The organism is Nostoc sp. XA010, assembly GCF_020829625.1.
Lineage (GTDB): Bacteria > Cyanobacteriota > Cyanobacteriia > Cyanobacteriales > Nostocaceae > Nostoc.
Genome location: NZ_JAIVFX010000025.1, coordinates 1 through 57,671, shown reverse-complemented (window position 1 = coordinate 57,671; position 57,671 = coordinate 1). Strand labels below are relative to the sequence as shown.

Annotated in this window: 46 protein-coding genes and 1 pseudogene (1 of these 47 running past the window's edge); 26 read left to right on the top strand and 21 right to left on the bottom strand. The window is 43.2% G+C overall.

The window, feature by feature from the left end; all coding sequences use genetic code 11:
* The 3 genes from LC608_RS26580 to LC608_RS26570 all read left to right on the top strand — a co-directional run.
* Nucleotides 1-2,492 carry the 3' portion of a magnesium chelatase subunit H gene (locus LC608_RS26580; RefSeq protein ID WP_229556439.1) on the top strand. The gene continues 1,495 nt to the left of window position 1, outside the view, so 2,492 of the gene's 3,987 nt are visible here — the last part of the coding sequence; the start codon falls outside the window, past its left edge; its stop codon occupies nt 2,490-2,492.
* A gap of 183 nt (nt 2,493-2,675) precedes the next feature.
* Complete coding sequence (locus LC608_RS26575) at nt 2,676-3,116, top strand: hypothetical protein (RefSeq protein WP_229556438.1); 441 nt, start codon at nt 2,676-2,678, stop codon at nt 3,114-3,116.
* A gap of 412 nt (nt 3,117-3,528) precedes the next feature.
* Nucleotides 3,529-4,488, top strand: coding sequence for an NAD-dependent epimerase/dehydratase family protein (locus tag LC608_RS26570; RefSeq protein ID WP_229556437.1), 960 nt, complete (start codon nt 3,529-3,531; stop codon nt 4,486-4,488).
* 52 nt (nt 4,489-4,540) lie between these two features.
* Here the strand turns inward: LC608_RS26570 and LC608_RS26565 are convergent, their stop codons facing one another.
* Nucleotides 4,541-4,903: a hypothetical protein gene (locus tag LC608_RS26565; protein ID WP_229556436.1), complete on the bottom strand. Its 363-nt coding sequence runs from the start codon at nt 4,901-4,903 to the stop codon at nt 4,541-4,543.
* 284 nt (nt 4,904-5,187) lie between these two features.
* Here LC608_RS26565 and LC608_RS26560 point away from each other — a divergent pair, with 284 nt between their 5' ends.
* The 3 genes from LC608_RS26560 to LC608_RS26550 all read left to right on the top strand — a co-directional run bounded on the left by LC608_RS26560 (nt 5,188) and on the right by LC608_RS26550 (nt 6,189).
* Complete coding sequence (locus LC608_RS26560) at nt 5,188-5,412, top strand: hypothetical protein (RefSeq protein WP_229556435.1); 225 nt, start codon at nt 5,188-5,190, stop codon at nt 5,410-5,412.
* Nucleotides 5,413-5,506: 94 nt separating this feature from the next.
* Nucleotides 5,507-5,833 (top strand): DUF433 domain-containing protein, encoded by a 327-nt coding sequence (locus LC608_RS26555; RefSeq protein ID WP_229486046.1) that lies wholly within the window; start codon nt 5,507-5,509, stop codon nt 5,831-5,833.
* 2 nt (nt 5,834-5,835) lie between these two features.
* On the top strand, nt 5,836-6,189 hold the full coding sequence (locus LC608_RS26550; protein WP_229556434.1) for a DUF5615 family PIN-like protein: 354 nt from the start codon (nt 5,836-5,838) through the stop codon (nt 6,187-6,189).
* Between the two features lie 485 nt (nt 6,190-6,674).
* Here the strand turns inward: LC608_RS26550 and LC608_RS26545 are convergent, their stop codons facing one another.
* The 3 genes from LC608_RS26545 to LC608_RS26535 form a co-directional block, all read right to left on the bottom strand.
* Nucleotides 6,675-6,983, bottom strand: a complete 309-nt coding sequence (locus LC608_RS26545) for a type II toxin-antitoxin system VapC family toxin (RefSeq protein WP_229556433.1) — start codon at nt 6,981-6,983, stop codon at nt 6,675-6,677.
* Nucleotides 6,984-7,057: 74 nt separating this feature from the next.
* Nucleotides 7,058-7,309 carry a type II toxin-antitoxin system Phd/YefM family antitoxin gene (locus LC608_RS26540; protein ID WP_229556432.1) on the bottom strand — a complete coding sequence of 84 codons (252 nt, stop codon included), beginning with the start codon at nt 7,307-7,309 and terminating at the stop codon, nt 7,058-7,060.
* A 103-nt stretch (nt 7,310-7,412) separates the two neighbouring features.
* On the bottom strand, nt 7,413-11,387 hold the full coding sequence (locus tag LC608_RS26535; RefSeq protein WP_229556431.1) for a DUF2157 domain-containing protein: 3,975 nt from the start codon (nt 11,385-11,387) through the stop codon (nt 7,413-7,415).
* A 351-nt stretch (nt 11,388-11,738) separates the two neighbouring features.
* Here LC608_RS26535 and LC608_RS26530 point away from each other — a divergent pair, with 351 nt between their 5' ends.
* Nucleotides 11,739-13,850: a TIGR00300 family protein gene (locus tag LC608_RS26530; RefSeq protein WP_229556430.1), complete on the top strand. Its 2,112-nt coding sequence runs from the start codon at nt 11,739-11,741 to the stop codon at nt 13,848-13,850.
* 34 nt (nt 13,851-13,884) lie between these two features.
* A complete protein-coding gene (locus LC608_RS26525) occupies nt 13,885-14,403 on the top strand; it encodes a DUF2085 domain-containing protein (RefSeq protein ID WP_229556429.1) in 519 nt (172 codons plus the stop codon).
* A 76-nt stretch (nt 14,404-14,479) separates the two neighbouring features.
* On the opposite strand, the gene LC608_RS26520 is transcribed toward LC608_RS26525, so the two are convergent.
* Together LC608_RS26520 and LC608_RS26515 are read right to left on the bottom strand one after the other, a co-directional pair.
* A complete protein-coding gene (locus LC608_RS26520) occupies nt 14,480-15,148 on the bottom strand; it encodes a hypothetical protein (RefSeq protein ID WP_229556428.1) in 669 nt (222 codons plus the stop codon).
* Nucleotides 15,149-15,356: 208 nt separating this feature from the next.
* Nucleotides 15,357-16,229, bottom strand: coding sequence for an S-methyl-5'-thioadenosine phosphorylase (locus tag LC608_RS26515; RefSeq protein WP_229556427.1), 873 nt, complete (start codon nt 16,227-16,229; stop codon nt 15,357-15,359).
* Nucleotides 16,230-16,558: 329 nt separating this feature from the next.
* Here LC608_RS26515 and LC608_RS26510 point away from each other — a divergent pair, with 329 nt between their 5' ends.
* Entirely contained in the window at nt 16,559-17,683 is a 1,125-nt protein-coding gene (locus tag LC608_RS26510; RefSeq protein WP_229556426.1) for a metallophosphoesterase, read from the top strand.
* A 147-nt stretch (nt 17,684-17,830) separates the two neighbouring features.
* On the opposite strand, the gene LC608_RS26505 is transcribed toward LC608_RS26510, so the two are convergent.
* Nucleotides 17,831-18,262 carry a nucleoside deaminase gene (locus LC608_RS26505; RefSeq protein WP_100896992.1) on the bottom strand — a complete coding sequence of 144 codons (432 nt, stop codon included), beginning with the start codon at nt 18,260-18,262 and terminating at the stop codon, nt 17,831-17,833.
* 15 nt (nt 18,263-18,277) lie between these two features.
* Here LC608_RS26505 and LC608_RS26500 point away from each other — a divergent pair, with 15 nt between their 5' ends.
* On the top strand, nt 18,278-19,201 hold the full coding sequence (locus LC608_RS26500) for a nucleoside hydrolase (protein ID WP_229556425.1): 924 nt from the start codon (nt 18,278-18,280) through the stop codon (nt 19,199-19,201).
* A 157-nt stretch (nt 19,202-19,358) separates the two neighbouring features.
* On the opposite strand, the gene LC608_RS26495 is transcribed toward LC608_RS26500, so the two are convergent.
* From LC608_RS26495 to LC608_RS26485, 3 genes are all read right to left on the bottom strand, one after another.
* Nucleotides 19,359-19,694, bottom strand: coding sequence for a hypothetical protein (locus tag LC608_RS26495; RefSeq protein ID WP_229556424.1), 336 nt, complete (start codon nt 19,692-19,694; stop codon nt 19,359-19,361).
* A gap of 6 nt (nt 19,695-19,700) precedes the next feature.
* The gene (locus tag LC608_RS26490; RefSeq protein WP_229556423.1) at nt 19,701-20,114 is read right to left on the bottom strand and encodes a hypothetical protein; all 414 of its coding nucleotides are present in this window, start codon (nt 20,112-20,114) and stop codon (nt 19,701-19,703) included.
* 192 nt (nt 20,115-20,306) lie between these two features.
* The gene (locus LC608_RS26485) at nt 20,307-20,858 is read right to left on the bottom strand and encodes an NUDIX hydrolase (RefSeq protein WP_229556422.1); all 552 of its coding nucleotides are present in this window, start codon (nt 20,856-20,858) and stop codon (nt 20,307-20,309) included.
* 113 nt (nt 20,859-20,971) lie between these two features.
* Between LC608_RS26485 and LC608_RS26480 the strand changes: the two genes are divergently transcribed.
* The 6 genes and pseudogenes from LC608_RS26480 (at nt 20,972) to LC608_RS26455 (ending at nt 25,609) form a co-directional block, all read left to right on the top strand.
* The gene (locus LC608_RS26480; protein WP_229556421.1) at nt 20,972-22,024 is read left to right on the top strand and encodes a dipeptide epimerase; all 1,053 of its coding nucleotides are present in this window, start codon (nt 20,972-20,974) and stop codon (nt 22,022-22,024) included.
* On the top strand, nt 22,008-23,054 hold the full coding sequence (locus tag LC608_RS26475; protein WP_229556420.1) for a DUF1611 domain-containing protein: 1,047 nt from the start codon (nt 22,008-22,010) through the stop codon (nt 23,052-23,054). Before LC608_RS26480 ends, LC608_RS26475 begins: the two co-directional genes overlap by 17 nt.
* 223 nt (nt 23,055-23,277) lie before the next feature.
* Complete coding sequence (gene psb34 / locus LC608_RS26470; protein ID WP_229556419.1) at nt 23,278-23,448, top strand: photosystem II assembly protein Psb34; 171 nt, start codon at nt 23,278-23,280, stop codon at nt 23,446-23,448.
* Nucleotides 23,449-23,650: 202 nt separating this feature from the next.
* Nucleotides 23,651-24,376 carry a Uma2 family endonuclease gene (locus tag LC608_RS26465; protein WP_229556418.1) on the top strand — a complete coding sequence of 242 codons (726 nt, stop codon included), beginning with the start codon at nt 23,651-23,653 and terminating at the stop codon, nt 24,374-24,376.
* 82 nt (nt 24,377-24,458) lie between these two features.
* Nucleotides 24,459-24,665, top strand: a pseudogene (locus LC608_RS26460) (peptidase M48 Ste24p); the annotation flags it as partial.
* A gap of 167 nt (nt 24,666-24,832) precedes the next feature.
* Entirely contained in the window at nt 24,833-25,609 is a 777-nt protein-coding gene (locus tag LC608_RS26455; RefSeq protein WP_229556417.1) for a COP23 domain-containing protein, read from the top strand.
* Nucleotides 25,610-26,179: 570 nt separating this feature from the next.
* Here LC608_RS26455 and LC608_RS26450 read toward each other — a convergent pair.
* Nucleotides 26,180-27,490, bottom strand: a complete 1,311-nt coding sequence (locus LC608_RS26450; protein ID WP_229556416.1) for a calcium-binding protein — start codon at nt 27,488-27,490, stop codon at nt 26,180-26,182.
* 788 nt (nt 27,491-28,278) lie between these two features.
* On the opposite strand from LC608_RS26450, the gene LC608_RS26445 reads away from it, so the two are divergent.
* From LC608_RS26445 to LC608_RS26415, 7 genes are all read left to right on the top strand, one after another.
* Nucleotides 28,279-28,488 (top strand): hypothetical protein, encoded by a 210-nt coding sequence (locus LC608_RS26445; RefSeq protein ID WP_229556415.1) that lies wholly within the window; start codon nt 28,279-28,281, stop codon nt 28,486-28,488.
* Nucleotides 28,489-28,647: 159 nt separating this feature from the next.
* Nucleotides 28,648-34,113, top strand: coding sequence for a phytase (locus LC608_RS26440; RefSeq protein ID WP_229556414.1), 5,466 nt, complete (start codon nt 28,648-28,650; stop codon nt 34,111-34,113).
* Nucleotides 34,114-35,426: 1,313 nt separating this feature from the next.
* The gene (locus tag LC608_RS26435; RefSeq protein WP_267871216.1) at nt 35,427-38,522 is read left to right on the top strand and encodes an esterase-like activity of phytase family protein; all 3,096 of its coding nucleotides are present in this window, start codon (nt 35,427-35,429) and stop codon (nt 38,520-38,522) included.
* 344 nt (nt 38,523-38,866) lie between these two features.
* The gene (locus LC608_RS26430; protein ID WP_229556413.1) at nt 38,867-40,780 is read left to right on the top strand and encodes a putative Ig domain-containing protein; all 1,914 of its coding nucleotides are present in this window, start codon (nt 38,867-38,869) and stop codon (nt 40,778-40,780) included.
* A gap of 813 nt (nt 40,781-41,593) precedes the next feature.
* A complete protein-coding gene (locus LC608_RS26425) occupies nt 41,594-44,596 on the top strand; it encodes a peptidase domain-containing ABC transporter (protein ID WP_229556412.1) in 3,003 nt (1,000 codons plus the stop codon).
* A 127-nt stretch (nt 44,597-44,723) separates the two neighbouring features.
* Nucleotides 44,724-46,292, top strand: coding sequence for an HlyD family efflux transporter periplasmic adaptor subunit (locus tag LC608_RS26420; protein WP_229556411.1), 1,569 nt, complete (start codon nt 44,724-44,726; stop codon nt 46,290-46,292).
* A 179-nt stretch (nt 46,293-46,471) separates the two neighbouring features.
* A complete protein-coding gene (locus LC608_RS26415) occupies nt 46,472-46,714 on the top strand; it encodes a hypothetical protein (protein ID WP_229556410.1) in 243 nt (80 codons plus the stop codon).
* Nucleotides 46,715-46,729: 15 nt separating this feature from the next.
* On the opposite strand, the gene purQ is transcribed toward LC608_RS26415, so the two are convergent.
* Nucleotides 46,730-47,404 (bottom strand): phosphoribosylformylglycinamidine synthase subunit PurQ, encoded by a 675-nt coding sequence (gene purQ, locus LC608_RS26410; protein ID WP_229556409.1) that lies wholly within the window; start codon nt 47,402-47,404, stop codon nt 46,730-46,732.
* A 168-nt stretch (nt 47,405-47,572) separates the two neighbouring features.
* Nucleotides 47,573-47,851 (bottom strand): phosphoribosylformylglycinamidine synthase subunit PurS, encoded by a 279-nt coding sequence (purS, locus tag LC608_RS26405; RefSeq protein ID WP_190730522.1) that lies wholly within the window; start codon nt 47,849-47,851, stop codon nt 47,573-47,575.
* A 144-nt stretch (nt 47,852-47,995) separates the two neighbouring features.
* On the opposite strand from purS, the gene LC608_RS26400 reads away from it, so the two are divergent.
* On the top strand, nt 47,996-48,400 hold the full coding sequence (locus tag LC608_RS26400; protein WP_229458398.1) for a Fur family transcriptional regulator: 405 nt from the start codon (nt 47,996-47,998) through the stop codon (nt 48,398-48,400).
* An 86-nt stretch (nt 48,401-48,486) separates the two neighbouring features.
* Here LC608_RS26400 and LC608_RS26395 read toward each other — a convergent pair whose 3' ends face one another.
* The 3 genes from LC608_RS26395 to LC608_RS26385 form a co-directional block, all read right to left on the bottom strand.
* The gene (locus LC608_RS26395) at nt 48,487-49,056 is read right to left on the bottom strand and encodes a Uma2 family endonuclease (protein WP_229556408.1); all 570 of its coding nucleotides are present in this window, start codon (nt 49,054-49,056) and stop codon (nt 48,487-48,489) included.
* A 314-nt stretch (nt 49,057-49,370) separates the two neighbouring features.
* Nucleotides 49,371-50,378, bottom strand: coding sequence for an SPFH domain-containing protein (locus LC608_RS26390; RefSeq protein ID WP_229556407.1), 1,008 nt, complete (start codon nt 50,376-50,378; stop codon nt 49,371-49,373).
* Between the two features lie 125 nt (nt 50,379-50,503).
* On the bottom strand, nt 50,504-50,938 hold the full coding sequence (locus tag LC608_RS26385; protein ID WP_229556406.1) for an NfeD family protein: 435 nt from the start codon (nt 50,936-50,938) through the stop codon (nt 50,504-50,506).
* Nucleotides 50,939-51,171: 233 nt separating this feature from the next.
* Here LC608_RS26385 and LC608_RS26380 point away from each other — a divergent pair, with 233 nt between their 5' ends.
* A complete protein-coding gene (locus tag LC608_RS26380) occupies nt 51,172-53,226 on the top strand; it encodes a protein phosphatase 2C domain-containing protein (RefSeq protein WP_229556405.1) in 2,055 nt (684 codons plus the stop codon).
* 48 nt (nt 53,227-53,274) lie between these two features.
* On the top strand, nt 53,275-53,502 hold the full coding sequence (locus LC608_RS26375; protein WP_229556404.1) for a hypothetical protein: 228 nt from the start codon (nt 53,275-53,277) through the stop codon (nt 53,500-53,502).
* A gap of 309 nt (nt 53,503-53,811) precedes the next feature.
* Here the strand turns inward: LC608_RS26375 and LC608_RS26370 are convergent, their stop codons facing one another.
* The 5 genes from LC608_RS26370 to LC608_RS37665 form a co-directional block, all read right to left on the bottom strand.
* Complete coding sequence (locus tag LC608_RS26370) at nt 53,812-54,741, bottom strand: NmrA family NAD(P)-binding protein (protein WP_229556403.1); 930 nt, start codon at nt 54,739-54,741, stop codon at nt 53,812-53,814.
* A 167-nt stretch (nt 54,742-54,908) separates the two neighbouring features.
* Nucleotides 54,909-55,655: an NADPH-dependent F420 reductase gene (locus LC608_RS26365; protein ID WP_229556402.1), complete on the bottom strand. Its 747-nt coding sequence runs from the start codon at nt 55,653-55,655 to the stop codon at nt 54,909-54,911.
* A 221-nt stretch (nt 55,656-55,876) separates the two neighbouring features.
* The gene (locus LC608_RS26360) at nt 55,877-56,605 is read right to left on the bottom strand and encodes a nitroreductase (RefSeq protein WP_229556401.1); all 729 of its coding nucleotides are present in this window, start codon (nt 56,603-56,605) and stop codon (nt 55,877-55,879) included.
* Nucleotides 56,606-56,627: 22 nt separating this feature from the next.
* On the bottom strand, nt 56,628-57,104 hold the full coding sequence (locus tag LC608_RS36990) for a MarR family winged helix-turn-helix transcriptional regulator (protein ID WP_267871215.1): 477 nt from the start codon (nt 57,102-57,104) through the stop codon (nt 56,628-56,630).
* 180 nt (nt 57,105-57,284) lie between these two features.
* Nucleotides 57,285-57,455: a J domain-containing protein gene (locus LC608_RS37665; RefSeq protein WP_374108456.1), complete on the bottom strand. Its 171-nt coding sequence runs from the start codon at nt 57,453-57,455 to the stop codon at nt 57,285-57,287.
* Between the last annotated feature and the right edge of the window lie 216 nt (nt 57,456-57,671).

Genomic DNA, 57,671 nt, shown 5'->3' with positions numbered 1-57,671 from the left:
AAGCGTTGATGCAAGAAGTCATCCATGACGCTCAAGCGCAGTACAATAGCCCAGAACTGAACGTTGCTTACAAAATGTCGGTTCCTGAGTATGAGGCACTTACCCCTTACTCTCAACGCCTAGAGGAAAACTGGGGCCCACCTCCCGGACATCTCAACAGCGATGGGCAAAACCTGCTAATTTATGGTAAGCAATTCGGTAACCTCTTCATCGGTGTCCAACCAACATTTGGTTACGAAGGCGATCCGATGCGGCTGTTGTTCTCCCGTTCAGCTAGTCCTCACCACGGTTTTGCTGCTTACTACACTTACCTAGAGCAAGTTTGGAAAGCTGATGCTGTACTGCACTTTGGTACACACGGTTCCTTGGAATTCATGCCAGGTAAACAGATGGGGATGTCTGGTGATTGTTATCCAGATAACTTGATTGGCTCAATTCCCAACTTGTATTACTACGCAGCTAATAATCCGAGTGAAGCGACAATTGCCAAACGTCGGAGTTATGCCGAAACAATTTCTTACTTGACACCGCCGGCAGAAAATGCTGGTTTGTATAAAGGTTTGAAGGAACTCAGCGAATTAATTGCTTCCTACCAAACCTTGAAAGATAGTGGACGCGGTGTTTCGATTGTCAACAGCATCATGGATAAATGCCGGATCGTGAATCTGGATAAGGATATTAACCTGCCAGAAACCGATGCCAGAGACATGAGTACTGACGATCGCGATAATATTGTTGGCAACGTCTACCGCAAGTTGATGGAAATCGAGTCGCGGTTGCTGCCTTGTGGTTTGCACGTCATTGGGAAACCGCCAAGTGCAGAAGAAGCGATCGCAACTCTCGTCAACATTGCTAGTCTAGATCGTCAAGAAGAAGGAATTCAAGGCTTGCCGGGAATTATTGCTAACAGCATTGGGCGTAAAATTGACGATATTTACCAAAATAGCGATCGAGGCATTTTACAAGATGTCCAGTTATTGCAAGATATCACCTTAGCAACCCGTGCAGCAGTTACCGCCCTTGTGCATGAGCAAATTGACGCTGAAGGTCGAGTTTCTCTAGTTTCCCGGTTGAATTTCTTCAACATGGGTAAAAAAGAACCTTGGGTGGAATCATTGCATAAAGCAGGTTATCCCAAAGTTGATAGCGCAGCCCTAAAACCCCTGTTTGAATATTTAGAATTCTGCCTGCAACAAGTTTGTGCCGACAACGAACTAGGGGCATTACTCAGAGGCTTGGAAGGTGAATACATCCTACCCGGCCCTGGTGGCGATCCCATCCGCAACCCGGATGTATTGCCCACAGGTAAGAATATCCATGCTTTAGATCCGCAATCCATCCCCACAACAGCAGCAGTCCAATCAGCCAAAATCGTTGTAGATAGGCTTTTGGCACGTAACAAGGCAGAAAACGAAGGAAAATGGCCAGAAACCATCGCCTGCGTCCTTTGGGGAACCGATAATATCAAAACTTACGGTGAATCCCTAGCGCAAATTATGTGGATGGTGGGTGTGCGTCCAGTTCCCGATGCCTTGGGACGGGTGAACAAGTTGGAATTGATATCTCTAGAAGAGTTGGGACGCCCCAGAATTGATGTGGTAATCAACTGTTCTGGTGTATTCCGCGACTTGTTCATCAACCAAATGAACCTGCTAGATCAAGGGGTGAAGATGGCAGCTGAGGCGGATGAACCCTTAGAAATGAACTTTGTTCGCAAACACGCTTTGCAGCAAGCTGAAGATATGGGGATTAATCTGCGTCAAGCAGCGACGCGCGTTTTCTCCAATGCTTCTGGTTCCTACTCGTCAAATATCAACTTGGCGGTAGAAAACAGCACTTGGGATAGCGAAGCCGAGTTGCAGGAAATGTATCTCAACCGGAAATCCTTCTCCTTCAATTCCGATAACCCCGGAATCATGGATGAATCGCGGCAGATTTTTGAAAGCACATTAAAAACTGCTGATGCAACCTTCCAAAATTTGGATTCTTCCGAGATTAGCTTAACGGACGTTTCTCATTACTTTGATTCAGATCCCACTAAGCTAGTGGCAAGTCTGCGGGGTGATGGTAAAAAACCAGCATCTTATATTGCAGATACAACTACAGCTAACGCCCAAGTGCGGACATTATCAGAAACCGTGCGTTTGGATGCGCGTACCAAATTATTAAATCCCAAGTGGTACGAGGGGATGCTGTCTCACGGTTACGAAGGTGTGCGCGAACTCTCCAAGCGGTTGGTGAATACAACAGGTTGGAGTGCGACAGCCGGCGCTGTGGATAACTGGATTTATGAGGATACTAACGAAACCTTCATTAAAGATGAAGAAATGCAGAAACGGTTGTTGAACCTTAATCCCCATTCTTTCCGCAAGATTGTATCAACTTTGTTGGAAGTGAATGGACGCGGTTATTGGGAGACTAGCGAGGATAATTTAGATCGTCTGCGCGAGTTGTACCAAGAGGTTGAAGACCGAATTGAAGGGATAGACTAGGATTACATGGGCAGGCTTTATGCCTGCCTTAACAATAAATGACTTAATGATTATGATGAATACTATTCTTCAATAATTCTATCAAGTACTGATTTTCATAAAACCTTCCAAAAAGATTTAGAAAAAATTGAAGCTTTACTTCACGCTGAAGTAACTGCCAACATATTACAACCTTTACATCAGATGATAACACTTGATAAGGATGAGGTACAGCAATGTTTGTTTAGATTGCTCTATATCAATGTGATTACCGCTTTAGAGACTTTTTTATCAGATGCTTTTATTAATACCCTTCTAAAGGAGCGTGTACTAATTAGAAAATTTGTTGAGTCGAATCCAGAGTTTGCAAAATATAAATTCTCTTTAAATGAGTTATTTGTTAAGGTTGATAAGATTAATGATGAAGTTAAGAAATATCTCTCATCACAAGTGTGGCATAACCTAGAAAAGGTTAAACCAATGTACAAACACACTTTTGATATAGAATTTACAGAAGATTTGAAGGAGCTTTTTAAAGCAATTAAGAAGAGACACGGTTTTGTGCATCGTAACGGGAAGTCAAAGAACAGAGAAGAAATAAGACTTATCCCTCTTTTGTCACTTTCAGTAGAGAATAATTTGTAACCCTTGCCCAGATAGGATTTTAACGTAGAGCTTTCTTTGAAGGTTTCTATAAGCTTGCGATCGCTAATCTTCTCACTAAATCTAGGTTTCATCATTTAGCCCCAATTTTTATTTCCCCAGAGTGGCAAAAGAGGGATTAAATAACATTGAAACTTTTCCAATATAATTACAATATTTACAGCAGATTTAAAATTGGTGAGGTACACAAGCTAAATCTCTTACCCTGGTATAAAGAGTGTTTTACGTCTGAATTCTGAATTCTGAATTCTGAATTCTGCTGTAAGTATTTATGATAGTTTTTTAACAATTTAAATAATTGAGTAAAAAATCATCTTCAAGTAATGACGATTATTGATTACAATTATGAATCTGTGAATATAGAAAATAATTAAAATATCGAAAAATAGACAACATGGCTAAAATTATTGTTACTGGAGCTGCTGGCTTTATTGGCTCTCATTTTGTAGAAACATTGCTGCAACAAGGAGAAGAAGTGATTGGGATTGATGAATTCAATGATTACTACGATCCGATGTTAAAACGTAAAAATATTGCACATTTACATCAGTTACCTGGCTTTACATTAATTGAAGGAGATATGCAGTTTTTAGATTGGCAAAAACTCCTAAAAGATGTTGATATAGTTTACCATCAAGCGGCGCAAGCAGGTGTTAGAGCAAGTTGGGGTAAAGCTTTTCGAGGTTATACAGAACGAAATATTAACGCTACACAAGTTTTGCTAGAAGCAGCTAAGGATGCTAAACACCTGAAAAGGTTAGTGTTTGCGTCTTCATCTAGTATATATGGTGATGCAGAAACGTTACCTACCCATGAGGGAATTTGTCCTAAACCAGTTTCTCCTTACGGCATTACGAAACTAGCTGCGGAGTTTTTATGTGAACTATATCACAAAAACTTTGGCGTCCCCTGTGTGACGTTGCGCTATTTTACCGTATATGGCCCCAAACAGCGCCCAGATATGGCATTTCATAAGTTCTTTAAATCGATTTTGCAGGATGAGGCGATTCCTATTTACGGCGATGGACAGCAAACGCGAGAGTTTACGTTTGTTAGTGATGTCATCGCCGCCAATTTAGCTGCCGCCTCCACACCTGAAGCAGTGGGAGAAATCTTTAATATCGGTGGCGGTAGCAGGGTAATTTTAGCAGAAGTCTTGGATACGATTGAAGAAATTGTTGGGAAATCAATTAAAAGAAACCACATAGAAAAAGCGATGGGAGACGCGCGCCACACGGCGGCTGATGTATCTAAAGCAAAGAAAATTCTTGGATATCAGCCGCAAGTTTCCTTGAGAGAAGGTTTGATACAGGAATGGGAGTGGGTAAAATCTTTGTATTCCCTATCTTCTTAATTTTCTTTATCTCCCTCATCTTCTTAACTTTGACTTTTCAAGAGTCTTGGTGTTAGCTGGTAGTCAAAACAACACCTTGGCGTACAGCACGCTTGCGATCGCTTTTACGAGTACCACCAGCCATCTGATACTCATAGCTATTTTTACCAAACTTATGAGCAACACCAAGCAAAATCTTTTCAGAATAGTCTGCCAAATCTCTTTCATTTTCGGTGATTTGGGTTAATAAAATATCAATAGTAGAGAGAGTGGTGTTGTAGGCTTCCAAAGATTGACGGAGACTGGCAATTTTGTTTGTATAATCTTTAGCCGTTAAATTATCTCCTACATCTAGAGTAAGACTGATAGATTTAATACTTGCCAAGCGCATCTCAGCTTTGCTAAGAATACGTGAATCGCGTTTGTGCCTTGCCATAATTAATACTCCTTCACCTGAAAAATAACCTAAATTTTTAGTAATTCTATAGTGGACAATTTTTTACACGGTTGTCCTGCGTAAAATTGTTGATTTTTCTTCAGAAAACTAAAATTTGAGTAATTTCAGCAATTTTTATTCCCCTTCTCCCTTTTATAACCGCAGTTGCTCTTTACTCACGACTCATGACTTAGCACTGAGTTAAAGGAGAAGTCGCTAGAGGAAAAACGGAAGTTCTTACAGAGAAGACGGAAGTTGCTACAGACTGCGCGAAACACTGAAACGTGAAGACAGAAGTTCTTGCAGAGAAGACGGAAGTTGCTACAGACTGCGCGAAACACCGAAACGTGAAGACAGAAGTTCTTACAGAGAAGGCGGAAGTTGCTACAGACTGCGCGAAACACCGAAACATGAAGACAGAAGTTCTTGCAGGCAAGGCGGAAGTTGCTACAGACTGCGCGAAACACCGAAACGTCAACCCTGGAGCAATATTTTTTGATGGATACTAACGAATTTTATTAGGATTTACGCATGAGTTACGGATTGGTTCTTACCTATAATGGAGAACAATCGTCATCTCAAGTATTCAGCTTGATACCCACAATGACACTCAAAGAGCTACAACCTCAACTTTTAGCCCTGTCTTTGGAAGAAAAGGCACAGGCAATTCAGATTTTGGCGGCGAGTCTGGGCAATGGGTTGATTGGCATTGAGAAAACACCAGGGGTGATGGGGGGCGATGCCTGTATTCGGCAGACTCGGATTCCGGTTTGGCTGTTGGTAAGCCTGCGCCATCAAGGGGCAAGTGAAGCCTATTTGTTAGAAGATTACCCGACGCTAACTGCTGCTGATTTGGTAAATGCATGGCTGTATGCAGAGGTTTATCCTGAAGAAATTGAAGCAGCGATTGCACGGCAAGAGGCGGCTTAAGGGTGGTATTGCTTTATGCTGATGAAGGGTTTCCCAAAGTGGTTACGGGGCTACTGCGTCAATTCGGTCACGATGTGCTGACGGTACAAGAAGCAGGGCAAGCCAACCAAAAAATTCCTGATGACCAAGTGCTTGTATTGGCGACGATTCAGGGGCGGGCTGTGTTGACAGTAAATCGAGATGATTTTATCCGCTTGCATCGCATGAGTCCAGATCATGCAGGTATCATTGTTTGCACAGAGGATTTGGATCGGCAGCGATTAGCCACCCGGATTCATAAGGCAATTGCGGCTGAAGAATCTTTGTTTGGAAAACTGATACGAGTCAATCGTCCGCCTGCTAAGAAAAGTAGATAAGGTGAAGCGCGATCGCTCCTGATCGTAAGGTACGTTAACAGTAATAGAAGCTATTACTGTTAACTCCTACTTTTTGATCAATCTATACAGTTAGTTGCCTCATAATAGCACTATTGTATAGACCTACCAATTTCCTAACTGCGCTGCTAACTCAGCGCTTTCCTTATCTAACTATCTTTTCATAAACCTACCCCACTATTCTAAAAATCCCTACTTATTTTTGTAAATGTGCTTGAAAACCTTGATTTTTGGTTCTTTGTTATCCAGCTGCGAGTAGCAAGGTAATGGGGTAAGTTTGCAGTCTAGTTTCCCATAAAATTATCAGTGGTATGATATAGGCGGCTTGCTGCCAAGGTCTTTTAGACCAACCCCAACTTTCCCAAGGCAGAATATAGAGAAAATAGGCTACCACACACGCGATCGCTCATAATCGTAAGGTAGGTTAACAGTGCGACCGGACTGCGGTTGATCGCAGGTTCTTATACTTACCAATAACGAGTGACTGGATAATTGTCTAGCGCTGCATCCACGCTAATGATCGGGATCTTTTCTGTGAGTGCTTGGGCAACCAAAAGCCGATCAAAAGGATCTTTATGATGAAAGGGCAGAGTCACGATCACGGCTGCATGAGCAACTTTAATCGGTAATATTTCCAATTCATTAACTTGGATTTGATGCTCCATCCATGTTTCAAAATTTCCAGGAATTTGATACTTACCAATACTAACTTTGATGGCAATTTCCCAATAGGAAGCAGGACTGAGCAAGATATCATTTAAGGGATCGACAATCAAATCAGAGGCGACTTAACTAAGGGCGCGATCCTTGAGTACAAACCAGAGGAATGCCTGAGTATCGAGCAGAAACTTCATGGCATATAGTCGTGAAAGTCTTCCAAGTGCGTTTCATCTTCGGATAGAATGGTTAGGGTTCCAATTGCACTACCAGGCTGGCGAGGTTTCCGGGGTGATTGGCGTTCGCCAATCAGTCTGGCGACAGTGCGTAGGCGTAGCCCGTCGTAGACATCGCCGGAAAAAATCTCCACTTCTTCACCGGGTTGCAGACTTGCAATCAGTTCGGGTAAACGAAGTTGAGCTTCTGTTAATGGAATTCGTGTCATTGTTTTATACTTCTATGCCATCGCTCTTTTTTAATTTTACAGATATCTTGAATTTGGGTGATCGCCTGTCTAATTAGTTCAACCCTTAGCTTAATATAAACCCCTATTCCCATGATTGAAATTCATCAATGGCGCTACGAATTAAGGAAGTTATTTGAGCGCGACGGGTTTCAAAGTTAGCGGCGATATAAATCAGGAGGATACCAACTAGCAAGCCAACAACCCATTTTAAAAAGGAGTACTGCAAACTAAAAATGACTGATTGATAGATTGTAGTGATTAAAAAAGTGGCTGTACCAATGTAGAGAAAAGCCCTCACTCGCAAAGCTAATCCGGCAAAAATGGCGATGAGGCTGAAAATTCCAGGTATCCAGGCTGCATTTTGATTAAATAAAATTGCCCACCCACAAATTAAACCACTACCTAGCAATCTCAGAATATGACGAGCGACTTTATACTCTGGTAGCTTCAGTTGGGTATCTACTTGAGCAACATAAAGCAGTGATAACCCAATGGTTGCTACATACCACAAAGCATCAGTCAGGCGTAAGGAATCAAACCAACGGTAAAGCGCCCAATCAATCAACGCCACACTAATATATGTAAAACGGATGTTTTCACCCACCTTTGCAAGGAAGATGTAAAATCCAGCTGCAAGTAGCAAGGTAATGGGGTAAGTTCGCAGCCTGGTTTCCCATAGAATTATCAATGGTATGATGTAGGCCGCTTGCTGCCAAGGTCTTTTAGACCAACCCCAATTTTCCCAAGGTAAGATGTACAGAAAATAGGCTACCACACAGGCGATCGCACCGTTCCAAGGAACTAATGGCCCAGCCCAAAATTTTCCCACTGCTGTCTCCCGCCAATAAACCCTCATCCCGGCTACCTCTAATAAGCCAAGGTAAACCCACATTTCGGCTATTGTGATTCCTCCAAAAATGCTAGGGGAAATAGGCGAATTTCGTCCTTGAAAGATGGCATAACGAATCAAAAATACCCCTGTTCCCAATCCCACTAAACGGTTAACTCCAATGGGAAGAGGAATCGCAGCCATTAATAAACAGCTACTCCAAGCCCAGTGAATATGGGCAATTCCTTTCAATTCTTGAGGAGTCAGCCGTAAGTAGCTTACCAACCAAGGCGACAGGATGCGGTAAGCATACATAATACTTGCGCCAAGGGCTGACATGGCAATCAATCCATCACCTAATGCTCCTCCTGAAGCTTGTGACATTTGATAGAACAAAAGTTCATAAGCAGAAATTGATACGCCAATAATTCCTAAGTACAGCAGGGGTTTAAAGTCTTCGCGGCGTCGCCCCACGCCAATGATAATTAAAGCTACACCCAAGGAATACAAACCAGTCCATTCGGTGAAGGTGTTCACACGCAGCAATACACTGAATGCAGCATAAATTAATGGCAAAATGTGAAAACTGCTAGGAAGCCTTTCTAATTGATGTCGTCGCCGCCACCACTCGCCGACAAGTTGAGCGGTTAAACCTAAAGCAATATTTGCAATCGCAATCTTAACTATTGATCGTTCCCCAAATCCCAGCCCTTGGGCAGTCAACAATTCCAAAGACCAACCGATGCCATAAAATGCCCAATTTGTCGGTTCTCGCCAACTGCGATAAACAATGGCTACCAAGGTGATTGCAGTGGCAACTAAGTACAAAAATCCAGAAGTAATAAACCCTGAGTAAATTAGTATTGAGTGTACCGTTAAACCAAACAACTCAAAACCACACAAGGCGATCGCCCATTTATCACTGGCGGCCGCATATATAACTGCTAATTCGTTACCGCGTTGGTTCAAAACTGTCCGCGTTAACCATAGAATTAGGATTGCGATCGCTCCGACGACAAACCAACCTGGTAGCGCGAGGCGAGGTAAGCCAGGTACACCTACCCATAACAGCGCCACAATGAAACTCAGAAGAAATCCTTCTGTAATTACCGCAGATATTTGGTTTCGCAAATAGCGCGTATTTGCGAACATCAATCCCGTTCCCACGGCCAAACCGATTAATCTGGTTTCTGGTAGCTGTAAAGTTAGTAACTGGGCAACTCCCACAGCTAATACACTTAAGTAACGGCTAGTAAGGCGACGCTCTATAATTGTGACATTGGCAATACCCGTGAGAGCTATAGGCGTAACTAGCCATAAGACTCCCCAATGAGCTTGTCCATTAGCTATGCCATACCAAGATGATTCTGCATTCATCCACAATAAGAAAAAACTAGCGGCGGCTAATCCTAAACCAATGTCCCATGCACTACGTCGCCATAATCCTTCGCTTAGGCTAAATACCCATTCTGCAACCATCAGAGCTAATAAAATACTTGCCCAGACTTGTTGATTCAGGGTTGGTAATAACCAATTAATGGTAAAGCAAAAAGTCAGCACTCCGATGATGTGAGTTAAATATATCAGGGGAAGGGATGCAGGGGATCGGCGTTGAGTGACGAATGTAAGAGTGATGGTAGAAAATAGCAGATTTAGCGATCGCAATGCCGGATTTACTATAGCGATCGTTGTTAAAAAAGCTCCAAATAAGAGGGTAAGCAGTTCGCCAAATTTAGCCAATTCTTGCTTTTCGGTGCGATGTAGGTTATCTGTGAGCGCCACCATCAAAATTATGTACGGAAATAAAGCTACACCCAGCAACGCCCAAGGTTGATTTTGAGAATTAGTAAGTTGAGTACCAATTGCGATCGCTAATTTCTGTAAGCTATCAGGTACTAATCGCCAACCTAACCAAATCGTCTGCAACCCAATAACGAAAACTGCTGCAAAATCTACCTTTAAACTGTACTGCCGCAGACGACTTCCCACAAACCACAAACCCAAACCACTTACAGCTATTCCTTGCCAAGGATAATTTACTACCGAAACCAGCCAACCCAAGAAGAGTAGAGTACCGCCCAATCTTTCCCAAAGTAACAAGGATGAAGGGAATACAGGAGATGAGGGAGATATTACTGTTACCTCCCCTGCTCCCCCTGCCCCCTGCCCCCTGCCCCCTGCCCTCTTCCTCCCCTCCTGTGCTAACCAAGTTACTAGCCACCCGCAAATACCAATAGCTAACCCCAACTGCGTGACATCTACTCGGACAACAAAAATTGCCCGCACTAGCAGCACTATCAAAGCATAAATAATTACAGTGGCAGCCAAACTAATACTTGATCGGCGGCGTAGGCGTAGCCCGTCGTAGACATCGCGCCGATCTTCTTCACTGATAGCATTAGGCTGTTGGTAATTGTGATAAACGGTAATAATAGTTGTGCCGATCATTGCCACATAAACGGCAATTAAGGGAAATCCTGGTAATTGCCAACCCCAATGCAGATAACTCAGCCCCAGAATATTTATTAGAGGTAATTTGCCGGTAAGTAAATTGGGAAAAATACTGCGATTTTTAGAGAGTAAAACAGTTATAGCAGTGAGAGTAGGACAGGCGATCGCAACTACAATCCAATCCAAAGGATTTTGCCACAATCGAAAGCTATCCATTGCCCAAAAGTTCACTGGCACTAACAAAAGGGTGACAATCAGCAATGTCTGAGCCGTCAATCTAAGGTTGCTTTGCCTAATTGCCCAAAAGCTTAATCCCCAGAAAATCAAAGTATAAGCAAATAAAACTCCATACTGTCCAGAAGCCGGAAACCTCTCCCACTGACTCGCAGCCAGTACCCCAGAGGACACAACTACCAAGAATACCCCTAAAAAAAGTAGCCAACGCACACTCAGTTCTGCCCCCAAAGACTGCAACATTGTGCTGATAAAGTTGGGTTTTGCTGGTTGTTGCTGCGGTTGTCTACGGCTACTAGATTTTAAAGCTGCTACAGGCAACTGCTGTACGGTTTCGGAAGTGACAAACGCTACCTTTGTTTTAGCTTCAGGCTGGGGTTGCAACACCACTGTACACACCAAGAATTCTTGGCATAGCTGCTTAACTTGGGCATCGGATATCAAACCTAAACGCAGCCATATATCTAGTCCTTCTAATAAATGAGGATGGGAGGATGGCAGTCTGATTTCAAATTTTAGCGGGCGCTCAAGGGGCGATGACATAAGCGGCAGCAGTATAAGTATATACTTAATTTTTTACTCAATTAAAGTATATTTTGGCTCTAATTGTGCCACTTATTAGGCTAATTGATATTAATTTTTAACCTACGAGCAATATTTAAAGGGCAAGGGGAGCAGGGGAGGCAGGGGGAGATATTAATGACTAATGACTAATGACTTTTGCCACCTTCTGTACTTATTACCATCTACCAGTAATAGAATTAATAGTGAACCTTTTGTAAAGCCTTCAACTATCAAAAGATAGAAGCTCTAGTAGCAGATTGTACCTAATTTCAGTAGATCGAAAATCTGTATCCCAAATAAGCTAGTATATAAAACGCTTGTAAGATTTTTATGACTTCCTGTATTCGCTTTTTGATGTGCCCTCCTGACCACTACGATGTGGACTATGTGATTAATCCTTGGATGGAAGGAAATATTCACAAGTCATCGCGCGATCGCGCCGTGGAACAGTGGCAGGGACTACACCAGATCCTTAAAGAACACGCCGTTGTAGACTTAGTACCACCTGAAAAAGGTTGGCCAGATTTGGTTTTTACCGCCAACGCTGGCTTGGTACTAGGAGATAATGTTGTCCTCAGTCGCTTTTTACACAAAGAACGTCAGGGAGAAGAGCCTTTCTTCAAACAATGGTTTGAAGCAAATGGTTATACAGTCAATGAACTTCCCAAAGATTTGCCCTTTGAGGGAGCAGGGGACGCACTGCTGGATCGAGAAGGACGCTGGTTATGGGCGGGATACGGTTTCCGCTCGGAATTAGATTCTCACCCTTATTTAGCTAAATGGCTGGATATTGAGGTGCTATCCCTGCGACTCATAGACGAACGTTTCTATCACTTGGATACCTGCTTTTGTCCCCTAGCAAATGGCTATTTGCTATACTATCCAGGCGCTTTTGATTCTTACTCCAACCGCTTAATCGAAATGCGAGTCGCACCCGAAAAGCGAATCGCACTTGAAGAGGCTGATGCAGTCAACTTCGCTTGTAATGCGGTGAATGTCGATAGCATCGTCATCATGAACAAGGCGAGTGAGGTTTTGAAAACCCGCCTTGGAAATGCAGGTTTCAAAGTGTTGGAAACACCGCTTACCGAATTTCTCAAAGCTGGTGGTGCGGCTAAATGCTTAACTTTGCGGGTAACAGAACCAGTTAGAGATGAAATTCATGCCAATGTCTCGGTAGAAAGCCGTGTCATTCGCATGGAGGGACACTTGCTCGACGCAGGCTTAATTAACCGCGCTTTGGATTTGATTATAGACGCTGGGGGAAGCTTCAAAGTCCTGAATTTTAACTTGGGAGAACAGCGCCAAAGTACCTCAGCCGCCGAGGTTAGGGTATCAGCGCCATCTCATGAGGTGATGGAAGAAATCATCTCCCGGTTGATTGATTTGGGTGCTGTAGACTTACCACATGATGAGCGAGACGCTATCTTGGAGCCGGTAATTCAAGATGGTGTTGCACCTGATGATTTCTATGTTAGTACAATTTATCCCACCGAAGTCCGAATTAATGGTCAGTGGGTGAAGGTGGAAAATCAACGGATGGATGGCGCGATCGCAATTACCCAAACTGCCAATGGCTTCGTCGCTCGGTGTAAAATACTCCGCGATTTAAAAGTTGGCGAACAGGTAATTGTAGACGTGTTAGGTATCCGCACCATCCGCAAAACTGAATCGCGGGAACTACGCAGCACCCAAGAATTCAGCTTTATGTCGGCGGGGGTTTCTAGCGAACGGCGCGTGGAATTGGTTGTTGAGCAAGTAGCTTGGGAATTGCGGAAAATCCGCGATGCTGGTGGTAAGGTAGTTGTCACGGCTGGCCCGGTGGTGATTCACACTGGTGGCGGTGAACACTTGGCGCAACTGGTTCGGGAAGGATACGTGCAAGCGTTGCTGGGTGGTAATGCGATCGCAGTTCACGACATCGAGCAAAATATCATGGGCACTTCCTTGGGTGTAGACATGAAGCGGGGTATCGCCGTGCATGGTGGACACCGCCATCACCTGAAGGTAATTAATAGTATCCGCCGTTATGGCAGCATTCCCAAAGCTGTAGAGGCGGGGGCAATTAAAAGTGGCGTAATGTATGAGTGTGTCCACAATAATGTGCCTTTTGTGCTTGCGGGTTCGATTCGGGATGACGGGCCTTTGCCTGATACCGTAATGGATTTGATTCAAGCACAGGAGGAATATGCTAAACACCTAGAAGGTGCGGAGATGATTTTGATGCTGTCATCGATGCTGCACTCCATTGGCGTGGGAAATATGACTCCAGCAGGGGTGAAAATGGTGTGTGTGGATATTAATCCAGCTGTGGTGACTAAGTTAAGCGATCGCGGTTCTGTAGAATCGGTGGGTGTAGTGACAGATGTGGGTTTGTTCCTCAGTCTGTTGATTCAGCAGTTGGATAAGTTGACAAGTCCTTATGTTAATAAGGTAGGTTAGGAAAATAAACCGCAGAGGGCGCAGAGAAAGGGAGATGACAAGAGTAGCTTTCAGTGAAGAGTTCCAGGTTAATTGGGTTAGTTTGATTGCTGATTTCTTGTTGGTAGGGATGGTTTTTGGCCCGCCTATCGCTCCCTTTTTGGCTGCGTCTGGGGTGTGGTTGCTTCCTGGGATTGCGGACATCATTTATTTCATGGGTAATCATGTCTGTCCGCAACCAGATATGGGGTTAGATTTAGCACCACCGTTTATTATGGCTGTGTGTATGCGCTGCTACGGCACTGTCACGGGTTTGCTGATTACTCGTCTGTTGTATGGGGTAACTGGTGGTAAAGGTTTTTACTGGTTAAATCAGTATGGCTGGAGTGGTGTGGCGATCGCAACTGTGCTAATGATGGCTTATCCTTTGGAATTAGCAGCACAGATTTTCGGTTTATGGAGTTTTAATAACTATCTGGTTACGCCTTTTGGGTTAATTACAGGTTTGGCGTGGGGATTGTTTACTATGCCGATCTTGCACGGATGGCGAGGTGGTAAAACTAGCTTACGTTAATTGTAGAAACGTTGCATTGCAACGTCTCTACTGAACATTATTGGTATAGTTCCCTCTTTTTTAATGGGTTAGGGAATTAAGCCTTAACTGAATCGTATTGATTTACAGGACTAGGAGCTAATTTATGTTTACGTTTCCGTCGTAAACCTACACTTAAGGCTCCAAAAGTTAATGCACCCAATGCAAAATTAGGTTCGGGAACACTGGCAATAGTAGACTTATTCTCTACGCTATCGGAAGAGCCGCCAAACTCAGTTAAAAGCAATTGGTAGCTAAACAAACCGTCTGAATCACCAATAAATTGCAGAGGTGCTGAAAATTTCAGCACAGTGCCATCAAGGCTGTATGGTACTGAACCCCGAATCTTACCCCAACCTCCTGAATTTGGTTCCAATGGCCCAACTGAGAAGACATCACGTATCCGAATGTCACCTGCAACATTAATTTCTTCTCCGCGAATAATTGACTCAAGTTCACTATAGAATGGAGAACCTCTGAATATAGGGAATTCCCCATCTGCTTCAACATAGTATTGGAAAGAGTCGGCTTGTCTCCCGGCTTGATCAAGTGTGAAAAAGTCTGGCACTCTATTAAAATCTATAGTAAATAAAACTTCTTTGGCATCAAGATTTACCACGGCTGACTCTGATTCAACTAATAGTACTGCTTGCGCTATTTGCCCTGTGCCCAAGGCAATTAAAGCTGCACCAAGCATAGACACTGGGAACTTTTGTGCAAATGTCATATAAATTACCTTTTTAACCGTAGTATAACCTCAGAATAGTACAGCAACTAACATACTAATAAGAAGTTATTACAGTAATTTCACTGAAAATTTATGCTATTTTACAGAATTTTAACAAATATCGTACTACCTCAGAAAATGCGATGTTCTTCAAATTATGAAATTGGGGTTTCCAAGTCTTATAAATTCTGGATTCTGAATTCTTATATTACAAATACTTCTGCAACAATAACCCTAATTTTTCCTTCGTCGTCGCTGGTGCTTTATCTAACTGAGTCAAAATTGCATACTGTAACGCCGAATGCGCCTCACTCGGCGGTGGATTTTCACTCAACCGTCGCACAGTTTCTTGAATTACCTTTTGAGCATTCGCAGCATTTCGCAGCAAATTGCCAATTACCAATTCCACCGTCACACTGTCGTGATCTGGATGCCAACAATCATAATCTGTCACCAGCGCTAAAGTTGAGTATGCAATTTCGGCTTCCCTTGCCAACTTCGCCTCTGGTAAATTGGTCATTCCAATGATTGTTGCACCCCAACTGCGGTAAAGATTCGATTCCGCCTTGGTGGAAAAAGCCGGCCCTTCCATGCACACATAAGTGCCGCCGCGATGGAGAGTAACATCTGGTAAATTGAGAGATGCGATCGCATCTGCCAACACACTAGCCAAATTCTTACAAATCGGATCGCCAAAGGCAATGTGAGCAACAATTCCCTCACCGAAAAACGTTGAAATCCGATTTTTCGTTCTGTCAATAAACTGATCTGGAACCACCATATCCAGTGGTTTCGCCTCTTCCTTCAAGGAACCCACAGCACTAGCTGAAATTAAATACTCCACGCCCAATTGCTTCATCGCATAGATATTAGCGCGAAACGGTAACTCAGAGGGTAACAGCCTGTGATTGCGACCATGACGCGCTAAAAAAGCTACCCGTGTACCATCTAAGGTCCCCAGAATCAAAGCATCTGATGGTGAACCAAAAGGGGTTTGGACATGCACCTCTTCTATATCTTTGAGCGCGTCCATTTTATACAGACCACTGCCACCAATAATCCCAATACTAGCTTGAGCCATGATCCTGAACCTGTTCCTTGCTGATCTGCTAAGTTATTTTACCGAAAAGGTGAGTAGCAGAGCAGCCAACAAACAAAACGATTACATTTCGTGCCGCTAACAGTTTTGAGTTGTTACCCATTAATTGTTGGTTTACGCTAATTTATGATAATTTTTGCAGATTAATGGTTATATTCAACCTTGAAATTAATTGTCAGCATAGCGTGAAATCTATGCTCAATGTATACAAATATTAAGTAAATGCACTCCTAAGCAGCGAAACAAAGCAAGCGTTATACTTTTGGAAAAAGGCTTGTTTTAACCTCTGCTTTTAACATTTTCATAAATCAATGGCTCTCAATTTTCGCTTTGCAGTAGTCAGTGACTTACACCTGGCACTTCCTCACACAATCTGGGATCATCCCAATCGCTTCCATCTAGTAGAAGTCAGTATCTCGGCATTTAAAAGTGTACTAGAACATTTAACACAACTCGATTTAGATTTCTTGTTGTTGCCAGGAGATTTAACCCAGCACGGCGAACCAGAGAACCACGCCTGGTTGCAACAATGTTTAGCCCAGCTACCTTTTCCCGTGTATGTTGTTCCTGGCAATCATGACGTTCCTGTGCTGTTAGCTGATCAGCAATCAATTGCTTTTGCGGATTTTCCCTACTATTACACAAAGTATGGCTATGAAGATCCACAACAGATTTACTACATTCGTCAGTTATTGCCTGGAGTTAAGCTGATTGGACTAAATTCTAACTCCTTTAATGACCAAGGTGAGCAAGTGGGGTGTTTGGATGCCAAACAGCTATTGTGGTTAGAAGAGGTGCTGGCGGCATCTGTTGATGAATTAGTTCTGGTGATGGTGCATCATAATGTAGTGGAGCATTTGCCCAATCAATCGAGCCATCCACTAGCAAATCGCTATATGTTGTCCAATTCAGCAGAACTATTGCAGTTGCTAAGGCGCTACGGAGTCAAACTAGTATTTACAGGGCATTTGCACATTCAAGATATTGCTTACTCAGATGGAGTATATGATATTACCACTGGTTCTTTAGTGAGCTATCCTCACCCTTATCGGGTGCTAGAGTTTCATCGAGATAACCAAGGTAAAGAATCGTTGCAAATTATATCCCATCGGGTAGAGTCAGTGCCTGAGTTCCCCGACTTGCAACAGTCATCGCGGCAGTGGATGGGCGATCGCTCTTTCCCCTTCCTCATCAAGCTACTAACTCACTCTCCATTAAATTTACCATTATCACAGGCAAAAAAATTAGCTCCTAGTTTGCGCGAGTTCTGGGCAACTATTGCCGATGGTGATGCAGTATTAGATTACCCCCACTTTCCCCTAGAAGTGCGGCGTTACATTCAGTCCTATGGTGCATTGGCGCAGCCTAACCCAGCTATGGATAATAATGGAACTCCTACGCTGATTGATAATAACAGCACACTTTTGCTAGGTTAGGAGTGATGAGTGTCCGTGTGAAAGTAACTTTTTTGTCTGGGTTAAAAGCTTGGTGACTTTTGAGATAGCGATCGCTCTTACGCTATTCTCCGATAAAAACTCACCAAGACGCGGGCAACTCTTGTACAGACGCGATTAATCGCGTCTCTAATTACCGATATCTTCATTCCAAAGTTCGGGGTTAGTTTCAATAAACTCACTCATCATTTGTTCACAATCGTCAAGATTAAGATCAATTACTTCCACACCGTGAGATACCATAAATTCTTTAGCACCAGGAAAAGTTCTGGATTCTCCAACAATGACTTTCTTGATGCCAAATTGTACCACTGCCCCAGCGCACAGGTAACACGGCATTAAAGTTGAATAGAGTGTAGTACCTCTGTAGCTGCCAACTCTCCCAGCATTACGGAGACAATCGATTTCCGCGTGGGTGACAGGATCTGCATCTTGCACACGTTTATTGTGTCCTCTACCAAGAATTTTGCCATCCTTGACGAGAACCGAACCAATGGGAATTCCGCCTTCTTGTCTGCCTTGTTTTGCTTCTTGAATAGCAGCTTCCATAAACTCATCCATATTAATTCTCCTTTTATGACAAAACAACTAGTATTAATGGATCACGATGGCGGCGTAGATGATTATTTAGCAACTATGCTGCTGTTGACAATGGAGCATATTGAACTCCTTGGTGTTGTCGTCACTCCAGCAGATTGCTACATTCAACCTGCTGTTAGCGCCACACGTAAAATTATAGATTTGATGGGATTTTCTCATATCCCGGTAGCAGAAAGTACTGTGCGTGGTATCAATCCATTTCCTACTCTCTATCGCCGTGATTCGTTTATCGTTGACCATCTCCCCATTCTCAATCAAAGTGAAACCATCACTACGCCTTTGGTTGCCGAAACAGGTCAAGATTTCATGATCAAGGTGTTGCGGGAGGCATCAGACCCCGTAACGTTGATGGTAACTGGGCCGTTGACCACGGTTGCAGTGGCTTTAGATAAAGCACCAGACATTGAAGCCAAGATTCACAAAATTGTGTGGATGGGGGGTGCGTTGAATGTTGGTGGTAATGTGGAAAAAAGTCTGGAAGCGGGACAAGATGGTTCCGCCGAGTGGAATGTTTATTGGGATGCGGTTTCAGCTGCGCGGGTATGGCAAACGCAAATTGAAATTATTATGTGTCCTTTGGATTTGACTAACAATGTCCCAGTTACATCGGAGTTAGTATACAAAATGGGACGACAACGCCACTATCCCATCTCTGATTTAGCCGGACAATGTTATGCACTAGTTATCCCCCAAGATTATTATTTTTGGGATGTCTTAGCAACAGCTTATTTGGGACATCCAGAATTTTATCAATTGCGCGAATGGGAAACAGAAATTATCACCACTGGTCTTAGTCAAGGGCGTACTAAAGTGCTTTCTGGTGGTCGTAAAATATATGCAATGGATAAGGTAGATAAAGATGTTTTTTATGATTATATTTTGCAGCAATGGGCAAGATAAAAAACTAAAAAACTAACTGAAGTGGATACTTAAACTCGCCACCAAAAACTAACGACCAAGCTCACCGGACGCAGACAGCCTCTGCACCTCAACTCACCATATTGGGACATTCCGGTGCAAAAATTTGTTTAGGTACCGTACTATTTAATACTGAAAATTACTCATAGCGTGCCTTTTTAGATTTAATCACCTCAATTACATCATCGTGTCTTTGCCCTGCGATAATATCCTTAAGATGAATTTGCCCATTAGCGTATTGAACGTGGATGCGCCAACCTGAGACTTTATCAATATCAGCACGATAAATTGCCTGCTTCACACCTTTTACTTTGTGCAGCCTCGTTTTTGGAAATTTTCTTGTTCTGTGACACTCGTTATCTTCAAGCTCTGCCAAGGCTTCAAGAAAAGCAATCTTTAGCTCGTCATCTGGCAAAATCTTCATGGCTTGATAAATAATGCCGTATTCATCACACAGAGTAAGGGTTTGTGCCATAAACCATTACGAGATCCGGGCAGTTTCTTGATTTTGGTGAAGTAATCCTTGATACAAAGACTCTGCCACACCTTTATATGCTTTATCTAGCTCATCGTGTTTAACCACTCGAAAAAGAGTAAAAATAACTTGCCCAAAAATTGGATCTTCGTCAACTGTCAAAATCACCCTTAGTTTCTGCGAAACCCTTAGCGTGTACAGCGAAGATTCATAGCCATTAATATCTGATGGTAGGGGAAGACGACGCAACTTACGATAAACGTCAGCTTTTTGAGTTGGGAAGAGGCTGGCGCAATCATTAATTTTTTGAATCGCTGCGGCTTTCTCATCTTCACTCAGCCTGCCAAGATCCTTTTCAAAGCTTCTTATTGACTCAATTAGAACATCCACGTTACGAACCGCTAATCTTAATTTAGTCACTTGCCCTCTGTCCTTAGCATAGTAACAGTTATATACAGAAAAATTCTGTATATCATCTTTACAAGGACATTATATGGAAACTTTATTAATAATATTCTATGCCAAAACTCCCAAAAAATATGCTTTAAAAGCTTCAAAATATAATTCGTATCAAGTATTTTTTTACAAAACCGAAGAGAGATACCAGGATTATTAATAATTAATAAAGTTTAAACCTAAGAAGAGAGCCGCAATAGTTCCCGCCACAGAAATTTCACCTTGGACAATTTTGTTTAAAACTGATTTTACGGGAATTAATACAACTTCAATCTCTTCTGTAATATCTAGTTGCTGCTCTCCAACTTTGCTCACATTCTCTGCTAAAAATAAATGTATTTGATTAGTATCTTTACTCGGCTTATCGTATAAAATTCCGATTTTTCTAAATTCTTCAGGAATATAACCAGTTTCTTCTGTCAGTTCTCTAATTGCTGCTACTTCTGCACTCTCTTTTGTTGGGTCAAAATTACCTGCTGGCAGTTCTAAGAAAAATTCACCTACGGCATGTCTGTATTGCCGGACAAAAATTATCTCTTTGCTACTAGTAATAGGTAAAACCATCGCAACGTCAGGCTTAATACTGACAAAATAATCATCTATAATTTTACCATTCGGTAATTCTATTTCATCCTGCCTCACCTGACACCAAGGATGATCTAAAACCATTTTTGATTTTAAAATCTTCCATTTTTTTAATTTATTCATAAAGAAAAATAATAGTTATTAAGCAATGAATGTAAAAAAGTATAACAGAGATATCCAATAATCTAAACTTTGAACTTACACTGGCTTTGCATAATATAATATGTATAACCAGTATGCAAATAAATATAAAGTTATTTACAGTAAAAAAAAGGTTTCCGTTGACTATTAGTCGGGGTACAACGGCACAGACAACTAATGTATGGGTGAGAATTTCACAAGATGGGATCGAAGGCTGGGGGGAAGCATCACCATTCGGTGTGGGTAATCATCGACAATCAACTGATACAATCAAAGACGCCCTACAGCAAGTTGTGCCACTGTTGCAAGCATTCAGCCCCTTACAGCGACAGGAAATTGAGCGAGTTTTAACACAAAACCAGGTTCCTTCTGCTGCTAAAGCTGCCTTGGATATCGCAATGCACGACTGGTTGGGTAAGCGCGTAGGATTACCCTTGTGGCAAATTTGGGGACTCGATCGCAACCAAATAGTACCGACTTCTGTCACAATTGGGATTAATTCACCAGAAGGAGCCAAGGCTAGAGCGCGAGACTGGTTACAATTTACTGATGTCCGCCTTTTCAAGGTGAAGCTAGGTAGTCCAGATGGTATAGATGCAGATAAAAAAATGCTATTAGCAGTGCAAGAAGAAGCACCATTACTAGAATTTTTCGTTGATGCCAACGGGGGTTGGAGCTTGGAAGATGCGATCGCAATGTGCAATTGGCTAGCTAATTTAGGTATAAAATATGTAGAACAGCCATTGCCACGGGGAGAAGAAAAAAGTTTAGCAAAACTCAAAGAACACTCTCCCCTGCCCATATTTGTCGATGAAAGTTGTTTCACAAGCTCCGATATTCCCCACTTGGCAAACTACGTAGATGGTATTAATATCAAACTGATGAAATCAGGGGGACTAACCGAAGCAATGCGAATGGTACATACAGCGCGAGCATATCGGTTGCAAGTAATGTTTGGTTGCTATTCTGACAGTTCGCTAGCTAATACAGCAGCATTACAGCTAGCGCCACTAGCTGATTATCTAGATTTAGACAGTCACCTCAATTTAATCGATGATCCCTTTACGGGTGCATTGCTAAAAGAAGGAAAAGTTTTGCCAAACGATTTACCAGGTTTGGGGGTACAACACAGTGCGACTACCACTTAATCAACGAGTAGCTATCTTGCTACATGAAGGAATTACTGGGCATCACGGCAAAACAGGGCTAGCAATTTTACGTTACAGTGAAGCCCCAATCGTAGCCGTAATCGATCGCGAGTGTGCTGGCAAATCCCTACCAGAATTAACTAATATCAAACGTGATGTCCCAATAGTAGCATCTGTAGCCGCAGCCCTTGAATACAAGCCAGAAATCTTGGTAATAGGCATTGCTCCAGGAGGTGGTGCTTTACCAGATGATTACTGGCTGGAAATCAAAGACGCTCTAAAAGCTGGAATGTCCCTGGTAAATGGTTTACATACACCAATGGCAAACATACCAGAGTTAAATGCACTGCTAAAACCAGGGCAAGTAATTTGGGATGTACGCAAAGAGCCGCCTAATATAACTGTTGCTAGTGGAATGGCACGCACCCTTTCCTGTCGGCGGGTTTTGACAGTGGGAACTGACATGGCGATCGGTAAAATGTCAACTAGTCTAGAGTTACATTGGGCATCAAAACAGCGAGGTTGGCGTTCTAAATTCCTCGCCACCGGTCAAACTGGAGTGATGTTAGAAGGGGACGGCGTGGCTTTAGATGCTGTGCGGGTAGACTTTGCCGCCGGTGCTGTGGAACAGATAGTTATGCGCTATGGCAAAAACCACGACATTTTGCACATTGAAGGACAAGGTTCACTGCTACACCCTGGTTCAACGGCAACCTTACCCCTAATCCGTGGTTCGCAACCAACCCAACTGCTGTTAGCACATCGCGCGGGACAAGTTCATGTACGTAATCATCCCCATGTACTAATTCCACCTTTACCAGAAGTGATTCGGCTTTATGAAACTGTTGCTAGTGCCGGTGGTGCTTTTGGAAGTGTTCCTGTAGTAGGTATAGCGCTGAACACAGCCCATCTAGATGAATCTGCGGCAGAGGAAAGCATCGCTCAAACAATAGCAGAAACTGGGCTACCTTGCACAGATGTAGTCCGCTTTGATGCCAATGTGCTATTGGATGCGGTGATGAAGAATTAGATGTAGATTTTACTTCATCCACGCTCTACCCTTTTATTTTGCGATTTAAAAAATTGCGTAATATTATGACGCTTTCGGCGGCTGGAGCAGCTTCGCCTAAATCTCCTATGCCTGATAAGCAACTTTTATTAATACCATCAGACTTTTTTTGTCAAGTCCTCTTGACGTTTTGTAACAATATTGTTAAATTTAGTTACATAAGTAAATAAAAAAGAGAAAAATTATGTATACCACAATAAACGAAGACGGCATTATCAATAACTACGCAGCTGAACCCAAGATGTACTACGCCGAGTACCCGGCAATTTGGGAACAACGTAAATATGTTTTACAGGCTCTTTTTGCGACTTTAATTGTCACAACTATAGTTTTGGTTGGTTTTACCGTTAGCTAAGATTTTTTAGATTTCGGTATCGCTATATCTCATTGTCATTCGTACCTCTCTCTCTTACCTCGGTTAGTTTCGCCGGGGTTTTTTGTGTTTTAATTTTGTGTGTTGGCTTTAACCGTCGTAGGCATCGCATCACAAACGGCGACGTTGTAAAATAACTGCGATCGCCCATAAAATAAAGACAAATCAATAAAAAGGGGTGTTTATGACAACCCAACTCGGTGAAACCAAATCTTCAACAGAACTGGTAATATCTTGGGAAGCGTTGCCCGCAGATTTTCACCTAAAGGATGAACCAGTGGAAAATACAGGTCAGCCACTATTAGCTGGTGCTTTGCGCGAAAGCCTTGAGATAAGTGGTTTCATCCAACCGCAGATGTTGATAGCCTCGAATTTTGGACTTTGTGCAACGATAAACGGGCAATTTGTTGCTAAAGCACCCGGCTGGGTTTATGTACCATCGGTAAATCAAGTTTTAGGAGAACGCAAAAGCTATACACCCAATTTAGACGGGGATATTCCGGCAATTGTGATGGAATTTCTATCTGATGCTGAGGGTGGAGAATACTCTTTTAAGCGAACTTATCCACCAGGAAAATGGTTTTTTTATGAGCAGATTCTTCAAGTTCCAATTTACGTGATTTTTGACCCAAATGGCGGTTTGTTAGAATTTTACCAACTCGAAAATAGCCGCTACGAGTTAAAGCAACCTGATGAAAATGGTCGTCATTGGATTGATTCAATGGGTTTATTTCTGGGAACTTGGCAAGGAACAAAAGAAGCTAGAACTGGTTACTGGTTGCGGTGGTGGGATGAGGCAGGTAATTTGTTCCTTTGGGCGGTAGAGCAAATTGAACAGGAACGCCAGCAAAAAGAACGCCTAATTGCCTATTTACAATCTCAAGGTATTGATCCAAATAATTTGCTTTAGCATATATAGACAAAATTTTCAAGTATTTTCCTGGCTTAGTTTAAGCATAAAAGTGCTGGGGTGCGTCAGCCCCTTTGGGGATTCTTCGCTGTATCCAGATCAACCAGAATTAATTAAAGCTAGAATTACAGCTCTAGCTGATGATAAAAAATGGATGGAAGCGTCTTTAGCGGCGCGTCAATTTGCTATTCTCAACCCGAAAAATCTCCAAGCGCCTGAGTTTACAAAACTAGCAGAAGAAAATCTGAACCGTTACAAAACTTATACACAAAGAGAAATTAGAGGCAATGTCAAAGGAGTAGGGCGTCATCTAGAAATTAAAGCACGGGTGAAAAAGCTACTCGAAGAGAAAAAAGCAACAGAGGAAAAAAAATAGCCTTTTTGATGAATCAAAACATAGAATTATTCGTCAATTAAACTATCAATTCCCCACCTATTTCTACTGGAGGATGATTTATGTCATCACAACTGCTTCGATTGATATCTTTGGGTAGTCTTGGCTTATCTTTGTGTCTGGGCAATTCCGTAGCAATGGCGCAATATGACTCTACTGGCGATGGCGTTGTCGTACCAACAGTACCATCAGGTGGGTCATCAGTACCAATAGACACATCAACAGGTATACCACCTTCACCCTCAGCTGACGGTACAACTCGGTTTACGTGTCAGACTTACAATGGTCAGTACACCGTTATGTATCAGCCACAAAGTCAACCAGGGCAATACTTTGCTTGGGCTGCGCCTGCGACTTTGGGCGGTGGTTGGGATGCACAAAGGCGTTGTACAGCAATTGCCAGTCGTTTAGAACTTTATCGCCCAGATGGCTTACAAGAACTCCAGACATCTGTAGAAAATAACGAAAATATTGTCTGCGTCACAACAGAAGCCAACCCAACCTGTAGAATTGTACTGACAGTACCTCCTGGGAAAGATCCTGTTGTTATCCGCAATAGTATTTTTCAGAACTTGACTACTGCTGATAGCGGACAACAGACTATAGCCGTTAACACTTATGGCGATCGCAGTCGTGGAGGCAACGAATTATATAATTTAGGACGTACACTTCTAGGCAGTGGCAATAATCGGGTTAGTTCGTCTAGAAGTGGGATTAATCTGAAACCTTTCCTTGATCGCAAAGATGGAGGTACCGCGAGAAATCTCCGCAATGGAGTAGCAATTCGTCGTCAGTCTCAGCCTAACTCTGTTCGCTTAAATCCTGTTAAGTTCCGCTAATATTTCAATTACTTAACAGATAAGAGCAATTTTGCCAAACCCACAAGATATAGTTTTTTCTGTCACCGAAATACTGAATTATATTAAGGTGGGCTATTACCCACCTTAAATAATATCCAGTGAAAACCTTATCATTAAGACCGCAGGGGAACAAGAGCTTAAAAGTATTATCGTAGATCTGAACTATTTAGCAATAAAACTATCAATTTCGGAGTCCCTTTACATCCTTCAAGATGGCATGACCCCGGTTAATATTGCTCAGAGAATGTTTGAAAAGTATTGGTCGAATATAATTCGCCACTAGAGAAACGAAGTCCAGCTCTGTGGACTAACGAAAAATCGATATCAATATTTTTAACTCACGCAGGCCGTTTTTGCCTGTATAGCCAGGACTTCTAGTTACCCGATGAGTAATAAATTAGACTTTTCAAACATCCTATAAGGCAGTTAAATCCGCCGCGCCCGTCGCAGCGAATTTAACTGTCTTCTCGGTTCAATTTTGGAGATACTTATTAGCTAATGCTTTTTCATGCCGCAAATGTGCAACGCCGCAGATAAACAGCTTTGTTTTTAGACAAATATCAAGTCATTAACAAGATTGAAACTACTATTGAGAGATGCAATCACCTCATCAGTCCCAAAGTTAAATTGACCATTACCATTGCCTACCAGAGCAATAAAGTTACTCGAACCTTGGTTAAAGAAGGAATAGTCACTTCTGTTACCGGCTAGTTGAATTTTGTCTTCACCAGAGACAAAATCTTTGATGATAGCTAAGTCTTCGATACCAGAATTGCGATAAAGAACATTACCCTTTTCTCCCAGAACAAATGTATCCTGAGCAGCACCTCCGGATAAAGTGTCTCGACCGCCAAAACCATTGATTATGTTATTTAACTTGTTACCAATAATCGTGTCGTTTTGTTTTGTAGCAATGACATTGACAAAATTTTTGACAGTGCCAATGCTATTAACAACCCCTGAAATACTAACCTCAGTCAACGATTCCTTAGATAAGTCAACATTTACAGAAACAGGACTTTCTAGACTTGAAGCATTAATGGTATTGGCAAAACCAACATCTCCTATAACTATCTCAATTACAGTCGGAACGACTTCCCGATCAGTGCCGAGATTTCCTTTTTCGATGCGATCAGGGAAAAAAGTAATTGCTTGACCCAAACCAGTGTAATCAAGCGTATCAATGCCATCTCCTCCATCATAGATGTCATTGCCAGCGCTACCGCCTAAGAAATCATTACCACTGCCACCGATAAGTATGTTATTTAGTTCGTTACCAATGATTGTGTCATTTTGATTACTACCAATGACATTGACAAAGTTTTTAATGGTAATCGCTCTAGGAACATCAAGAATATCAAATCTTTCTGCATCCAAGTCGATTAGAGACGCTAAATCTGTACCAGAAATATCGATAACATTTATAAAACCTGGATCAGCAATGATGATCTCTGTACTAGGAGGCTCTGAAGGTCGATCGCTACCAAGACCACCACCCTTTTCTGTACGATCGGCAAAAAGAGTAATTACTTGACCTAAACCAGTGTAATCAAGCGTATCAATGCCATCCCCACCACTGATAATGTCATTACCAGCACTGCCAAATATTACGTCGTCTCCCTTTTCTCCAAACAGGTTATCATTTCCACTGCCACCAAACAGGTTATCGTTTCCACTGCCACCAAACAGGTTATCGTTTCCACTGCTGCCAAACAGGTTATCATTTCCTTCGTCACCGTATAGGTTATCATTGCCTTCATAACCGAACAGATTATCATCGCCCTTGCGACCAAGGAGATTATCATTTCCACTACCGCCCAACAGGTTGTCAGAAAAAGGAGTACCAATTTGTGTGCTCATGATTTATTTTCTCGTTTGATTTACTCAAAATTTAATTTAGCTACGATTAACTTGCGTTGGCAAAGACCCAATCCAACTCTTTTCGATGTTATTTACTCAGTTTTCTTTCCTATTCACGACAAAATTGATGTTTCAGGCTTTCCCAAAATTGCGATAGCATAGTTCGCCGTAAGGTATGCTTGCGGCGGGCTATCCTATCGAATTCACTAGTTCAAACGAACTAGTTAAAGTAAATAAAAAGGGAAATGAAAAGTTGCCTTTAAAAGTCAAAATTATTGCCAGATATAGGTTTCAAAGAATTAAAGTAGATGTAAAAGTGATGGAAGCACAGTTAGTAAATTCACTTTGGATCTTTACAAGCACTGAAAGAAACCGAGTTTTTATCCTCAATTTTGAATGATGCACTAATGTTCTATATCTTACAATATCAACAAAATAGTTTGCTGGAACAAATTTATATATAAAAGTTTTAAGATGTGTTTTAACTAAGGAATTTTCAGATTAATTAAAAGGGCTGAACAGCTTGAAACTGAGTTAGAGAAAGACATACTATAGGGTCAACGATAAAATAGCCATTTCTAAGTTTTACCGACTGCGCTATCCGTTCAGGCTATATGACTGAAAATAATTGCTGTGGAACAAAAGCATCGTAAAACCTGCAATTATTTTTGTCTTAACCTCTTGATAGCTGTTCCTTAATCTAAGTGGAATAGTTTAATGTGGGAGGTTTGAGAACTTCTTAGTCTCCAGTAATTAGAAAGTGTGACATTGGTATCTAAGCTTCTGCCTTGGGAAACGAAACTACTGGCCTCAGCTTTGGTTTTGAAGACTTACATCCAGCTTTCAATGCGATATTTAGTAACCTGCGATTCCTCTGTGGACATGGCGATCGCTTTTGGACTGTTACGAAGTGCAGACAAGTTTGGATAATTGCTAAGGCGATAAGGCGATCGTTTGCCTCACGCAGAGATGCCCACTCCCCAACACCATTCAGTTAAGTCCAAAATTCTTGGTAGAGACGCGAAATTGCACTGGGCTTCATCCCGTACTAACGCGTTTCTACAGGGCAAAAATCTTTAATCCAACAGTATTGCCCCATTCCGCACTCCCATTTTTCAAAGCAGTCTCATGTTTGAAATCTACCTGAGAATTAAACTATGATCACTACAAGCACAATTCGCTTTTCCCAGTTCAATGCTTCCCTGAATCGGAACGCTGAAGGTCAGTTAGTAAGTGATTTGTCTAACCCTGACAATGTTCAGGCCAAGGCGGTTGCAGAAATCATCCAACGTAATAACCCGGATGTGCTGCTAATTAACGAGTTTGACTACTCCCCGGAGGCAGTTCAACTATTTCGGCAAAATTACTTATCCGTTAGCCAGAATGGTGCAACTCCCGTTGACTACCCCTACTTCTACATCGCTCCTTGCAATACGGGTATTGCCTCTGGTTTTGACTTAAATAACAATGGCACAGCAGTTACAACCCCAGGCGAACCGGGATATGGCGATGATGCCTTCGGATTCGGGAATTTCCCCGGTCAATTTGGGATGTTGCTGTTGTCCAAATATCCTATTGACACTGCCAACATCCGCACATTTCAAAACTTCCTCTGGAAGGATATGCCCAATGCTTTGCTTCCCGATGATCCGATAACAGTACAGGCAAATGATTGGTATTCTGACGAGGAACTGGAAGTTTTACGTCTCTCCTCCAAGAGCCATTGGGATGTACCCATCCAAGTAAATGGCGAGACAATTCATGTCCTTGCCAGCCACCCTACACCTCCAACCTTTGATGGGCCGGAAGACCGCAACGGCAAGCGCAACCACGACGAGATCCGCTTTTGGGCAGACTATATTACTCCTGGTAAAGGTAATTACATCTACGATGATGAGGGGAAAACGGGCGGGATTGCTGCTGGTTCAAGCTTTTTAATTGTGGGCGATCAAAATGCCGATCCGTTAGATGGTGATAGTTTTGACAACGCTATTCGCCAACTGTTGCAAAATCCCAATATCAATACTAATGTCATTCCTACTAGTCTGGGTGCGCCCCAACAAGCAGATTTGCAGGATGGTGCAAACGCTAGCCAAAATGGTAATCCTAGCTTTGACACCGCAGACTTTGCTGATACGGCTCCCGGAAACCTGCGGACTGACTATGTTCTACCCTCTGCTGACTTGACAATTGCCAATTCAGGAGTATTTTGGTCGCTGAATACCGACCCGACATTTCCTTTGGTAGGTACTTTTCCCTTCCCCAGTTCTGACCATCGTTTGGTGTTTGCAGATGTGCAAACTGGGCCAAATGAACCAGGTAAAACCATTCCCAATGTAGAATTTCTCGGAGAAACTACCTTCGTCACTGGCTTTATTCCTGCTGGTGCTGCGGGAAGTGTGAATGGTACACCTACCCCATTAGGAGGATTGTCGGGTGTTACCTATGATGTTCTTAATAACCGCTATTACGCTATTTCAGACGATCGCTCCCAAGTTGCCCCAGCCCGTTTTTATACCTTCGCTGCCGATTCGGAAATTACTTTTACCAATGTTACTCCTCTCAAAGATACCAACGGCAACTTTTTTGCAATCAACAGCCTCGACCCAGAAGGTATTGCTTTAACTAATAATGATACTGTTTTCATTTCTTCCGAGGGAGAAGTTAACCCTGCTGCTGGTCGTGTTAGCAATCCCTTTATTAAAGAGTTTTCGCTGACTACGGGGCAAGAAGTGGCATCGTTACTCGTCCCCGGTAAATTCCTACCAGTAGTTGAGGATACCAATAGCAACGGTATTGTAGATGCAGGTGACACGCAGACATCAGGTGTTTACAATAATTTGGGATTTGAAAGCCTCACCATCACACCCGACCAGAAAACCCTATTCACCGCTACCGAAAATGCGCTTTCTCAAGATGGATTAAAGGCTTCGCTCACCAGTGGCAGCCCTTCCCGGATTCTGCAATACAATCTGGTTAGTGGACAACCAGAAAAAGAATATCTTTATATTACGGATGCGATTGCTCAAGCATCTAACCCTAGCACAGGTTCTGCTGACAATGGTTTGACAGATTTACTAGCAATAGATAATCGTGGCACATTATTGGCATTAGAACGCTCCTTTGCCCAAGGTGTAGGCAACACCATCAAAATCTACGAAGTTTCTTTGCAAGGTGCAACTGATATTAGTTTCTACGATTCTCTCAATAATTTGAGTGCTGAACAACTAGCTACTATCAAACCCGCTCAAAAACGTCTGCTGTTGAATTTAAATGACTTAAACTTGCCTAACGGTACAGATAACATTGAGGGTATTACCTTTGGGCCAAAACTAGCAGATGGTAGCCAGTCGATTGTGCTGGTAAGTGATAACAACTTCAATCAAAGCCAATTTACCCAAATTCTCACGTTAGATGCAGACTTAGTTCCTACTGTTGCACCCACAGTAGAAACCCGCCCTGATTTATTTGACGATGAAACACTCCCAGTTGATCAACGGGCTGATGCTGATGATCCTGCTATCTATGTTAATGCCACAAATTCTGCCGATAGTTTAGTACTAACCTCAGTTAAAAATGCTGGATTGCGGGTTTATGACTTATCTGGTAATTTGTTGCAAACAGTTAATCCGGGTGGCATTCGCTACAACAATATTGACTTGCAATACGGTTTTAAATTAGGCAATCAATCTGTTGATATTGCCGTAGCTAGCGATCGCGGTAATGATAAACTAGCAATCTTCAAAATTAACCCCAACTCTACTACTCCCGGTAATTACCTCGAAGACATCACCGACAGCAATATTGGAACCCTTTTCCAAGGGTTACCTTTTGCAGAACCTTATTCCTCATCTTCTCGCAGTGCTTACGGGCTTACCCTATACCGCAGTCCAATCACCAATGATTATTATGTCTTTGCCAATCGCCGAGAAACCGGAGATGTTGCTCAGTTTAAACTGATTGACAAAGGTAATGGCAAAATTGGGGCTGAACGAGTGCGAGAATTTACCGTACCGACAATTAGCAATGGCTTCGCCAACGCCAAGGGCGAACGCGATCCGCAAACAGAGGGTATGGTAGTAGACCAGGAAACTGGTTTCCTCTACATCGGCCAGGAAAATGTCGGTATTTGGAAGTTCCAAGCAGAACCAAACGGTGGCACAACTGGCAAGCTAATTGATCAAGTCAGAGATTTGGGTGGTAATTATCTCACCAATGACGTAGAAGGACTGACCATTTATTACGGCAAAAATGGCACAGGCTACTTATTAGCATCTAGCCAAGGCGACAACACCTTTGTTGCTTACACTCGTGAAGGTAACAACGAATACGTGGGTAATTTTGCCGTTGGTATCAATGGGGTCATTGACAGCGTACAAGAGTCAGACGGTGCAGATGTGATTAATGTGCCACTTGGGGCTAACTTTCCATTTGGTTTATTTGTCACTCAAGATGGCTCCAATGAACCTGCCAAGATAGTTAGCGATGAAGGTGAAGAAGAAAATATTAGTTCTAACTTCAAGTTTGTACCTTGGGAAAATATTGCCAATGCCTTCCCTAATTCTCTAACTATTGACACCACTAGTTATGATCCACGCAATCCTGTTGCTCAACCCAAGTTAACTATTTATGAATTTGACAACTTACCCAAGTTAGGAACAACCTCTGAAAATCAAGATATTTTCTTAGGCGGTTTTTCTGGGTTGTATTTTCAAGGGTTTGCAGCAAATGGGAATCTGAAGTTTGTCACCCACACAGACCGGGGCCCCAATGGAGAACCTGAGGGTTCAAACAGACCATTTTTCTTACCCGATTTCCAGCCAGAAATAGTCAGTTTTGAACTCAACCGCAGCACAGGTGAAATCAATATTACTAAGAGAACGGGGCTATTTTGCCAAGATGGGACAACACCATTAACCGGATTGCCTAATTTGCAAGCTGGGGCAAATGGTTTGGCTTACACTGATGAAATTGCTGTTGACTTAGACAACAATATTCTAGCTAACGATCCTTTGGGTGCTGACTTAGAAGGTATTGTAATTGCGGAAAATGGAGACTATTGGATGGTAGATGAATACCGTCCGGCAATTTACCACTTTGACGTTAATGGTAAACTAATTGACCGCTTTATTCCTCAAGGAACTGCCACTGCACCCAACCCAGATCAACCACTGGGAACTTTTGGAACTGAGGTATTACCATTCGTTTATGCCCAACGCCGCAATAACCGGGGATTTGAAGCTGTAGCTCTCGAAGGTAATAAATTATACGCTTTTATCCAAAGTCCAATTGACAATCCAGATGTCGCCAATGATGCGACCTCTAAAGCTTCTCTAAACCTGCGAATTCTAGAGTTTGATATTGTCACCAAGCAGGTAAAAGGAGAGTATTTATATCGCCTAGAAGGTTTACCGGCAACTGACAAAATTGGCGATGCAGTATCTTTAGGTAACGGCAAATTTGCAGTAGTTGAGCGAGATGACAATGGTACATCTGCTGGCAATAAACTAATTTACCAAATTGATTTAGCCGGGGCAACCAACATCAATAACCCTGCTAACTTTACCTTGCTAGATGGTAAAACTATTGAACAACTTACCTCTGCGGAGTTAGTTGCTGCCAATATTACCCCTGTCACCAAAAGCCTAATCGCTAATGCTGCTCAGTTGGGTTACACGGGGGTGGAAAAATTAGAAGGTCTGGCACTGGTAGCACCCAACACTCTAGCTTTGATTAACGACAACGACTTTAACATTACAGGTAATACGGCTGCTGAAAAACTCGGTATTCTCGAACTACCCAATAATCTGACAATACAGCCTACTTTCCCGAACGGTTTTGGTTCTAGCAACAGCGATACTGTCAATTTTCAGCCAGGACAATTCTTTAGTGCAGGTGACGGAGCAGACTTTGTAGAAGGCGCTCAAGGTAACACAATCATAGCTGGAAACGGTGATGACACAGTGCTTGCAGGGAGTGACTCTTCAGTTTCCGGGAATGACGGTAATGAGCAGATATTTATTGGTCAAAATAGCCCGGCTCAAAAGACCAGTGCCGATGGTGGCAATGGTGATGATTTGATTGTCGTGCTGGAAGCCAGTGGTAGTAATAATTTGTTTGGGGCAGCAGGTGATGATCGTCTCACAGTAATTGAAGGTTCTCGCCAATCATTATTCGGTGGCTCAGGCAATGATACCCTTAGTAGTGGCGGTAGCAATAACCGTCTCTACGGTGGTTCTGGAGATGACAAACTCTTCTCTAATGTCAATGACTCCCTATGTGGTGGCGATGGTGATGATGTGCTATTTGCTGGTCAACAGGGTAGCGATCCCTACGGGGGGCTGCGCCAACGCCTGAGTGGTGGTGCTGGTATTGATCAATTCTGGATTGCTAATGGTAGTCTGCCAACTAGCAAGAGCATAGTGACTGATTTTACAGTCGGGATTGACAAAATCGGGCTTGGTGGTGTTAGCGTAACTCAATTTAGTGGGCTAACACTGTCGCAACAGGGTAGTAACACTTTAGTAAAAATCGGAAATACAGAGTTAGTTTCATTGCTAGGAATTATCTCAACGAGCCTAACTGCAAATGATTTCGTTTTCTCTGCTAGCGTCTTGGCTTAGTTTGTTGCCTAGTGTTATCCCAATCCTAAATCATTCGTGAACAACGAGATACCTGACTTCTTAAAGAAGTCGGGTATCTAAACATTTCATTAGTTGCAAAGATTTACACAAATGGTCAAAAGAGGCAGGGGAGCAGGGGGCAGGGAGCAAGGGAGAAAGCTGAGACGGAGCTTGTTACTCCGCCCCAGCAAGAGCGCCCTTTATGGCGGGGCTTTATACCCATGTTCCGCTCTGCTCCACGGCAACTCTTGGAGACGCTGCGCGAACGGGTAGGGCTTGCTCCCCCTGCTCCCAGCTAAGAGCCCCTCCGCTTCTTGGTAAGGCAATACACTTGGGTTAAGAGAATAGTAGGTTGGGTTGAGCGTAAGCGTTACTCAAACGCCACTTGCTTTAAGTCGGGAAACCGCAAGGGCGCAGTAGCTCCCCAACTTACGCCTAATTTATCTGTAAAAATTTAAACGTTTGCAACAAATACTCTTCCATGTATAAGAAAGGCTTAAGTATTTCTTGCAAATGTATAAGTCGTTGCAGCAATTGCTTAATACTTTGCAACAAATACTCTTCCATGTATAAGAAAGGCTTAAGTATTTCTTGCAAATATATAAGTCGTTGCAGCAATTGCTCAATACTTTGCAACAAATACTCTTCCATGTATAAGAAACCTTTAAATCATTGCAACAATTGTTGTAATGAACTTATGAATTGATTTGCTACCGGAAATCTCAAAATAATCTAAGGGACTTCCAAGTAAAAAAATATTCCATTGCTATTGTTCACTGTTGACCGTTGACGGTTCACGAGTTTTCAGTCAACAGTCAACGACTTTAACTGGACATCATATCAAACTGCAAAATTGAAATTTTATTTTTTGATAATTACAGAGTTTTGCAAGTACACGAGGTTGCAAATATATTTTAATCATTTCTTCTGTTTAATTTTATCTTATCTTAATCTTTTCATGGAAACATCTTTACTGCTAGCTAAGTTATCTCATAGCTACTATCAACATTAAATTCTGAATCTCAGTCTTCGATGCTCATTATTCACTAACACAGATTAGTAGTTGACATTCCACTATCATGTTTCAAGGTTTCGATAACTCTGACAAAATACGTTTTTCGTAAATGTATTCTTGACGTTAATACAAAGTTGGGCTAAAAGGACTTGCCGAAACTATATTTTTGTAATTCTGAAATTTGCCAGTAATTCCGGTTTATAGCCTGAGTTAATGATTTATTTTTCCACAAGTAATGAGAAAACTTCAATAGCTTGTGATGCAGTTAAATCCCAATACCAAACCAACATTTTAAACTATGGCAATTGAGTTAGTCGGCTTTGCTTCTTTACCTGCTGATACCTATGGTGATGGGCCAACTTCTGGTGAAGGAATTTCAGCTAACGGCAGAACGGGGCCTTTTCCAGGACAGCCAATACAGGGCTTTAGCGGTGTCCAGTTTGCTAACAGTAACTCTTTATATTTTTTGTCAGATAATGGTTACGGTAGCAAAGACAATAGTGCAGATTTTCTACTGCGAATCAATCGTCTAGATCCGAATTTTAAGGGAACAGAAAATGGAGATGGCAGCGTTAAAGTTTTAGATTACATTCAACTGTCTGATCCCGATAACAAGATTCCTTTCCAAATAGTTAATGAAGAAAGTTCTGAGAGATTACTGACTGGTGCAGATTTTGATATAGAGTCATTCGTCTTTGATAAAGACGGGACAATCTGGGTGGGAGAAGAGTTTGGCCCCTATCTATTGCATTTTGATGCCACTGGTAAGTTGTTAGAAGCTCCCATCGCTACACCTGACCAATTCAAAACTTTAAATGGAGAAGCACCTAAAGTAATTGGCCACAGAGGTGCAAGTGGGGATCTTCCAGAACATACCCTAGAGGCATACAAACAGGCAATTGCAGACGGTGCTGACTTTATTGAACCAGACTTAGTAGTTACAAAAGATGGTGTGTTAATTGCTCGTCATGAGCCTGCTTTAGCAATTTTAAGTGCTGATGGCAGCGTCGATTTAAGCAATACAACCACAGACGTTTACGATATTAGCAAATATCCACAGTTTGCCGATCGCAAGAAAACAGTCAGCCTAGATGGAACTGAAATCACAGGTTGGTTTGCTGAAGACTTCACTTTAGAAGAAATCAAGACTTTAAGGGCGATACAGCGTCTACCTTTCCGTGACCAATCCTTCAATGGTCAATTTGAAATTCCCACTCTCGCCGAAATCATCGACTTGGTTAAGGAAGTAGAAGCCCAGACAGGTAAAAAGATTGGCATCTATCCCGAAACTAAGCATCCCACCTATTCTGCTGAAGAAGCAACTTATGTAGGCACGACAGAGAAAATTAACAGAAACATCAGTGAGATACTGATCGATACACTCAAGGCTGAGAACTTCACCGATCCAAGTCGGATCTTCATCCAGTCCTTTGAAGTAGGTAATCTCAAGGATCTACACGATCGCATTATGCCAGAAGCAGGAGTGGATATTCCACTCGTCCAACTTTTAGATGCATCTGGCATTGAGCTAAATGGTACGCTCAGAGAAACTCAGCCTTATGATTTGGAAGCCAGTAATGATCCTCGTACTTATGGTGATTTACGGACTCCACAAGGCTTGGCTGAAATTGCCACTTATGCTGATGGTATTGGCCCTTGGAAACGGATGATTGTTAGTGTCAAAGGTACTGATGCTAACGGTGATGGGTTGGCAGATGATGTCAATGGGGATGGAGCAGTAAATGATGCTGATAAGACAACGTTACCTCCTACTAGCTTAATTCAAGATGCTCACAATGCAGGTTTACAGGTTCATCCCTACACCTTCCGCGATGAAGACCAGTACTTAGCAGCAGATTACAAAGGTAATCCCGAACTAGAATTTCAGCAGTTCTTTCAATTAGGGGTAGACGCACTGTTCACAGACTTCCCATATACAGGGGATAAAGTCCGAGATTTCTTGAGTGATCCTCAGAATAACTTAGTGCGATCGCCACAAAACCCCGATGTTCTCTCAGGAGATGCTTTTGCTAACTTGGGTGGTTCCAAAGGTTTTGAAGGCGGAGCAATCAACGCCAGCAAAACCAAACTCTATATGCTGCTAGAGGGTACGGTTCAAGGTGATCCTGCTGGTGCTTTGCGGATTAATGAATTTGATATCGCCAGCCGCGAGTACACTGGCAACAAAATTTACTACAAGTTAGAAAATCCTGCTTATGCGATCGGCGATTTAGCAGTCATTAATGACAATGAATACTTAGTCATTGAGCGGGATGGTGGTCAAGGGGCTGCGGCTGAATTTAAGAAGATTTACAAAATAGACTTGTCTAAAACAGATTCTAATGGTTTTGTAGCTAAAGAAGAAGTTGCAGACTTGTTAAATATCCAAGACCCCAATGACTTGAATGGAGATGGCAAAACCACCTTTGACTTACCATTTGTCACCATTGAAAATGTTTTAGTTGTTGACAAAAATACCATTTTGGTAGCTAATGACAACAATTATCCCTTCTCTACAGGTCGTCCTGGAAATGATCCTCAAAATCCAGTTATAGACAACAATGAAATTATTCTGTTGAAGGTGGAGAATCCCCTTAATCTTGCTCCTGGTTTAGGTAAACCTCAAGCTGAAGAAATTAATTCTGGTTCCACTAGCAGCGATGATATTACTGTTCAGCCAAATCAAACTTTATTCACAGGTGACGGAGCAGACTTTGTAGAAAGTACAAAAGGAAATACAATCCAGGCTGGAAAAGGTGAAGACACAGTGCTAGTCGGCAGTGACTCTTCAGTATCCACAGAAGAGGGTAACGATCAGATATTTATTGGTCAAAACGGCCCGGCTCAAAATACTACTGCTAATGGTGGCAATGGTAATGATGTTGTTACCGTAGTGGAAGCTAGTGGTAGTAATAATTTACTTGGGGCAGAAGGTGATGATAATCTCACAGTAATTGAAGGTTCTCGTCAATTATTATTTGGTGGTTCAAGTAATGATACCCTTCGCAGTAGCGGTAGTAATAACCGTCTCTACGGTGGTTCTGGAGATGACAAACTCTTCTCTAGTGTCAATGACTCCCTGTTCGGTGGCGATGGTGATGATGTGCTATTTGCTGGTCAACAGGGCGGTAATCGCCTTAGTGGTGGTGCTGGTGCTGACCAATTCTGGATTGCTAACGCCAATGTGCCAACTAGCAAGAACATTGTGGCTGATTTTGCGATCGGCATTGATAAAATCGGGCTGGGCGGTATTCGCGTCAGTAATTTAACGGTATTGCAACAGGGTAGGGACACTCTCGTGAAAACTGGAAATATAGAGTTGGCTTCATTGGTGGGAATTGCATCAACTAGCCTCACAATAAATGATTTCGTTTTTTCTGCTAGTGTCATTTAGCCGAAAGATGATTACAGCTTAGATTCAACATTCATTAATTAAGCTGTAGCGATTTTGCTAATGCAAGGATCAGATCCCCGACTTCTTGAAGAAGTTGGGGATCTATTTGCTAGTAAAGAGCCTTCTGCTTTTTGTCCCAAATTTTAACTTGCTTATAACCTGCCGCTTCCGTTGTAGCGCTGATGTGCGGTAGTGTAACAGTGATAAGATATCCGGCACGGGCTCAAGAGTGCTTTTTGAGTTGTCGTTGTAAGAAACAATAACTCTACTACCTCAGCCTGATTTTTTTATACCCTTTTTTGGCGAAGATTTTCATAAATAGTAAGTATTAATCAATTAAGATTATGACAGCACCAATCTTGTCCAAGGCGATCGCAGACCAACAAGCCATTGAAGATATTTTCTTCAACTTCACTGTACCAGATGACACCTTCAGCGATCCAGATATCGCAGATAGCCTCACTTACACTGCAACTCTGGACGATGATACCCCTCTACCGAATGGGTTGAAGTTCAATCCTGCTACCCGTACCTTCAGTGGTACTCCCACGAATGGGGCCGTAGGTAGTGTAAACATCAAAGTTACTGCTCAGGATGTTGCTGGAGAAAAAGCCAGTGATGTGTTTACAATCACGGTTAATAATGTCAATGATCCTCCAGTCTTGTCCAAGGCGATCGCAGACCAACAAGCCATTGAAGATATTTTCTTCAACTTCACTGTACCAGATGACACCTTCAGCGATCCAGATATCGCAGATAGCCTCACTTACACTGCAACTCTGGACGATGATACCCCTCTACCGAATGGGTTGAAGTTCAATCCTGCTACCCGTACCTTCAGTGGTACTCCCACGAATGGGGCCGTAGGTAGTGTAAACATCAAAGTTATTGCTCAGGATGTTGCTGGAGAAAAAGTCAGTGATGTGTTTACAATCACGGTTAATAATGTCAATGATCCTCCAGTCGTGGCAAATGAAATCCTTGACCAACAAGCCACCCAAGGTAATTTCTTCAGCTTCACTGTACCAGATGACACCTTCAGCGATCCAGATGTCGGAGATACCCTCATCTATACTGCAACTCTGGACGACGATACCGCTCTACCGAAAGGGTTGAACTTCGATGCTGCTACCAGGACTTTCAGTGGTACTCCTGAGAATCGGGATGTAGGTAGTGTAAACATCAAAGTTACCGCTCAGGATGTTGCTGGAGAAAAAGCCAGTGATGTGTTTACAATTGCGATCGCTAACGAACCTGCTTTACTGACAAACATCACAGGCGATATCTTTAGTGTCAAGACTAAGCTGAACATTAAAGGTGATAAAGGAAAACTCTCAATCAAGATTAAAACCAACACCTCCAAAGAGGTGAATGAACTAAGTGTATTTACCGTTGACGATGAACAAGGTAGGATTAACGGCATAGCCCCTGGTGCAGAAGGCTATACGCAAGCGGCTCTTTTGCGCTCCAAGCTGATTTTCTCTACCCTTGCCAATCTGCCTAATGGTTTTAATCCTGCCGACCTGACAAACATCTTAGAATTTGACTCTGATACCAAACTCAGATTTTATCTAGTATCTAACAGTACTACTCAGGATATACTCTCAGGGAAAAGCTCTTTCTCAAACGTTACTTTTTCCTCAGCTACAAATAACAACACACAAGAGGAAGGGTTTTCTCTCAACTTCCCAAATTTGGCTGTGACGATTCAGCCAACAGATAAACAACTAACTTTAGGTACAGGTCTACAAGATCAGTATCAAGGGGAACTGATTGATTTACAGGGCGTGGCACAATCGGTAACAGCTAACTTTGCAGTCAACAGAGAAGCTTCTTACAACAACTATGTGGGCTTTTATCAGGTGGCTGATAGGAATGGTGGAATTGACACCAATGGTGATGGCAAAGCAGATATTCTCGTTGGACAGGCTGGTTATGCCCAAGCCGCCGTGCGTGGGCGCGTTTCAGGCATTGACCTGACAGTGAATAACCAAGGGACAGCAAATTCCACTGGGACTTTCGGGGCTGATTCTCTGTTTGCACCATTTATTATTGTTGATAGTACTCCCGATGCGATTCTCAATAGCAATGCCAATAAGGATATTTACTTCGCATTCTTGGGTGCTAACTCAGACCAGACAGATCACATTCGGACGTTAGGGAACAACACCTTTGGCTTTGAGGATTTGGCAAATGGTGGTGACAAAGATTACAACGATATGATTGTGCAGGTAAATTTAAGTCTTAATCCTGCATAATATCCAATGCGAGTAATTACTTAACAAAATAAAATAACCTCATCCCGCAAGCGAGATGAGGTTGTTTATGCATATCGATTAAATGGACTCGATATTAATTAAATCAGTAAATTTCCTGAAGCCAGTTGTTGTCTTTCCTTCATAAATTTAATACTTAACTCCTGTAAGATGACAAAAAACCTTCACCTTTACTTTCCTAGTTAATTTTTATTAAATTAAGCTAGCAAAAAAGTGATGGAGAATTCTTTTACACATCGGGTATGGCGATGTTTACCAAGGAAAGCTGACCGTCTTTGCCATCAGTGATACTGTCAATCGCTATAATAATTTGTAAAAAACAATTCAAAAATTTAAAGTTTTTTTGATTACATAATTCTTAACTAGGGTATTTACTTAAAAAAGCATCTGTGATAGTTTCATGTTGATTATCATAAATTAAAACGGGCGACACTAAATTTAAAAACTACGTTTCTGTGTCTTCGTTTGATGATAAGTATCCATTTTACATAATTGCAATGCTAAATACTGAGTTTAAGTTTGTATAAATTATGTAGCTTTAATAAAGTGATAACTTATCCTCAATGTATTTACACCATACTTTACTTGATTTTGAAAAACGCCTAACAATTCTAACCGTGTGATATAAATACAGTCCTGCAATTAGACGAACCTCCACTCTGTACTTTTACATATTTAGACACCGGAATTGCACAGAAGTATTGCCACTACTAGCATAAAAGTCAACGCTGTCACTGTTAGTAAGGAATACTCCCTAATGTTTTCGGCTTAATTCCTCACTTTTACTTGTTTTATATGACTTATATTAAGAACAGTTTCCTCGAATTTGTCACCACCCTAGAAGGGTTTGATCGCTTACCAGATGCAGCGATCGCTAACCTATCAGAACAGGTGCAAGCTTGGCGCTATCGGATAGGTCAGAAAATTATCGGTAAAGAAAGTCTCCCAGAACACATCACGATCATTTATGAGGGACAAGTGCGCCTGTTGGGATACGATCCCCACACGCAACTGCCAATTACCCTAAAATTGCTGCAACCGGGGGAAATTATCGGCGAAATTGGTTTGTTGCGCGATGTTGCCTGTGAAACCGCGATCGCCTCCACCGAAGTAGTATGTTTAACCGTGAATGCATCGGCATATTTTAGTTTTCTGGGTTTATACCCAGATTTTGCCAATGCTCGCAAGAACCGCAGCTATTTGGTGGAAGTTTTCGATGTTCTCAGCTCGTATTGGAAACAGCAACCGCTCGCTACTTTAAATTTTAAAGAAGTCGCAGAAAACGCTCTACCACAGGCGAAAATACATTACCTCCCCCCAGGGGCAACTCCATTCAACCAACTCGATAGGGAAAGGGTCTGGTTTGTGAGCGGGGGAGGTACAGTCACGAATTTCTCACCTGGCGATCGCCTAGAATTGGATAATGACAGAGACAATATCCAAGTCGTAAGTCAAAACCCCGCCCGGTTGGTTGGTATACATCCGTCAGATTTGATATTAGAAGATAGTCATGAGATAGTGCTTGCGGTAAGTAACACCAAATCAGATAGCACAGAGGAATTAGATATTCCCTATGCATCAGACGAAATATTTCCCCAGACACCCCCCCCAACCTCAAAGAGTTCGTCAAAACAAAAATACCCGTTTTTTAGTGGTAAGGGAGAATTAAATACAGCCTTCGCCTGCTTCCAAATGATCGCGAAGCACCTAGAAATGCCGTTTCGTCGAGAAGTGGTTCGCCGCATTTTAACTGAGCAAGTCAAACGTCAGGGTGTCATATCGTTTCAAGTTACTGCTTACCTGGCAGAGTTAATCGGGCTTAAAGCACAGTTGATAGAGCTACCAATCGCCTCAGTGACGCGCATTCCGACACCGGCGCTGATTCGTTATGGTGATAATTTTGCGGTTTTATATGAAGTGGATGCAAATACCGTAGTTGTGGGTGTCCCATCCAAAGGAATTGTGCGCTGCAAACCCGCTCAATTGGTTGAACAATTAGATGTTGATCCAACCGACTTTCCGCCCAAAGTTAGGGTATTACTGCTCACTGCAACTAATCAAACACCTCAAGAACGCTTTAGTTTACGGTGGTTTATACCGTATTTGTCACGCCACCGTCGAGTTCTGATAGAGGTTTTTATCGCTTCCTTTTTCGTGCAATTGGCAGCGTTGGCGAATCCTCTGGTGGTTCAGTTAATTATCGACAAAGTTATCACTCAAAATAGTATTGGCACACTACATATTTTGGGGATTTTGCTATTAGTAGTTGGACTATTTGAAGCCGTATTGACTACTTTACGAACCTACTTATTTGTCGATACCACTAACCGGATCGATATGGGTTTAGGGTCGCAAATTATCGACCACTTGTTACGTTTACCACTGCGCTACTTTGAACGTCGACCGGTGGGTGAACTTTCTACTCGCATTAACGAATTAGAAAATATCCGCCAATTCTTGACTGGTACTGCTTTAACAGTTGGATTAGATGCTCTGTTTTCGCTAGTCTATATCGGTGTGATGCTGATTTACAGTTGGCAACTCACCTTAGTAGGCTTAAGCACAATTCCAATATTTGTGATTATCACCTTAGTTGCTTCTCCCACCATTAGTAGACAGTTACGTGCCAAAGCCGAACGCAACGCCGAAACTCAATCTTATTTAGTGGAGGTGATGTCAGGAATTCAAACCGTAAAAGCGCAAAACATCGAATTGCGATCGCGCTTTTCTTGGCAAGAGCGTTACGCTCGGTTTGTCGCTGCTGGTTTTAAAACGGTTGTAACTTCCACCCTCGCTAACTCTACCAGCAGCTTTCTCAACAAACTTAGTAGCTTACTCGTTTTGTGGGTAGGAGCTTATCTAGTACTCCAAGGAGAATTAACTTTAGGCGAATTAATTGCCTTTAGAATTATATCGGGTTACGTCACCAGCCCAATATTGCGTTTAGCTCAACTCTGGCAAAGCTTCCAAGAAACAGCCTTGTCTCTAGAGCGTTTAAGCGATATTGTCGATACCCCACAAGAAGGAGAAACAGACCGCTACAATATACCCTTACCTGCGATTAAGGGAGCGGTGAAATACGAAAATGTTTCCTTCCGTTTTGGCACAAGTGGCCCTCTGCAACTTTCTAATGTCAACCTCGAATTTGAGCCAGGGAAATTTGTCGGCATTGTCGGACAAAGTGGTTCTGGTAAAAGTACGATGATGAAGTTATTGCTCAGACTTTACGAAACTGAGTCCGGTAGAATTTTGATTGATGGTTATGATATTGCCAAAGTGGAACTCTATTCACTGCGACGACAAATAGGTGTAGTTCCCCAAGAAACGTTGTTGTTTGACGGAAGCGTTCAGGAAAATATTGCCCTAACTAATCCCGATGCGACAACCGAAGAAATTATCGAAGCGGCTCAGGTGGCGTGCGCCCACGAGTTTATCATGAACTTACCCAACGGTTACAACACGCGGGTGGGAGAACGGGGTTCTGCACTTTCAGGTGGACAACGACAAAGAATTGCGATCGCCCGCTCTGTTTTACAACGACCAAAATTACTGGTTTTAGATGAAGCAACCAGCGCATTAGATTATCCCACAGAGCGGCAAATATGTCTCAATTTAGCCAAAGCATTCAAGGGTGATACAGTATTTTTTATTACCCATCGGCTAAACACTGTAAGTAATGCAGACATGATCGTTGTGATGGATAATAGCAGGGTTATAGAACAAGGTAGCCATCAAGAATTAATGGCTACTAAAGGTCATTATTTTTACCTGTATCAGCAACAAGATGTGAACTTGTAATTAGTCATTGCTGGGCGCATGGCAACGAAGAGGCTCTTGGTTGGGAGCAGGGAGCAGGGGGAAATAACCCCATCAAGAACTGCTCTACAAAAAATCCAAAATCCAAAATCCAAAATCCAAAATCGTTATGACTCAAGTTAATAGGAATCACCTCAACGGCAATCAAAAAAATGGATTCAAGCAAGATTCAGTAGTACTTACAAAACAACAGAAAGCTGCTCAACAGTCTTTAATCAACTCAAGTACTCAGGAATTTGAGCAATCTATTGTCTTGCGCCAATCTCCAATTTGGTCGCGTACAATCATGGTGACTTTAATGGCCTTAGCCTGCTTTGGCATTGCTTGGGCTTATTTTGCCAAAATTGAGCAAGTAGTGCCAGCAACAGGGCAATTAAAGCCAGAAGGAACAATCAAAGATGTTCAGGCTCCTGTTAGTGGAGTCGTGAAAACAGTTAATGTTAAAGATGGGCAAGCAGTAAAGCCAGGAGATTTGCTGCTGACTTTTGATTCCATCGCTTCTGTTGCTGAATTAGATTCTTTGAAAAAAATTCGCGTTGCATTAAATAGAGAAAACCAGATTTATCGCCGATTGATGGGTGCAAGTACCGCCACAGAATCAGAACTGTTGTATTTGCGCGGTAATTTGCCGCAAGAAGCTGCTTTTCTCCTGAAAAGTCGGGCAGCCTTAGTAGGAGAAAATGAATTATTACGGACTCAATTCAAAAATTCTGGTGTAGGTACTGCACTAGGGATTGATGAGCAACAACTTCTACAAGTTGCCAAAAAAGAATTAGACTCTCGCTCTTCAGCAGCGCGATTAGAAGTAGAAAAAACCAAAAAACAACTAGCTCAAAATAAATATAAGCTGGAAGATAGTAAAGCAAGTTTAGCTATTCAAGTGGGGATTTTAGGTAAACTTAAGATATTAGCAGAAGAAGGTGGTATTTCTCAGCTTCAGTATCTCAACCAACAACAAGAAGTACAAAATCGCACAGCAGAAGTAGCGCAATTAGGTGAGGAAGAAAAACGCCTCCAGTTTGATATACAAAAAGGGCAACAAGAGTTAAGCAATACGGTGGCTGTTTCTGATAAAAACATTTTGGATAAGATAGCTGATAACAAACAGCGCATTGCCACAATTGATAGCCAATTCATGAAAGTTATTTTAGATAATGAGCAGCGTTTGGCAGATATCAATAGTAAAATCTCTCAAGCACAGTTAAATGTTAGATATCAAGAACTCCGTGCGCCTGTAGCCGGAACAGTTTTCGATTTGCAAGCAAAAAACCCTGGATTTGTAGCGACTCCGACTACAAAACTGCTGCAAATAGTCCCAAATGAAAAGTATATAGCTGAAGTTTTCATCACTAACAAAGATATTGGTTTTGTGCGAAAAGGTATGAAGGTAGATGTCAGAATTGATTCTTTTCCTTACAGCGAGTTTGGTGATATCAAAGGGGAACTGGCTGGGATAGGATCAGACGCATTACCGCCAGATCAAACACATCAGTTTTATAGATTTCCGGCAAAGCTAAATTTAGATAAACAATCCTTAGTGATTAGGGGTAAAAACGTCAGTTTACAATCAGGTATGTCAATTAGTGCCAATATAAAAGTACGCGAAGAACGGACTGTGCTTAGTTTATTCACTGAGATGTTTACCAAGCAAATTGATACTCTTAAAGAGGTACGTTAATTTATCAAGAAAGGCAGGAGGCAGGAGGAAAACTGTCTCGGAGCTAACAAAAACGCCTCTGGCTTTGCTCTGTTTCTTGCCAATACTAGAGAGAGTAAAGCTTTAAGACTTGTAGCTTGCTTCACCGTAGGGATACGCTATCGGTAAGGCAAATTCTATCGTTGCTTGCAGCTAAGAGCGTGTTTGAAAAGTCTAATTTAATACCAGCCCAGGCGATTAGAAATCGCGGCTACACAGACAAAACCCACCTCCGTGGGTTGAAAACCTTGGTTTTGTGTTGGTCCGCGGAGGCGGACTTTGCTTGTGTAGTAGCGAATTATATTCGCCCAAAACTTTTCAAACATCCTCTAAGAATTGATGTGATAAAGCGATCGCTGTTTGTAGAAATCTTTCAGACAGCGATCGCAAAACACCCAACCTAGTCCTCGATATTTGCTCTAGGCTAATGCCGCTACCTTCTCTAACAATCCCTGAAATAGCCTCAAGCCATCGCTATTCCCCAGCATCCCGTCAGATGCTCTTTCTGGGTGCGGCATCATCCCCAACACATTGCCCTGGCGATCGCAAATTCCGGCAATGTTGTTCAGTGAACCGTTGGGATTCTCACCTTCATAGCGAAACACAACTTGCCCGTTATCTTCAATTTCTGCCAGAGTGGCTGCGTCAGCGTAGAATTGTCCCTCTCCGTGGGCAATAGGCAAAGTGATAACTTCACCAGTCGTATAAGCTTGCGTCCAAGGGAGATTAGTCCGCTCAACTTTCAAGGGGGCGCGATCGCAAATAAAATGCAAATCCCGATTTCTAGTCAACACCCCTGGCAAAAGTCCAGCTTCAGTTAATACCTGAAAACCGTTGCAAATACCGATTACAAACTTACCCTTTTGGGCATGTTCGATAACCTGCTGCATCACGGGTGAAAAACGTGCGATCGCACCGCAGCGCAGATAATCTCCGTAACTAAAGCCACCAGGGATAATAACGACATCCAAATCAGTAATGTCCGTTTCTTGATGCCAAACCATGCGAGTAGGTTGCCCCAACAAGTCTCTGGTTACATAAGCAACATCGCGATCGCAATTAGAACCGGGAAAAACAATAACACCGAATTTCATGATTAATCAAAGGGAGTGGGGAGTGGGGAGTGGGGCAGGGGAGGCACGGGGGCAGGGGAGGCACGGGGGCAGGGGAGGCACGGGGGCAGGGGAGGCACGGGGAGAATAAAAAATTAGCTCTTTCTCCTCTGCTCCCTGCTCCCTGCTCCTCTGCCTCTTTCCAATTCCTTAAAAGACTCCCGTTTGAGTTTCGACCTCAATCAAATCAAAGCGGTAATTTTCAATTACGGGATTTGATAGCATTTGGTCACAAATGCGATCCAGGTCTTGACGAGCTTTTTTCTCATCAGACGAGGTAATGGTGAGTTCAATGTACTTACCAATCCGCACCTGGTCAACGTTCTCGTATCCCATTTGCTTAAGACCGGATTGTACAGCTACGCCAGCAGGGTCTAAGACTGAAGGACGAAGCGTCACGAAAATTTTGGCTAGATACTTGGTTTGCACGGGCTTTTGCTGAATGCTGCGATCGCTATACTATAACTTTCTGTTCCAACTGAGTGAAAATAAGATTACGAAGCCGTTAAAGTTAATTGATCAATTAGCCCATCTAACAGCTTCAACTACAGTGGCATATTAAAATAATTGTCTATGAGAGCCATACGCACCCGCAGTCAAGAGCGTATTTTCAATCTACTGAAAACCATCAAAAAAGGCATTTCCGCTCAAGATATTTACGTAGAATTACGTAACACAAATCAGAGCATGGGTTTAGCAACAGTTTACCGTTCCCTAGAAGCCTTAAAACTCGAAGGCATGGTACAAGTGCGGAATTTGGCTAACGGTGAAGCCCTCTATAGCCTAGCGCAGCAAGACAAACACCATCTTACTTGCTTGCAATGCGGTGTCTCAATTCCGATTAATCAATGCCCCGTTCATGACCTAGAAGACCAGTTAGAATCCAGCCATAAGTTTAAAGTTTTTTACCACACCCTAGAGTTTTTTGGGTTGTGCAGTCAATGCCAGGTAAATCAAGCTAGTGAAATTAGTCAATAGTCATAGCAATTCTCTGAGAGGAATAAAGCGTGTTTTACTTCTGAATTCTGAATTCCGACTCCCGAATTGTGCTGTAAATGCTTTATTCAAACAAAACTCAACCAACTAAATACATCTGCAACTGTTAATTGCCAATTTTCCAAAACACTCAAAACGGGTAAGATATCTTGTTGTTCTTTTAATTGTGGTAATTTATTTGGTTCAAAAATCATGATTGACTCATCAGCAGAATCGAGTAACCAACCTAGCTTTGCTCCATTTTGAATAGAAAATGTAATTTTGCGGATAACTCGATTGGGTGATTGTTCTGGTGAGAGAATTTCAATTATCCAATCTGGAGGAATTTCAAATTTATTCGCAATACTACCTTTTGCATCCAGGGGAATTCTTTCCCATTCAAACACAGCAATATCTGGTACTATCGAAAGTCCGCTAAAGGTGCAGCGTAGTTCAGTAAAGGCATAAGCTAACTTTTTGGGTTTTGCAGCTTGATTTATGGCAGAAGCTAATTCAATTTGTAAAGTGCTATGTTTTCCTTGTGGCACAGCTTTTTGGTATACTTGCCCATTAAAATACTCGCTTGCTGGTTTTGTTTCTGGTAGTTCTAAGAACTTTTCTACATTTAGTACTGTGCTTGGCTGAATAGATAATGTCATAGTTTACAACTTATTCCAGATTTTAGATTGTTGGCTATAGGACTATGATTTGAGTTGGTGAAAAACTCGCCCTCAACTCGAAAAGCGTGATTCCCTAGTCCCCACTCCTCACCTACATAGATAATTTCAAAAATCAAATATGATTCCTATATTTGATTAAGAAGATTATTGAAAAAATTATACTTATGATTAGGGTTAGAAGAGTTTCGATAAATACTATTTAGATATCCTTCTTAATCATGAGGCACAAGAGGCAGAGGGGATAAAACTAACTGCAACTTCTCCTCTGTTCCCCTGCTCTCTTGCTCCCCATTCTAACCAGGACGGTTGTTTTCTAATCCTGGTATTTGCTTAGAAAACAACTCGTTAGAGTCAACCTGACCATTTGAGATAACAGAACGCATACCTTCAAAAGCAGCAGGAATAGTGCGCGGATCTATAAATAAGACCTTGCTGCTATCACTTCTACCAATTGTCGCGCCCATATCCAAATAGCCCAAGGCAAACAGAACTTCTACTGCTTTATTGGCATTGGGATTAGTGTGGAGTTTTTGGGCTATAATTTCTGCTGATTCTGCGATCGCCTGGGCTTTCAAAACCTGCTGCTGACGTTCAGCTTGAGCTTTCAATACGATCGCTTTTTGTTCAGCTTCCGCTTGCAAAATTGTCGATTTTTGACGAGCTTCCGCATCCAATATTTGCGCTTCGGCTTTACCTTTAGCACTATTGACAGCAGATTCGCGTTCCCCCTCAGAAGTTAAAATTGCTGCCCGTTTGCGTCGTTCTGCCGACATTTGCAATTCCATCGATTCTCGCACTGCCTTAGACGGAATAATATCTCGCAGTTCTACCCGTGTCACTTTCACACCCCAAGGATCGGTAGCAACATCCAAGTCCTGTAATAAAAGTTCACTGATGTGGGAACGAGCAGTAAAGGTTTGATCCAACTCCAGTTGCCCCATTTCGGCGCGAATTTGAGTCAGCACCATATTTACCATTGCCGACTGGAGATTTTCTACCTTGTACCAGGCTTTTTCCATATCGACGATGCGCCAGTAAAAGACTGCATCCACCTCAATGCCAACGTTGTCACGGGTGATGCACTGTTGGGGAGGAATATCTAAAACTTTTTCGCGGATAGTTTCTCGGTAGACAACTTTATCTAGGAAAGGTATGACAAAGTTTAGTCCTGGTTCAAGTTTTTTGTTATAACTACCCAATCTTTCCACCAAAGCTTGATTGCCCTGATTGACGACTTTCACAGAACCTGCTACGGCAGAACCACCAAGGGCTAAAAATACTAGTAAAAAAAACTGTTCCATTTTAAATCTCCTAGTTTTAAATATAAAAGAGGCAGTAGAGACTGGGGAGTGGGGGATGAAGGAGATAGATAGCTCCAAACTCTTGTACAGACGCGATTAATCGCGTCTCTCCCACTCCCCATTAACTAAGAATTCAACAAATTTTCTGGTATCACAATCAAAGTAGTACCCTCTCTCCTAACCACATAAACTCTTTGATGGGGTGGTACGGTAAATTTGTCATCGTCACATCGTGCTTGCCAAGAATTTCCTTCATACAGCACCCGCCCTGTTTTCCCAGGCAGAATTTCTGTTAAGGTTTCAGCTATGACTGCATCCTGAATTTTTGATTTGCGTTGTCGCGGTTGCAAAAACCGACGAGAAAGCACGATTAGTAATGTGGAAAGTAATAGCCAAACTACAACTTGCAACCATACACTCCCCAAACCCACTCCAGACAGCAGCGCCACCACCAAAGCGCTAATTCCCATCATGAAGGCGACAAACGCCGATGGTAAAAACAGTTCCATTAAACACAGGACTGCTCCTGCCAGAAGCCAGATTAAAGTAAAACTTGGCATAGCGCCATCCTAAACTCTACATTGACGTAAATGCATTTCTACGATTAGATACAGCCAGACGTAAGTTATTTACAGAAAACCAAACTTGGTATTTTTACCAATAATTTTGATTAATTTCAGTAACAAGATGTAGCTAGCGGTACACAAATCCAGTCTATTCTAGCCTTCAAACCTTTGCCAGCTAAACTTAATCGAAGTTCATTAGTTGATTTGTTTGTTAAATTTATACCTTTATGATTTCTACTCAACTGATAATTTATTGTATAAATCCACGCTGTAATAGCCCCATTAATCCTATTGGAGATAGTGTTTGTGCCACTTGTCAAACTCCTTTAGTTCACCGCTATCTTCGGGCTACTGGCTCATTGTCTGCCAAAATTTCACCAGGTACGAGGGTAGCACAGAGGTATGAGGTAATTAGTCCCCAGATTTGGCTGGATACTCAACCGGGACTGTCGCCAGATGCACCTGAAGAATTGCCAACGGAAGTAATTCCTTACCTACGATTATATCAAGAGCGATTACATCTTCCCCACGCTTATGGGTTTGCTAGTAACTTTGAGGGAGATACAACTGATATCCTCTTGTTAGAAAATGTGCCGATAGATGAGAGAGGAAATATCTATCCAACTATTGTTGAGGCATGGGAGCAAGCAACGGCGGTACGACAAGTTTATTGGCTGTGGCAAATTCTCCAACTTTGGACACCTTTATCTGAATTGGGACTTAGCCGCAGTTTACTAGTAGTAGACAACTTGAGAGTCCAAGGTTGGTGTGTGCGACTGTTGGAACTTTACCAAACACCAGCAGATGAGAAACTGAGTTTACGAAATCTGGGAGAGTGTTGGCAGTTTTGGGTAGCCTCTGCAAAAACATCAGTAGCCAAAGGGTTACAGAACATAGTCCAGCAGATGTGTGATGAGGTTGAGTTAGAGACTATTAATATTCAACTCAATAATTTACTACTAGCATCTGTGGCGGAATTGCCATTAGTTTTGAAGGTGGCAGGCTCTACAGATATTGGCCCAATTATGGCGCAAAATGAAGACGCTTACTACCCAAATGCTTTGAGTGACTTAGATGAACCTTTATTGCCTCACTTGTCGATTGTTTGCGATGGCATTGGCGGACATGAAGGCGGGGAGGTTGCTAGTAAGTTGGCGGTGCAGTCTGTGAAGTTGCAAATTCGCGCTTTACTCAAGGAGGTTAGAGAACAAACTGTACTTGTACCACCAGAGTTATTACAGGAACAATTAGAAGCAAGCTTACGGGTGGTAAATAATCTAATTAGTGCCCGCAATAATGAACAAAAACGCCAAGGCAAAGAACGCATGGCTACAACCATTGTCATGGCGCTGCAAGTTCCACAACGAGTGCAGACAAGTACTGGCTGGCAATCAAATAATACCCATGAACTTTACTTGGCTAATGTTGGCGATAGCCGTGCCTATTGGATTACTCACAATTATTGTCAGCGACTGACAGTAGATGATGATGTGGCAACGCGAGAAGTGCGTTTTGCTAAAAGCTTATATCGAAAAGCACTTTTGAGAGCAGATGCTAATGCTTTAACTCAAGCATTGGGGACAAGAAATGCAGAATCTTTGCGTCTCAAGGTTCAGCGATTCATTATAGAAGAAGATGGCATATTGCTACTTTGTTCTGATGGTTTAAGTGATAAAAACTTGGTGGAACAATCTTGGCAAGATTATGCAATACCCGTGTTAACAGGTGAACTGACAGTTGAAGATGCTGTCTGCAACTGGATTAACTTAGCAAACGAAAAAAATGGGCATGATAATACGTCGATTGTTCTTACTTATTGCCGTGTCTCCCCAGAATACTTAGTACCTGTGACTCCGGCGTTGCCAGAAGAAATTATAGAAGCAGCGATACAAGAAGAACCAGAGGAACCAGAGGAACTAGAAGAACTAGAAGAACTAGAAGAACTAGAAGAACTAGAAGAACTAGAAGAACTAGAAGAACCAATTTCTTTTACAGAAAGTTCGCAAGCTTTGCTAGATTTGGATCTAGATTTGGATTTAGATTTGGATTTAGATTTGGATCTTTCAGAAGAACCACCTCTGAGCGTTAAAATTCCACCAACTTTAATTACAAAACCTAAGCGGGGTAAACCTTTGGTAAGGCTGGGGGGAGTTTTGGCGTTGCTTGTGGGGGGTACAAGTCTGGGATTATTTGCTTGGTGGCAAATTAATCCTCAAGGATTTCAGCAGATGTGTCGGCAACTTCCCCAAAGAGTGCAGCAATTGTGTCCGAGTGAAAAATAGGGAATGGGGACTTAGGTACTGAAGAATAGTTTATACCGAAATCTTGCGATGTTGATGATGAATGTCGTGATGTTGATGATGAATGTCGTGATGTTAATGATGAATGTCGTGATGTTGATGATGAATGTTGTGATGTTGATGATGAATGTCGTGATGTTGATAATGAATGTCGTGATGTTGATAATGAATGTCGTGATGTTGATGATGAATGTCGTGATGTTGATGATGAATGTCGTGATATTGGTAAAACTGAATATCTTGCACCAGTTTCAATAACCGCCTCAGAATGAATTCTGAGGCTAATAGCTAAAGTCTTCTTTAGAAGACTAAGCAAGGATACTTGCTTCCCGTAGGGTATAAAACCTGCCTATTGCGCTTGCGCTGCACGTTGGCGTACCCTCTTGTACAGAAGCGCACCACGCACGCAGGCTATTTATGGGATGCTCTAGTAGTCTGCCAACCCAAAAATGCTAAGTGAGGACTGGGGAAAGGGTAAAGGGTAAGGGATTTAAACCCTTTCCCCCTTACCCCAAACCCAGTACCCCGCTTTCGTCACGAAAGCGAACTACTAGTGATAAAAGAGGGTTATTCCGTGGGAGTTTCGTCGGCGCGCTGATCAACCAGATCGAGCAGTTCGGCCCGGTGTGCTGTCGCCCAAGCACGAAAACTGGTTCCGGGCCGACCCAGCAGATATGGGATGTCGTCGCGCACCGTGCCGAAATAGCCCAGCCGCCCGTCGGCCAGTTGTGTGCAGAATTCTATCGAGCTCTTGGCGTACCAGTCCTCGACCTTCAACCCGCCCGCCTTGAACAAGGCTTCCATGTCCGCTGGATGGCGCACGTCGCAGGTGATCGTGCGGTCCATGACCTCGCTCAACATGATGGCGAGTTCGGGCCCCGTCATCGTCTCGGTGCTGAGATAATAGTTCTTCGAGGCGTGGTTCTCGGGTCCGTCGCGCAAGACCTTGGCCGTGACCGCCGCAATATCTGTAACGGCGATGTAGCCGACCCGCTGCTCTCCCCAGAACACCGGGAACGAACCGCCCGTCGGCGGCGACACGTTCAACATTCCATCCATGAACATGTTGGGGTGCAGATGCGTCCAGGGTATGCCACTGGCCTCGATGTAGCACTCGACCAGCGCGAACCAGGAGAATTTCGAGTCGGTGCAGTCGTCGTTGGCAAAGACGCCCTGATTGACGATGTGCTTCACCCCCGCCTTCTTGGCGGCGTCGACCAGCGTCTTGGTCTGGTGCGTCATGGCGATCGTATAGCCGGTCAGGATATTGAGCCGATCGACACCGCAGAGCGCGGGCCCGAATGTGCGCGGATCGTCGAGGTCGAACAGCACCGCGTCGCGACCTTCATTGCGTAACCGCTCCAGATCCTCCTGCTTACGCACCCCGATACGGATGCGTGCGTCGCTCGGGTTTCGGTCGAAATCCTCCAAAATGAAGCGGCCAGTCTGGCCGGTGACGCCCATAAGGAAGATGAGTGGGCTGTTGTCGGTCGCCATGATTGCTCTCCAGTTGTTTGTGTGGATGTCGAATGGGAAGAGGCGTGGCGCGGCTCAACCCATGATGCGATGATCATGTGACGAGCCATGTCACGTCTCACTGTTGTGGTCGGTCGGGACGATCGGCGTAACGGGCGGGGAAGTTGTTCTCCAGCCCGTGACCGCCTTCACATGAACAGCGCGCGCGTCAGGCGCACGGCATAGTCAGAATCAGGGTTGGTAGTGCTATCACCCACCCGCTCCATGATCGCCTCGATCGCAAGCTCGCGGCGCCTGGGCAAGCGCTCACGTTCCGCCGAGGCGAGCGCGGCAGGCATCTCCTCGCGGCTGAGGTCTGTGCAGTAACAGGGCGATCCGGGCTGCTGACGCCACGAATCGGCAAGCGTGCCGGCGTCGAAAGCATCAAGCCCGGTGTCTTCGACGAGCGCCATCGCCACGGAGCGATCCTTCTCGCGGTCAGCAGCGACAGGGAGGGCAATACGGTCAGGACTTCCAGCAGGCTTGCCCTTAGTGGCGAAGGAGCCAGACCCGATCGCGTTCCACGCCTTGGCGATCGGCCGGCCTAGCTGTTCGGCCACCCAAAGGCTCTCAACCTGCCCGGCCTCGATAGCATCGATCTTGTCGTCGCGGTGAGGATAGTAATTGGACGTGTCGATGACGACTGTCTCGGCTGGTAGGTTGGCGATTAGCGGCGCGATTGTGGGAATGCGGTTGAGAGGGATCGAGAGGATCACCACGTCAACGTCCTCCACCGCTTCAGCCGTCGATACCGCGCGTGCGCCCAAAGCCAGCACATCAGCCTCGATGGTCTCTGGGCCACGAGAGTTGGCCACCTTCACGTCGTGTCCAGCCGCACTGAGTTTGCGTGCCAAAGTCTTCCCGATATGGCCAGTGCCAAGAATGCCTATCTTCATAAAACGATTTCCTTGTACTAGGTAAGAGTCTCATTCCACTGCTATACATCATTTGGGACGGTCTTACCCCGAGTGATTCTCGAAGTAGGGGCGCGCGGCCTCGTCCGCCTCGGCGCGGTAGCCAGCAATCTGCCCGGCGTCAGCCTGCGCCAGCGCGGCTTTTACTTCTGGTCTGTGGGTTACATCTGTTAAATGACCAATCATCCTTATCCGAACATTTTTTAATGGTGAAAGGTCACGCTCTCTGAGACGGGAACGCGCCCCATCCGAACACTGTTGACTGGTGCTGTGAAGTCTGGATAGCCAAACGCAATGGCAAACATCAGCTTGAGTTCATCGGAGATACCCAAATATTCGCGGATGGTCTGTGCAAAAAAGCCAATGGAGGTCTGCGGGATACCTCCTAAACCGCGCGCCGTCAGAGACAACAAAAACGTCTGGCCATACATTCCAATGTCACCGCCAACGCGCACATTATCTCCAAAGGAAGGCATGAACAGCAGAGCTGCATGGGGGGCACCGTAGAACGAATAGTTCTTTGCGGCGGCTTTGTGGCGACCGATTTTGTCGTCACGCGCCACACCCATCGCCTCATAAAAGATTCTTCCGTGCTCCTTTCGGCGTTCGCCATACGCCTCATAAAAGCACTGTTCATCGAAGGTAAAATCCGGCGTGTAATGTTGTGCTTCGTTTTGCTCGGTCAGCAAGCGCCCCAATTCTTTGATCTTTTCGCCCGAAACGATGTGTGTGTTCCACGGCTGCGTGTTGCAATTCGATGGAGAATATTGTGCATCTTCCAAGACTTGCAAAATTTGAGCGTTAGGGACGGGTGTTGGTAAAAATGAGCGGAATGAGCGGCGCGCTCGAACTGTCTCTTCAAAAGAGAGCGTTTGTGATGGTTCATTTTCTAATTCAATGAGACCGTTTGAAAGGTGTGTTGCGTTTGACATCGTGAAACCTCAAAAGATGGTGTCAGTTGGAAGGTGGTTCGTGGTCGAGAGCCTTGGCTGAACGGGGTATTGCCAGCGCGTTCAAGGTGTCGCGAAGCTCGGCAAGGTCTTCATCGGAGAGACGGCAGGCTGTCTCGATCTTTTCAGGGATCGAGCACGCTGAGGAGCGGAGTGCCTCGCCCGCTTCTGTCAGCTCGATAAGAACGCGGCGTTCGTCCTGTTGGTCACGGGTGCGCGTCACCAACCCCGCGCTCTCAAGGCGCTTTAAGAGGGGCGTCAAGGTTCCGTTATCCATACCGAGTTCTTGCCCTACTTCCCCAACAGTGCGCGGGGTGCCCTCGTAGAGAGCGAGCATGACCAGAAACTGAGGATAGGTCAGTCCCAAAGGCTCAAGAAAGGGCCGATGAAGCCGAATGACCCGGTTCGACGCACTATAGAGGGCAAACGAAAGCTGCCTCGCCACGTGTCGCCGTTCGTTGATGTTCGAGTTGTTATCCATTTTTAAATCCAGTCACCAACTATTATATCGTGCGCTACCTAATAGTTTAATACCTATAATTTATTTTTTTTCTGGGTTAAGGCTGCACCTGGTGACACGAACCTTCTATTTACGCCTTATTGCAGTTTTGAGCGAACATGGTTTGCAGTTCGCAACACTTACAGAGCCGATCGCACTTTTCTACTCTTGACCACAAAACCTTTTAGCTTTTTCAAATGCGTGGTTTATTAGGGTCATTACGTCTTTTGCTTTCGCATCTCCACAAATATCAAGATGCCATCGTTTTACTAATTTCCTATATGCCTGCTTAATTTCCTTGTAACTGCTTCCTGGTTCTACTTCCAGCACCATCCACCAATGTTTACGTTCTAGGTTATTACGAGTAGCTGTGTAAGTTTTACCACTGCTAGTTTGATACTTTCTACCAGGCTTGCCAAACTCTAGTAGTCTGCCAACCCAACTTTGCTAGGTTAAATTCGGATATAAACGCTCCATTTTTCGGCGAGCATCTTTGGTTTGAAAACCCCAATAGACACTAGCTTTTTGCTGATTACGTTGTTTCTCCCA

Bases quoted from the DNA above. Each gene is read 5' to 3' on its own strand.
- LC608_RS26430 (WP_229556413.1), top strand. From the start codon at position 38,867: ATGACAGCACCAATCTTGTCCAAGGCGATCGCAGACCAACAAGCCATT.
- LC608_RS26570 (WP_229556437.1), top strand. From the start codon at position 3,529: ATGGCTAAAATTATTGTTACTGGAGCTGCTGGCTTTATTGGCTCTCAT.
- LC608_RS26495 (WP_229556424.1), bottom strand. From the start codon at position 19,694: ATGGCACAAACCCTTACTCTGTGTGATGAATACGGCATTATTTATCAA.
- LC608_RS26380 (WP_229556405.1), top strand. From the start codon at position 51,172: ATGATTTCTACTCAACTGATAATTTATTGTATAAATCCACGCTGTAAT.
- LC608_RS26450 (WP_229556416.1), bottom strand. From the start codon at position 27,490: ATGAGCACACAAATTGGTACTCCTTTTTCTGACAACCTGTTGGGCGGT.
- LC608_RS26505 (WP_100896992.1), bottom strand. From the start codon at position 18,262: ATGGATGAGTTTATGGAAGCTGCTATTCAAGAAGCAAAACAAGGCAGA.
- LC608_RS26465 (WP_229556418.1), top strand. From the start codon at position 23,651: ATGACAACCCAACTCGGTGAAACCAAATCTTCAACAGAACTGGTAATA.
- LC608_RS36990 (WP_267871215.1), bottom strand. From the start codon at position 57,104: ATGGATAACAACTCGAACATCAACGAACGGCGACACGTGGCGAGGCAG.
- LC608_RS26555 (WP_229486046.1), top strand. From the start codon at position 5,507: ATGACACTCAAAGAGCTACAACCTCAACTTTTAGCCCTGTCTTTGGAA.
- LC608_RS26575 (WP_229556438.1), top strand. From the start codon at position 2,676: ATGATAACACTTGATAAGGATGAGGTACAGCAATGTTTGTTTAGATTG.
- LC608_RS26500 (WP_229556425.1), top strand. From the start codon at position 18,278: ATGACAAAACAACTAGTATTAATGGATCACGATGGCGGCGTAGATGAT.
- LC608_RS26510 (WP_229556426.1), top strand. From the start codon at position 16,559: ATGGCTCTCAATTTTCGCTTTGCAGTAGTCAGTGACTTACACCTGGCA.
- LC608_RS26485 (WP_229556422.1), bottom strand. From the start codon at position 20,858: ATGAATAAATTAAAAAAATGGAAGATTTTAAAATCAAAAATGGTTTTA.
- LC608_RS26390 (WP_229556407.1), bottom strand. From the start codon at position 50,378: ATGGAACAGTTTTTTTTACTAGTATTTTTAGCCCTTGGTGGTTCTGCC.
- LC608_RS26535 (WP_229556431.1), bottom strand. From the start codon at position 11,387: ATGTCATCGCCCCTTGAGCGCCCGCTAAAATTTGAAATCAGACTGCCA.
- LC608_RS26565 (WP_229556436.1), bottom strand. From the start codon at position 4,903: ATGGCAAGGCACAAACGCGATTCACGTATTCTTAGCAAAGCTGAGATG.
- LC608_RS26375 (WP_229556404.1), top strand. From the start codon at position 53,275: ATGTTGATGATGAATGTCGTGATGTTGATGATGAATGTCGTGATGTTA.
- LC608_RS26425 (WP_229556412.1), top strand. From the start codon at position 41,594: ATGACTTATATTAAGAACAGTTTCCTCGAATTTGTCACCACCCTAGAA.
- LC608_RS26395 (WP_229556408.1), bottom strand. From the start codon at position 49,056: ATGACATTATCTATTCAGCCAAGCACAGTACTAAATGTAGAAAAGTTC.
- LC608_RS26420 (WP_229556411.1), top strand. From the start codon at position 44,724: ATGACTCAAGTTAATAGGAATCACCTCAACGGCAATCAAAAAAATGGA.
- LC608_RS26480 (WP_229556421.1), top strand. From the start codon at position 20,972: ATGCAAATAAATATAAAGTTATTTACAGTAAAAAAAAGGTTTCCGTTG.
- LC608_RS26440 (WP_229556414.1), top strand. From the start codon at position 28,648: ATGATCACTACAAGCACAATTCGCTTTTCCCAGTTCAATGCTTCCCTG.
- LC608_RS26365 (WP_229556402.1), bottom strand. From the start codon at position 55,655: ATGAAGATAGGCATTCTTGGCACTGGCCATATCGGGAAGACTTTGGCA.
- LC608_RS26540 (WP_229556432.1), bottom strand. From the start codon at position 7,309: ATGACACGAATTCCATTAACAGAAGCTCAACTTCGTTTACCCGAACTG.
- purQ (WP_229556409.1), bottom strand. From the start codon at position 47,404: ATGAAATTCGGTGTTATTGTTTTTCCCGGTTCTAATTGCGATCGCGAT.
- LC608_RS37665 (WP_374108456.1), bottom strand. From the start codon at position 57,455: ATGGTGCTGGAAGTAGAACCAGGAAGCAGTTACAAGGAAATTAAGCAG.
- LC608_RS26370 (WP_229556403.1), bottom strand. From the start codon at position 54,741: ATGGCGACCGACAACAGCCCACTCATCTTCCTTATGGGCGTCACCGGC.
- LC608_RS26400 (WP_229458398.1), top strand. From the start codon at position 47,996: ATGAGAGCCATACGCACCCGCAGTCAAGAGCGTATTTTCAATCTACTG.
- LC608_RS26530 (WP_229556430.1), top strand. From the start codon at position 11,739: ATGACTTCCTGTATTCGCTTTTTGATGTGCCCTCCTGACCACTACGAT.
- LC608_RS26385 (WP_229556406.1), bottom strand. From the start codon at position 50,938: ATGCCAAGTTTTACTTTAATCTGGCTTCTGGCAGGAGCAGTCCTGTGT.
- LC608_RS26525 (WP_229556429.1), top strand. From the start codon at position 13,885: ATGACAAGAGTAGCTTTCAGTGAAGAGTTCCAGGTTAATTGGGTTAGT.
- LC608_RS26455 (WP_229556417.1), top strand. From the start codon at position 24,833: ATGTCATCACAACTGCTTCGATTGATATCTTTGGGTAGTCTTGGCTTA.
- LC608_RS26360 (WP_229556401.1), bottom strand. From the start codon at position 56,605: ATGTCAAACGCAACACACCTTTCAAACGGTCTCATTGAATTAGAAAAT.
- LC608_RS26435 (WP_267871216.1), top strand. From the start codon at position 35,427: ATGGCAATTGAGTTAGTCGGCTTTGCTTCTTTACCTGCTGATACCTAT.
- psb34 (WP_229556419.1), top strand. From the start codon at position 23,278: ATGTATACCACAATAAACGAAGACGGCATTATCAATAACTACGCAGCT.
- LC608_RS26515 (WP_229556427.1), bottom strand. From the start codon at position 16,229: ATGGCTCAAGCTAGTATTGGGATTATTGGTGGCAGTGGTCTGTATAAA.
- LC608_RS26520 (WP_229556428.1), bottom strand. From the start codon at position 15,148: ATGACATTTGCACAAAAGTTCCCAGTGTCTATGCTTGGTGCAGCTTTA.